The organism is candidate division Zixibacteria bacterium HGW-Zixibacteria-1, from assembly GCA_002838945.1.
GTDB lineage: Bacteria > Zixibacteria > MSB-5A5 > GN15 > PGXB01 > PGXB01.
Map to the genome: position 1 here is coordinate 1 of PGXB01000006.1, position 57,671 is coordinate 57,671.

Below are 57,671 nucleotides of genomic sequence, written 5' to 3' on the forward strand. Positions count from 1 at the left end.
GATCGATTCGCCGCAGTCAACCAGACCGTCGTTGTTGCCCAGACCGTCATTGATAACATGATCGTCATAGATCACGAACGGCCCATCCGGTGCGATGATTTGCACCGTGGAAATATATGGTTCTCTATTTTGTGCCGTGATGACGATATCGGCCAGCGCCGGGCTGTCAAACGGGGTAAGGGCCACATTGACCATGCCTGAGCCATCGACATACCCTGCGCCGTGCAGGGCACCATTGACACTGATGCCGACATAAGAGCCGGGATCGGCATGAACGGCGAATGAAGTTGCCGTCAATAATACCGTAGCATCATGGGTGATATTATTCTGGGTCGGAATACCGAGATAGGTCATAACCGAGGGGTCGCCCATCAGGGTGTATATTTCCCAGTAGTATTGAACACGGCTGCCGCCGGCCGTTACGGCCAGGTTGCCGGCGAAAATAATGGCGCCATTGGTCACGAAATGATATTGTTCGGTCTCGCCATGATCATGGAAGACGCCATCATAGGCACCCTGGGTAGTCTGTTCGTAGGTCGGGCCGGTAGCCACGACCGGGCCGTAACCGACTCCCCAATAATAATCTTCGTACCAGTAAGTGGAATTGGTGCCGCCGATATAGCCAATGCCGCCCTTGCCTGCCACCTGCAGGAAAGCCTCACCAAAACAGGGGGTGGATTCGCTGAAGGTGTTGGACAGACAGCAGTTACCGATACCGAGGAGATATTTGTGATAATTCTGGAGTCCAGGTATATCGCTGGTAACAAATGGAGGATCGGCATGGCCCACATGGCTGCAGTGCGCCGTATAATTATATAATCCGACACCATCACTCACTGTCTGAATAATGGCCGCTGCGGCGCCGGATGCATCCGAGGCGGGGTAAAGCCAGACATTGGGATTAATACCATGATCCAGATTAAAATAAAGATTAGTGCCGTAGTTAATCTGGCCATTACCGTGAGTTGCAGCATAGGTACCATCAACGCCGGATACAAGAGTGACTTCCTGAAGGTATGACGGGTCCGGCATTTCGTATTTTTCATATTCCAGAGTTTTATCGATTTGAGGCTGCAATTGAGTCGTATTTTGGGCCGAAAAGCGACCATAATAGATTTCCGGAAGATTATCGCCGGTCAATTCGCAATATTTCAGGTCGGTCACATGAGAGCCGGCCGAACCCGACCAGGTCGGAACTTGCGCGACATCACCGACAAACAACACAAATGAAGGGGCCGGATCTTCCGGCGTGCCGGCATTATATAAGCTGCTGATGTGGTTCTTTATAGCTGTGGTGGAAGTTCCGATTATGTCGGTGTATGAGGTTATAACGGTAAATCCCTTCTTTGTTTTCCACTCAATAAACGGCTGGAGCTGTGTCTCAAACATCCGATCGGCAATAATGAGATATTTTACCGGATATTTTACGAGGTTAAAAAAATCAGATTTCGTGGAGGATATAAATCCTTCATAATTGGTCAATTGATCATAGACCGGTTCAAAGAAGGGTGAATAACTCTTTTCCCAGATCGATTCGGTTTCGGCCCAATCAGGATTTTGATAAGTTACCCTGATCGTCAGGTTTTGATATACCCGGATTTTGTTTTCGGACGGGCTGTATTCCACCGGGGCGATGGAAATCCGGGCCACCCGAACACCTCTCATAACGCCTTCAATGGCCGTTTCCGCCATTGGCAAAGCGTAATATCCGCTGGTGGAATAGACACTGCGATCATATTCAAAGGGAACCGAGGCGGGGTCATCCGATTTGGAAATAGACGGCTGGGCAGGGATAATCGGGTCAATTATACCCAGGTCGGTAAGGGAGATTTCTTCGATGTTGTAGTCGATAATCTCCGCCGTCAATTCGCAGCCGAAAGGAATGGATAAGACCTTGTTAGCAATCGGCAGATTGGGTTCGCCGATATTAAATGAGCGGCCCAATCCGGGAATCTTAGCCAGGGTAAAATTCCCTTCCGGTGTCGTTACAGAATAAAAGTTAATTTCGCCGACTTCAAGTTGCAGGGTGAGTCCGGTCATATCTTGATTAATGAGGTTTACGCCGGACGGTGACTTGCTCAGTTCGACAGATTGGTCAGCCGTTGCCATGCCAGCAAATCCCATGCTGAGTATAACGGCCAGCCAGAATCCCATTACCAACCTTTTCAAAGCATCCTCCACCTTCTGAAGGTTTTTGGTTAGCTCTCCTTACATTCAGTCTATAAAAAGCCCGGACATCAAGGGTAAAAATTGCAGAAATGACGGGCGTAGTTATAAGTATATGTTAAGCAATGGGTACAAGAAAAGTCATAGAAGTAATAAATACTCTCTTTAATGTGGTTTGTGCTTAGCTGTACCTCTTCTAATATACAGTATAATATTTTGATTTTTAGTGTCAAGATATAAATTATCCCGGCGTCTATTATTAATCATTGTTTATCATCCGGTTCGGAATGAAATCAGGACCGAAAATGGGTTGTCGGATCTAATTGCTGCCTCCTCCGGCGCCGCAGTCAATATTCCACTGCTCGCAATTGCAGCAATTACACTCGGTTCCCACATTGTAGAGATAGGAAATCATGCATGTGACATCCAGCAAATTCATCAGACAATCACAATTGCAGTCGGCATTGCAGACAGGTGCCGGGCCGCTTTTATAGAGGTAGTTGATAATAAAAACGGCATCGAGAAGATTAAGGTATCCGCTGCAGTCGGCATCGCCGGCGGACGACAGGCAATTTTGAAGAACCGTAACGGAACCGTTTGAAATACCTACCTGAGTTGTGTCGAGATAAGGATGGAGACTGTCGATCACCATGGTATCGGCAGGAGGACCGCCCACCTCCTCCCAGGTCTTACAGATAGTGTCGCCGGGGTACCAGGCGATGCAATTGTACCATAATGTGTCATAGTAAAGTTCATAATTCAGCCCGATGGTCTGCCCCTTTTCATTGGAAAAACAAAAGTCATAAATATTTGCCATTATCTCTATTGAGGCGGTCTGAGTCTGGGCCGTATCGGGCAAATCGCCGATATCGACCAGGATCTTGATCAGCGGTATTTTGCCTGTCTGCGGATAACCGATGCCATGCACAATGGGCATCTGGATGGTGTTGGCCATGGCCTGTATTTCAAGGCCGGATTCATAAGCGGTATCGACGCTGATAAACTGCCAACCCGAAGTCAGCGTCCCGGTGGTATCGCAATTAACGGTATTAAATTGAATCAGATCGGGGCGGTCGGTTACGAATGTTAATTCGAAAGCGACTACAGAATCTATATAATTCCGCATATAAATCGGAATGGCGACATTCTGGCGGCCTTCGCGGGCACTTATTTCGGAAACATTCACATCCAGAATATAGAATTGGGCAAAAGCAGAAGAGGCGAAGCAAAGGACGATTATAATAAATGACAATGGCGTTAAGATAACTGTTCTAAGGGACTTACGACTTATCGGCATAGACTCCTCCATGCTGTTTTATTCGGAATCTTGATGTTAATCCCTTAGCAATCAGGCAAGTATAAATCTTTCCCCAATATTTTCAATTGCAGAAAATTATGTCTAACACTATAAAATACGGAATAATAGAATTCTGTCAAGTGTCAAATTACGTAACAGTCTCCGAAATTTATTAGCAAAATACCTTTGATTCTTAGAAGTTTGGCCTTCTATCAATCTGTTATTTGCAATTGTTATTTCCAGGGAGCATGTGGTTTCTTACACTCTTTTAATACAAATAATAGTTGGTTGACAGAATCCATATTTTGGATATATTCTACTAATAGGAATAAATATGATTCTTGCCTTTAACTAGTGACTTTAAGTACGAAAATATGGCCGATAATGGTTGTAATGGCTTGAAAGCGGCCGGCAAAGATATTCAGGAATTAGATGAGAAAGGGCTGAAAATGTCGCATTTTTCCTTCACGGGCAGGCCGATCAAGTCGGCAGAGCTTATTTTGATTGGGTGTCTATTGATCCTGTTAATTGTTCCGCAATCTGTGCTGGGACAGCTTTCAAAGCAGGAAATTGAAGCACTTCAGCAACAGGCACTTGATGAAGACTGGACATTTTCTGTTGGTGAGAATCAGGCCACTCAATATTCTCTTGATCAACTGTGCGGTCTCAAGGAACCGCTCAATTGGCGGGAAAATGCCGTTTTCGACCCGATGACCGAAAAAATGCTGCTACCTGCGGCCTTTGACTGGCGGGATTCCACCACTCTTCCTCCGGCCAGAAATCAGGGCGGCTGTGGCAGCTGTTGGGCGTTTGGAACGATGGGCCCGCTGGAATGCAATATTAAATTAAAGGATAATGTGCTCGTCGATCTTTCGGAGCAATGGCTGGTCAGTTGTAATCAGGACGGCTGGGATTGTGCCGGGGGATGGTGGGCCCATGATTATCATCAGTGGAAAACCGATCCCTGCGGTGGTACGGGAGCGGTCTATGAAGCCGATTTTCCATATACGGCCACAAATGGCACCTGCAATTGCCCTTATGATCATCATTATTTAATCGATGGCTGGGCATATGTCGGGAGTTCCTATGGAGTGCCATCTATAGATGCCATGAAACAGGCGATCATGCTGCATGGCCCGATAAGTGTCGCCGTAATTTCCAACAGTGCCATGCAGGCATATAATGGGGGTGTTTTTAATTCCTGTGCCACCGGTGATGTCAATCATGGCGTTACTCTGGTCGGTTGGGATGACAGCCAGGGGACATCAGGTGTCTGGATTATGCGAAATTCCTGGGGAACCGGCTGGGGTGAAGAGGGCGGCTATATGCGAATCCAATACGGCTGCTCCAGTATCGGATACGGTGCCTGTTATATTAATTACCCCGGATCAAAAAATATTTCGTTTGATTATCCTGACGGTGTTCCGACGAATGTGGCGTACGGCCAGGTGACTTCGTTTGAAGTGGTTGTCAGCGGGGTTGGAGGCGCCATCCCGATTCCGAATACCGGGCGACTCTATTATTCGATCAATAATGGAATCCCGCAAAACAAGACCATGACGCAGTTGACCACCAATCATTACCAGGCTAACCTTCCGATTTTATCCTGCGGCGATCGAATCAGTTTTTATGTCAGTGTTGAGGAGATGACCGACGGGACCTATTTTAATCCCGATCCCTCATCGCCTTTTGAGGCTTTTGGAGTCGGTGATTCAGCCGTTGTTTTTGAAGATAATTTCGAGACCGACCAGGGTTGGATTGTGACCAGTACGGCCACGGCGGGGGTATGGTCGCGAGGAATTCCGGCCGGACTCGGTGATCGCGGCGATCCCACGGTTGATTTCGATGGTTCCGGGCGGTGCTATTTGACCGGCAACAGCGCCGGGGATTCCGATGTCGATGGCGGCAATACGATACTAATTTCGCCGACCTTCGATCTGTCGGGAGGTGAGGGACAGATACATTATGCTTTCTGGTATTCCAATGATTTCGGAAACGCACCCAACAGTGACACATTTAAGGTCTTTATTTCCAATAACAACGGCGCGAGCTGGACATTGCTGGAGAATATCGGGCCTGTCGAAGAAGCTTCCGGTGGATGGTACGAACATACTATCTGGGCCTCCGATTACATTGCCCTTACAGATCAAATGAAGCTCAATTTCAATGCTTCCGATGCCGGGTCCGGGTCGGTGGTCGAAGCCGCGGTCGATGATATCCGGGTAAAAATGTTTTCGTGCGGAACTCCGGGGCCGCATATCACCACGATTTCTTTGCCGGAGTGGACAGTCGAGAGGCCATATTCTCAGCAGCTTGAGGCTTCGGGCGGAACCGGCCTTTTAACCTGGAGCGATAAATTTGATGATCTTGCCGGGACCGGTCTGTTACTATCATCGAGCGGGCTGCTCTCGGGGGCACCGTCTGCGACCGGGGCAATTTCATTTACGGCCATGGTTACGGATGAAGAGCTTGTGACGGGCGAGAAAATGTTATCGGTCAATATCAACCCGCATGTGAATGTTACCACTTCAACACTTCCCGCATGGACCCAGGGTCAGGTTTATTACCAGGATCTTGCAGCCGCCGGCGGCACCGGGGCATACAACTGGGGCGACAAGAACTCCGGTCTGGTTGGTACAGGACTGGCTGTTGCGGATGAAGGTAATATCTCCGGGGTTCCGACGACGGTCGGCGTCCTGAATTTCATTGCTGTAGTCAACGATGGCTGCGGGGATGAAGGTGAGGCGCCGCTTTCGGTCACCATCAATCCGGCGGTGTCGGTCGAAACGGAATCGATGCCTGATGCCACCGAGGGATTACCCTATTCGAGTCAACTCGAGACGACCGGAGGGACCGGCGAAGTTATCTGGGCCGATAAGAATAATGATCTTGACAGGAGCGGCTTGACATTATCGCCTGATGGCCTGATCAATGGGACGCCGCCGACAATTATGACGATAACATTTACGGCACAGGCGCAGGATATAACGGGCAGCAGTGACGAGCAGGTCCTGACACTCGAGATCGGTCCGGCCTGGATATGCGGTGATGCCGATGGTTCCGGCGCGATCAATCTGCTGGATGCCACGTTTATTGTCAGTTATATGTACAAAGGCGGGGCGGAACCGGCCGCTATGCAGTCGGCCGATGTCGATAACTCGGGCGCCGTTAACCTGCTTGATGTGACGCGGATGATTGCCTTCCTGTACAAGAGCGGCCCGGCGCTTGACTGCGGCTTATAAATTTTTTGGGGATAAGAGGAAAGGGCCGGTAATATTCCGGCCCTTTTTTATGGCTGGAATTTATTTTACTTGCAGCTTTTGCGGAGAATATGGTTAATCGAATCGGATGTAATATAATTATGTGACATTGATGGCGGGTTTAATTCCACATCAAATTCATCATCATTTACCATAATATCTTCCACAAAACCACTCCTTCTAGGTAACATAGAGTAAGGTTTGTAATAAAGGTATGCATACAGACATGAATATGTGTGCCCAAGAACAAAACTCGAACGACAGATTGTTTCTTCGATGTAACTAATCGAGTCTAGAATTCTTAAGAAATATCCCATAGTACTATCGATTCCCGAATTAGAAAACGCTATTTCTGCATCCCCCAATACCGGTCTCATTAAACGCCTTTCCATGTTTTCAATTCCGTTGGAATATGTTTTTATATAAGAATCTGCACGAATTTGATCGACAGGATATGAATTTTGTGAGAGCAATAAAATCACTGTCAGGATTATTAGAATAATTTCGTTGAGTCGTTTCATAATTTACTACATTTCCCAAATAATATATCCGGGACAGGCAGCTTGCCTGTCCCGGCACCCCGCACACTATTTCTCCGCCAGTTCATCCTGGTGCTTTTCTGCCTTGCTGATTAAGTCCATTAGCTGGACTATGTCTTCGGAGTCATGCTCGACGAAGACTTGTTTGGCCAGGTCGAACACGGCAGAGAGTTTTGACCCCTTCGCCCAATATGATTTTCTCAAAATCTCGGCGAACTCGGCTGCGGTTGCGGCCAGTCTGAAATCGACCGAAGCATTTTCAAAGCGCTCACCGAAATCGTTGCGCATGATCTGTCTATTAATTTCAGTCACGTTGTTGTCATCCGGGTCCTTGTAACGGATAAAAATGGTCCCGATATGACTCGACCTTGCGAATTTATGAAACTTGATTTCGTATAGTGCCGTCACCTGATGCCCCGAGCCGATTTCACCGCCGTCCTCTTTGTCGTCGCGGAACTTGTCGTCATCGAGGTCCCGGTTTTCATAGCCGAGCAGGCGGTAGCTGCTGACCGTGTTCGAGTCGAAATCGACCTGAATTTTGACATCGCGAGCGATGACCTGCAATGTTCCGGTCAGATTGTCGAGAAAGATCTTTTTGGCTTCTTCGAAATCATCGACATAGGCATAAAAGCCGTTGCCTTTATTGCCCAGTTTTTCCATCAGGATATCATTAAAGTTGCCCATGCCGAAACCGACCGTGGTCAGCGTGATGCCTTTATCGGCATAGCTTTTAATCTGCTTGAGAATCTGATCCGGCCCGGTAACGCCGACATTGGCGACCCCATCGGAGCAGAGAATTATCCGGTTGATTTTGCCTTTCTCGAACATCTTGTCGGCCATCTGATAACCGAGGCGGATGCCTTCTTCGGCATTGGTGGCGCCATCGGGAACCAGCCATTCGATGGCCGTCAGAATTTTTTCCTTTTCGTTGATTGAAGTCGGCTCGAGAATGACTCTGCCGGATGAACCATAGACGACGATACCGACCTGATCCTTCGAATTGAGATTATCGACCAGCATACGGAGCGATTTTCTGACCAGGCCGAGGCGGTCCTCACGACCCATTGAGCCGGAGACATCGATTACAAAAACCAGATTGGCCGGCTTGCGGTTTTCTGGTCGGATATCGAAGCCCTTGATGCCGATTCGCAGAAGCTGGCAGTTCTGACCGAAAATCGACGGGGCGCCCTCGATATGGACGGCAAACGGGCCATTTTCGGGCGAAGCATAGTTATACTTGAAATGATTGACAAATTCCTCGGTGCGGATGGCCTCATTGGGCGGCAGTTCACCACGCTCGAGGTAGGAGCGGGCCATTATGAAAGAGGCGTCATCGACATCGACCGCAAAGGTGGAAAGATGGTCATCTTCGGTATCGACAAAAGGATTGACGCCATAATTTTTGAAAAACATGGCATCGAAGGCTTCGCCGTTGACAATCTGTGTCCCGCCGTGCGCGGGGGGGTAATACGCGGCCTCGTTACAACGACCGGCCTTCTTTGAAGCCTCAATTGCCATCGGTACAGCCATTTGGCTGGTCACCGAGAATCTGTCAATCTGGTCTTTTTCCGCGGTAACTTTGATAATTTTACTCAGATCCGCGACGCTTTGCTCCATTTTGACGTCTTGCTCGGTAACAAGATCGACCAGGACCGAGACTTCAGTTATTTCAATGGTCTGGTAGCCAAGGGCCGTGAATTTGAGAGAATATTTCCCGGGTTGGACATTTTCAATAACAAATTTCCCATCCGGGCCGGTCATGGCGCCCTGAGTGCTGCCGACAATCATAACCGACGCTCCCGGAATGGGTTTGCCGGTTAATTTGTCGGTGACGGTGCCTTTGATTTTGCCGGTGGTTCCGGCAGTGATAATGAGGGGGAGCAGGGCCAGCAGGGCCATGACAATCATTATGCCTGTGAATGCTTTTGCCTTCATTTTCCTGACCTCCTGAAATTGATGTTGGTTTTGAACTTCTGATTGGATTACAGGCCGGGGCCGAAAATCTTCCCAAAAAACATGATTGTTGATTTGATTATTTATATTATATTTGGAAAAAGGCGATTTTTCCGGGGAGTGACATCGAAATCAAGACCGCATTTTCGGATTCCTGGGTGGACTCGGCTTCTATTAAACTGATGAATATTTGGCTATATATTTGAATCGCTATATAAGGTATGATGACCCCGAATAATAACATAATTACAGGGGGCGGCTGTTTCCGGCTGATTTTATTCAAGTTATGAATCAATTTGAATCTGCAGAATTATTCAGGCGAGCCATGTCGGCTGTTCCATATCGATTCAGTTTAATCGATATAAACAGCTACCTGGTTGAAATAACCAATATTGCCGGAAGTGAGAGCCTGTCCGGCTCAAGAACCTGCTATGACCTGAATCATAATGCGGATCAGCCTTGTGCGAATTCCGGGCTGGCCTGCCCGTTGGAAATCATCAGGAGTACCGGAAAGCCCGTTGTCGTGGAACATATTCATGTCGATGATAAGGGACAATCAATTATTGAAGAGGTTCACGGATATCCTGTCTTCGACGAAAACAGAGCAGTGACCCATATAATCGAAATTGTGCAGGATAGTGTTCTGCATAAATTGACCGACAGAGCGCTGAGCGACAGCGAGGAGCGTTTCCGGGTGGCTCTTAAAAACTCCAATATAGAAGTCTATAATCAGGATCGCGAGCTGAGATATATATGGATATATAATCCACAGCTCGGATTTCGCCCGGAAGAGATTATCGGCAGAACCGATGATGATTTCCTTGCCCTGCAGGAGGCCGCCAAATTGCGAGAGTTGAAGAAAGGGGTTCTTGACAGCGGCAACGGGCTTCGTGAAGAGATTTGTCTGACGATCAAAGGAAAGACTCGTTATTTTGATTTAACAGTGGAGCCGCTTCATGATGAGAATGGCGCTATAGTCGGCATAACCGGGGCCTCGATGGATATAACCCAGAGCAAGCAGGCCGAATCCAGGCTGAGGCTTACGGCGCAGATTCTTGATCGCCTGAACCAGCTTGAGGGGATCACCGATACCATCAAAGACATATTATTCATGATAAGGGATTTTACCGGCTTTGAAGCGGTGGCAATAAGATTGAAGGAAGGGGATGATTACCCTTATTATGTCGCCAATGGTTTTCCGGAGTTTTTTGTTGAGGCAGAAAGATATCTCTGTCAATATAATTCGAACGGACAGCCGGAACGCGATGCCGAAGGAAACGTTCTTCTTGAATGCATGTGCGGCAATATCATCGCCGGTCGGACCGATCCCAAATACTCATTTTTCACCAAAGGCGGCAGCTTCTGGACCAACAGCACCACTAAATTGCTGGCCACGACCACAGATGAAGATCGGCAGACCCGGACCCGCAACCGCTGCAACGGGGAGGGATATGAATCGGTGGCCTTGATTCCGCTGATTTCGGAGGCACATCCGATCGGGTTGCTGCAGCTCAATGATCGCCGCAAAGGGATGTTCACAATTGATCTGATTGAATTTTTCGAGCGGATCGGGAACAGTATCGGGATCGCTCTCTCTCAAAAGCAATCGGCCAATGCGCTTGTTGCCGAAAAGGAGAAGGCCGAAAGGTATCTCAATGCGGCCGGCATTATTATGGTTTCGATAGATTCCGGCCAAAAAATCACCCTGATAAATAAGAGGGGCTGCCTGATCCTGGGATATGATGAAGATGAGTTAATCGGCAAAAGATGGTTTGACATATGTATTCCGGAAAAGGATCGGAAGAGTGTCCAGGAATTCCTGGATGAGATAACTTCAGGCGACAGTGATGATATAAGAATCGATGAGTACCCGATTGTAACGAAGAACGGTGAAGAAAGGATATTCGCCTGGTACCACACCCTGGTTCGTAATGGCTCCAATGTAGTCTGCGGGATATTGATTTCGGGTGTTGACATCACCGAACAAAAGAAGGCAGAGGATGCGCTGCACTTAAGTGAGGAAAGATACGCGAGGGCGCAGCGGGCCGCCAATATCGGAAGCTGGGACTGGAATATTGTAACAGGTGATCTGCACTGGTCCGACCGGATTGAGCCGATTTTTGGATTTGGAGAGGGCGAATTTGGCGCGACTTATGAGGCCTTTCTTAAGTGCATTCATCCCGATGATCGACAGCTGGTAACTGATGCCGTAAATGCCTGTGTCAGAAATGGTCGTGACTATGATATCGAACATCGAATTGTCTGGCCGGATGGAACGATCAGATGGGTTTTTGAAACCGGCGATGTGGTAAGAAACGGCGACGGTGAAGCTGTCCGTATGCTTGGCATCGTGAAGGATATTACCATCCGCAAAAAGGCCGAGGAGGCGCTGCAAAGATATCAGGAGGAACTTGAAGAACGGGTCAATGAGAGAACCCTGGAGCTGGCCAATTCCACCGAGCAGTTAAAAATAGAGCGGGAAGCTCTGGAGCGGAAGAATATAGCGCTGCGGGAAATCCTCGATCAGATTGATAATGAGAAAAGGTCGATTAAGGAACAGATTACTGCCAATGTGGAGCAGCTGATTATGCCGACGTTGCGGAGACTGAAGGAATCCTCGCACCAGTCCAAGGCAAGGACGTTTGAAATTCTCGAGAAGGATATAGCCGACATTACATCACCGTTCATTGACACGCTAAAACACAACCTGGCCAAACTATCGCCGCGGGAAATGGAAATTTGCAGTCTGATTAAAAATGGTTTTTCAAGCAAAGATATCGCTTCGGCCCTCAACAGTTCGGTACAGACTGTTCAAAAACAGCGAAAGATAATCCGAAAAAAGCTTGGAATATCGAATAAAAGCATCAATCTGACCACTTTTCTTAAAAGCAGCGAGTTCTCGGAAAAAAATAAATATAATGATATAAAATAATCCTGGCTCAAAAATACAATTATATATCCTTCCATTTTGCACAATCAGGCATGTAATTTGAAGCCGGCAAACCGTAACTCTTTATTAAATATACATTTAAGTATGTATTGTGTGGGGTATTGCGGATACCCATTTGCTCACCAATAATACCCTCTTGACTATTTATAAAAAAGCGATTTTTTGTGCTTAATTCTTGACGGGCGTTTCCAGATTTGGATTTTCGAGCGCCAAAGCTCAAAAAAAGGCCAGAGTTGCTTACAGCGAGATTCCAATTTGGAAAATCGTACGGGCGCCCGGAAGAGAAAGAATAAATGGGGCCGGGGGTGAGGCGGACAGGGGCTCAAAAGAATCTGCCTCACCTCCAACAAGTCTGCTGCAACTAAAGGAAAAATCGAAACAGGAATTTATAGGGAGAGCAGCTATGATTGAAAAAGACTCAGTCGTTTTGGTTCAGGCGGATTCTGATCATAATGAGGCACAAACCAGGGAAATCGTAAGAAAAATCAAAAATGGGAATAAAGAGGCATTTTCGGAAATAGTAAAGTTGTATCGCAATCAGGTGGCGGCCCTGGCTTACAAGGTAGTCAATGACTATGATGATGCCGCGGATGTTGTTCAAGACGTCTTTGTAAAAACAAGCCAAAACATATGGCGCTATGACGAGAATAAAAAATTTTATACCTGGCTTTATCGCATCACGCTTAATGCATCAATAGATTATCTCCGGAAGCACCGGCGCCATCAGCATGAAGCTATAGACGAGGTCAGGGACAGGGCCGATTCGCGCGCGGCTACGCCCGATGCCGTTTATCGAAAAGAGCAGTTGAATCAGCATTTGTCAGAGGCTATCGCATCATTGACGGGAAAACAGCGCTCGGCTTTTATACTCCGCGATGTCGATGGTTGTCATATTAAACATGTTTCGGACATTATGAATATGCCCGAAGCAACCGTGAGGTGGTACCTGTATCGGGCCAGGCAGACGATCAAAAGGGATTTAATGGTTCGATGCCCTCAATTGCTGTTTGCGATAGGACTGAAGTGAATTGAATCGTGAAAATTAATCAGGGAAGAAAAATAGCATAAACCCAGGGGGGGAAAATGGGATCAATCGCAAAATCAGAAATTCTTGTCTGTGTTGCCTGCGGCGAAGAGTTTGTTTTCACGGGGGCAGCCCGCGAATATTTCTACAGTCTGGGATATACCGGCCAGCCGCTTCGATGCAAGGCCTGTTATAAGCAGCACAAGCATGACAAGAATGCGACCAAAATCAAATTAAGGGTATTGCCCGGAGGCAGCGGCAACCTGTATTCCAGAGCCTGAGAGGCCTGACCTGCTCCCAAGAAAGTCGCCCGAAAGCGTCTGACATCAGGACATTCGACCGGACACTCTTAATAAGGCGCTCGATCATTTTCGGGCATGCTCAAGCAAGGGAACCAACCTGAAACCGGCAGGATCAAATGATCCTGCCGTCTTTTTTGTCGCAAATTTGCGCTTACGACCAACTGCAATCGCCAAGTCGATTAATAAAATGTGGCTTGACCTATAAAATGGCATACATTATCTTCGAATTCGAAAAGGGATAGTCGTCATTCATAAAAAGAGTCTATTTTGAAGAAATATTTATTCATATTTTTATTTGCCGTCGCCATGGCCTATTTCGAGGCGGCCGTGGTTATATATCTCAGGCAGCTCTATTATCCTGGCGGCTTCGCGTTTCCGCTGATCGATATCACTCAAAAATTTATCAAATTAGAAATTCTCCGCGAACTATCCACTATAATCATGCTGCTCATGGTTGCCGCTTTGTGCGGAAAAAAATTCTGGGAGCGATTCGGATATTTCATTATTCTGTTCGGAATCTGGGATATTTTTTATTATGTCTGGCTTAAAGCGACAATTGATTGGCCGGCTTCGCTTCTTGACTGGGATGTGCTGTTCCTGGTGCCGCTGCCCTGGATAGGTCCGGTTATTGCACCGGTGGCGATCTCAATCGTGATGATTTTAATCGGATATTCCATAACAAGGCTTTTTAATAAGGGCCGGAAATTCCGGCCGACCCTGTTTTCATGGATTCTAGCCGTTGCCGCAACTATAATGATTATTTTTTCGTTTATATATGATTTCGGCGCAACATTGCATTATGATTTGCCCCGGCCATATTTCTACTGGCTGCTTATTTCAGGAATGACTTTATACATCTGGGCCTACCTGCACTCGTACGGTCGGACGAAAATGTTCGATCGCGCATAGACTGATTTTTTTGACTTGTCTGTTATCTTTCAATTCTTTTAATTAAATCAGAGCAGCCTATGACTGAAATCGAAAAAGTAGTTCATCAATTCGAATTTAAGCAAAAGATAGGTCTTTATCTGGGGCCGGCTCTGGCTCTTATCATCCTCATATTTTTCGACCTTGATCCGGCAAATCCGCTGGTTACGCGGACGGCCGCGATAGCCATTCTGATGGCGGTCTGGTGGATCACCGAGGCCATCCCGATCGCCGCCACGGCGCTGATACCGGTAGTGCTGTTTCCCTTGTTCGGCGTGATGAGCGGTAAAGATGTCGCCCCGATTTATTTTAACAATGTCATATTTCTGTTCATTGGAGGTTTTATTATTGCATTGGCCATGCAGAAATGGAACCTGCACCGCCGCATTGCTCTGAAAATCATGCTGCTGATCGGCGTCAGTCCCAAAAAAATGCTGTTGGGATTTATGGTGGCGACCGCTTTTCTGTCGATGTGGATATCCAATACCGCCACCACCATGATGATGATCCCGATAGTTCTGGCTGTAATCGACAAACTTGAGGATAATTTCGGCGCCGAATCGATCAGGAAATTTGCGGTCGGTCTTTTAATCGGAATCGCCTATGCCGCATCGATCGGCGGTATTGCCACGCTTATAGGCACGCCGCCCAATCTTGCCTTTATCCGCATTTTCAAAATATATTTCCCGGAATCGCCCGAAATCAGTTTTGCGAGCTGGATTATGTTCGGCCTGCCGTTTTCGATTGTGTTTCTGCTTATTGCCTGGCAATTGCTGGTTTGGTTTTTTGTCCCTCGAAAGAGAGAATTCAAAGGGGATGCGCAAATATTTAAGGAGGAATACCGGAGTCTGGGGAAGACCAAGTTTGAAGAAAAGGTGGTTCTGGTGGTCTTTGCGGCGGTGGCCCTGCTGTGGATTTTTCGGCAGAATATAAGTATCGGCAATGTGACCATTCCGGGCTGGTCGAACCTGTTTCCCGAGAATTCCTTTATCGATGACGGCACCGTCGCCATGACCATGGCCCTGCTTTTTTTCCTGATTCCATCCCGCTCGAAAGGAAAGGGCCCATTAATGGATTGGCACACCGCGGTCAAGCTTCCCTGGGGAATTGTCATACTTTTCGGCGGCGGGTTTGCCCTTGCGGCCGGTTTTGAACATTCCGGCCTTTCAACCTGGCTTGGGGGAAATTTAGCCGCATTCAGTCAGTTCTCACCCCTATTGATAATAATTACTGTTTGTCTGATGATGACTTTCTTGACTGAGTTGACTTCGAATACCGCCACGACCCAGATGATTCTGCCGATTCTGGCTTCCTTGTCGGTGGCGATAAAAATAAATCCTCTGATGCTGATGATTCCGGCAACCCTATCGGCCTCATGCGCTTTTATGCTTCCGGTGGCCACTCCTCCCAATGCCATAATCTTCGGTTCGGGGCGGGTGACGGTTCATCAATTGGCCCGGACCGGAATCTTGTTGAATTTAGCGGGAGTCGTCATAATTACACTTGCAATTTATTTGCTTGGGGGTTATGTTTTTGATATAGATCCGGGCCAATTTCCAAATTGGGCATTTTTACAATAAATTTGGATGTAGATAGCGTATTTTATTTAAGATTATTATTTTCGTAAAATCGCCGGTATTATCGACGGCTTCAGGACGGTTTCGGTTGGCAAAGTTTATATTTCGGTCTAAGAAGACATAATTCAAACAAATAAATTTGTTATACGTAAGTCAGATGAAATAATACTTTATATTTTAGGGGGTTTCATGATTTCATTAAAGGCTCAATATGGCCTGAAAGCCATAGTCTCGCTGGCAGCCCATTACGGTAAAGGAGCGCTGCAGGCGAAGGAAATTGCCAGCAGTCAGGATGTTCCTGTCCGCTATCTGGAGTTATTGCTTTCCCAATTAAGACGGGCGAGATTGGTTGATGCCACCCGTGGAAAAAAGGGCGGTTATTATCTGGCCAAAAAGCCAAATACAATAACGGTATATGATATCGTTTCGGCATTCGAGGGAAGTATTCTATTTACCGCCGAGGGGCGCGAGGACGGCGGCCCGCTTTCATTTGTCTGGAAAGATGCGGAAAAAATGGCGGTAAAGTACTTCAAATCACTTAAGATTTCTGACCTTGTGCCGAAGCTTGGTTCAGTCAAGGAAATGTACCATATTTAGATGGCTTTTATCGTATTATCTTAAACCGATTACTGAAATCTGTTTAAGGTAATGGAAATGGTGAAAATAGCTTCAGATATCACGCAACTAATTGGCCGAACGCCTCTAGTCAGGCTTAACAAACTGGCCAATGACCTTCCCGGTATTGTCATCGTCAAAATGGAGTCTTTTAATCCGTTATCATCGGTAAAGGACAGGATCGCCCATTCGATGATTGCCGATGCCGAGAAGAATGGCCTTTTAAAGAAAAATACGGTAATTGTCGAGCCGACTTCAGGAAATACCGGTATTGCGCTGGCATATATTGCGGCCGCCCGTGAATATAAGCTGATTTTGACAATGCCGGAGACAATGTCTATAGAGCGGCGAAGCCTGCTTAAAGCACTGGGAGCCAAACTGGTTCTGACACCCGGGTCTGAGGGGATGCCCGGGGCGATCAAAAGGGCCGAAGAGATTCTGGCGGAGACGCCCAATTCTTTTATGCCGCAGCAATTTAAGAATCCGGCCAACCCCCTGGTTCATCGGCTGACCACCGGGCCCGAGATCTGGGATGACACCGAGGGGGAGATTGATATTTTTGTTGCCGGCGTTGGTACCGGAGGCACCATTACCGGTGTCGGCGGCTACCTGAAGGAGCGTAAGCCGTCGGTCAGAATTATTGCCGTGGAACCGGCCGCCTCGCCATTTCTGTCGCAGGGCATCAAAGGTCCCCATCCGATTCAGGGTATCGGCGCCGGCTTTAAACCGGACGTGCTTGATCTTGAAGTGATCGATGAGATCATGACAGTTGAGAATGAAGATGCCTTTACCGCAACCAGGCGTTTGTCTCGGGAAGAGGGTATTTTATGCGGCATATCGGCAGGAGCCAATGTAGCGGCGGCCCTGAAAGTAGCCTCTAATCCGGAAAATAAAAATAAATTAATTGTAACCATTATCTGCGATACCGGCGAAAGATATCTCTCAACACCGGTTTTCTCGGAATTGGAATAATTCCCGGATATTTTCGATTCAGTTTGAAACAGTGTTTCGTTTTGGGTCCCTGATTGAAACGGAACACCGTCCTGCTTGATTTATATATATGTACATTTCTGTCCTGAATTGGCTGTAACATTTAAGCCGACATTCGGTTACAAATAAGATTTGAAAATGGCGAATTTTGGCATGATTCCTGTATTACTGACTGTGGTGTTTAGCTAAGTGAATGCAAGGGCGGGATAGGTGCAAAAAGGGGCATTGTTCGAAATCTCGTCTATGTCGCCCATTCTTGTGTGCCGCTTCGGAACTGATTGTCAGACCCGAAGCGGCTTTTTTTTGCCGGTTTTCATTCCGAAAAAATTTTGTTATATTAGGCAATGGCAAAAAAATACAGATTTGGCATTTCGACAACAGTCGATCACACCGTTGATATTTTCACCCAGCTTGACATTTGCGCCGGGTCGGGATTCGATTTTATTTCGGTCAGCGCCAGACCGGAGCACAGCCATTTCCTGGACAAGGAAGCATTTGAGAAGGTCCTGAAGCGGGTAAATGATTTGGGATTATTTATTGAGTCGGCTCACTTTCCCTTTTGGGAAGGATATGATCCTGCCGCCGCTCAAAAAAGCGATCGGGAGGCGGCGATTGACAGGCTGATCGAGTATATGGAATTTGCGCTCAGTTATGCCGTGCCGACTGTAATTGTTCATCCGCATTATTATTTCAGTGACAGCCGGGAAGCCTGCCTGGAAAGAGCGGCCGAATCAATTGCAGAAATTCTATCATTAAAGCCGCGCAATATCAGGATGGTAATCGAGAATCTTCCGACCGCCAAAGGTTCCTGGATCTGTGAAAAGCTGCTGGAAATGTTCGATGACCACCAAATCGGTTTTTGTTTTGACAGTTCTCATGAGAATATGAGCGGTGAACCGTTTCATTTACTTTCAAAATTTTATCATCGTCTGACCACGACGCACCTATCGGATAATCATGGTCAATCGGATGAGCATCTTGTGCCCGGTGATGGGACAATCGACTGGAAAGAATTGCGCCGGTATATTGATAAGTCGGCTCTCAGCAACATCTTATTTGAAGTGGGAACGGGCGAGAGGCTGACGGAGCCGTTGGAACAGTTTGTCGGAAGAGCCGGAAGGAAGGCGGCTGAGTTATTCGGGCCTATCTGAAAAAATATTATTTTCGAAAATCATGACTGCAAGTATAATTTTCACTGGAACAAATAGCTTGTACAAGCATAAGATTCTAAACGATGCCAAATTATATATTATTGGCAGGCAATATTTTGATAAAATTAATGACATGAAATCAGGGCATTATTAACAGGGAGAGATCAGATGGCTCCAAACGATAAAGTTCGTTCGAACAGCTTTTCGGCTACCATGGGGATATTTGGGATTCTGTTTCTTTTGGTTATTGCGAATACTGTTTTTGGTCAGCAAAAATCGGCGGCCGAGCATGTCCAGAAGGGGAATGAGCTTGTGAGCAGCGGTCAGCCGGATAAAGCTATCGGTGAATTCAGTAAAGCCATCATGTTTGAACCGGGGAACGCCTTCGCCTATCTTCAGCGCGGTATCGCCCGAGGCATGACCGGCCAGATGAGAAAGGCGGTCGAAGATTTCAATAAGGCGATCGAGCTTGATCCCAAAGTACCCGAGGCGTTTTTCAGCCGGGCCATGGCCAACGAACGGATGAACGAAACCGACCAGGCGATTGAAGACTACGGCAAAGCAATAGAATTGAATCCCAATTATGCCGAGGCCTATCATAATCGCGGCACGCAATATCATAAAAAAGGATTATTTAATCTGGCTATTGACGATTTTAAAAAGGCCATTTTTTTGCAGCAGAATTATGCCAAGGCCTATTTTAATCTGGGCGTGGCTTACCGCAGTATCAGCGATACGACCATGGCCCTTCGCAGCTACACGGAGGCAATCGATATAGATCCTAAATTTATTGATGCCTATTATAATCGAGGACTCGCATTATATGATAAAGAGGATTACAAAAGCGCCATAAAGGATTTCCAGAAGATTCTTGACCTCGATTCGACTCATGCGCATGCCTGGTTTAACCTTGGTGCCACTTTAGAAATCGATAAACAATATGGAAAGGCACTCGATTCTTACAAGAAATACACCCTTTATGCCCCCTTCCCGGAGCGTGACAAAGTCGAGGCATTGGAGAAACGCTTCCCGGATATTGAACGCAAAATGCAGGGGCGGCCGAATCCTAAACTACCCCCTGACTTCGATATGAAACCGGCGGACTCAATGGGTGCCGGAAAATAGGCCGGCCGCTCAAAGCGATTATTTTTGGATTAGTATTGCGGCGAGCCTGCCGACTTCGGTGAGAAATGCTTCGTCCTGTTCGGTAAAGGCCGACGGGATATGGGAGTCGATATCGAGTTCGGCAATTATTCTATCTCCGCGAAAAATTGGTACGACGATTTCCGATCTCACGTTTATGCTGCAGGAAAGGTAATTGTTTTCGGCGGTTACATCATCAACAACAAATGTTTTCCCGGTTTCCGCAGCCTGGCCGCAGATGCCCCGCCCGAAAGGGATGCGCACATGATCGGTCGGATCGCCGGCAAACGGGCCCAGCACCAGTTCACGGTCATTATTTTTATCCACAACATAAAAGCCGACCCAATCATATCCGGGCAAGCTGTTTTTGAGCAGATTGCATATTGACAACAGCCGTGAGGAATCATCATCCCCGGTGGAAGTGATTCTTTCGACTTTTTCGAGAAGCATCTTGAACTGGGTTTCTTTGTTCATGACATTATTCCGGTGATAAAATCTGCGATCAGGATTCCCTTTTCATTTCATCCCATATATCCCAGATACGCCTGATATGCGGGATAGTGATCGAGCCCCCGACCGCCAGCCCGACCGCGACCGTTTCTTCAAGTTCGGCATCAGTGACACCCTCTTCTTTGCACCTGATGAGATGATAAAGAATACAGTCATCACATCGCAGTACCAGGGATGCCACGAGGCCCATGAGTTCCTTGGTTTTGGCCCGCAAGGTGCCGTCCTTATAGATTTGCCAGTCAAGATTAAAAAATCTTTTGACATTTATTCCGGAATATTTAAATACGAGCTGATTCAGCCGCTCGCGTTCTTCCTGGAATTTTTCCGCTCTGTTTTTTTCCATATTCCGGCTCCATCATGATGGTTATTTTTACCAAAACCTACAAATGATATTCCCCGCAGCCAATAATCATATAAAATCAGAATTTTTGCAATCATTTTTTAATTTTCAGTTGTCAAGGTTCCAATATGTTTTTTACGGCGGGAATGGCTATGTTTCAACCGTTTTTCTGTTGACAACGTATGACAAGAAACCGTTTTATATTTTTGAATCGAATCGTTGCTTAAAAAAATGAACTGAGACTGTATTAAAGGGGATTATTGATGGAAGTGTGGCCGAAGATATCCGTAGTTATTCCGGTTCTTAATGAAGAAAAATGTATAGCCGCAACCATCGGTTATTTATTGAGGCAGGATTATCCCCGCGATAAGATGGAAATATTGGTCGCAAACGGTAGCTCGACGGATAAAACGGCTGAAATTGTCTCATCGATTGCCGCTGAAGACAGCCGTGTCAGGCTGCTTGATAATCCGGGAAATTTCTCGTCATCTGGAAGAAATATCGGAATTGAATATGCTTCCGGCGAAATTATTACTTTTGTCGATGGTCATACTTATATCGCTGATGATCAGTTAATCAAAAACACGGCCCTGCTGATGAATGAAAAAGGCGTTTCGGTACTCAGCCGGCCCCAGTTTCTCGACACGCCTGACAATGATTCCTTCCAACAGGCCGTTTCGCTTGCCCGTAAATCAATTATCGGGCACGGTCTCGATTCGACCATCTATATTACCGAGGATAAATATGTTGACCCCTCGAGCTCCGGTGCATCATACCGAAAAGAAGTTTTTGACAAAATAGGCCGTTATGATGAAAGAATGGATGCCGCCGAAGATGTGGAATTGAATTTTCGCGCGGCCAGGGGTGGGTACAAATCATTTACTTCAATGAAGCTGGCCGTCTTTTACTATCCGCGCGATTCGGTTCGGGGGTTGTTCCGGCAGATGAGGCGATATGGCACCGGCAGATTTCGCCTGGCCCGAAAGCATCCCGGATCGTTATCAATCGGTACGCTGGTACCGGTTTTTATAACTTTCGGAATACCATTATTGGGGATTCTATCCTTGTTTTTTGAAGCGTTACGGCTGCCGTTTTATCTGACCGCAGGGCTGTATATATTCGCGGTCCTTTTGTGGTCGCTGATTATTTCGGTGAAAAATGGAATCAGACATTTGTCGGTCTTGCCGGTGATTTATCTTACTATTTATGGCGGATTGGGATATGGGTTTGTACGGGAAATGGTCTTTCGGCTTTTCAGGAAAAAGCAGTAATTTCCTGCATTTTCGGTTCAGAGACAATTAAGTGGGGATAATAGCCTTAATTTTGTATATTATTAATTATTATTGTTAAAGGTAGACGGCCAAAAAGCCAGATCATTATTGGGTGAATTAATTCATGGTTCGGGACGATTATAAGAATATGAAGAAAATTCTTGTCATGGCCCTTTATTTAATTCTTGCTTTGTCCGGGTTTACCGGTGCGCAGGGAAACGATTACGTATATCCATCAGGTTATAGTATAAACTGCAATTATTTGCTAAGTTCTGATCTGGTAGCAATTTCCGATACCTTTACAATTTCCAGGACATTAACGAATAACGAGTTATTCGATCTGAATGGTTTATATTTTTCTGACAATTTGCCTTCGGAGTTTCTTGTTGTCGATCAGAAAGTAACTGTCAATGGAGTCCCATTGCCTTTCTTGTCGATCGGTCCGATCGAGGGACATATTGTTGACGGATATGGCAGCTACTCTTGGATTATCGATTCTCGCGGTGAGGCGGCCGGTGTCGATTATTCGGTCCAACCGGGAGAAATTATCAACCTGGAGTTGAAAATTGTCTGTAACTCATTGGGCAAATTCCAGCTTCCGACGCACTCCGCAGTATTCTCAGGGAATAATACCGGCTTTTTTGCTCTGTCCGATTCTCTTGAAATCGAAGTGGTTCTATCGCTTGATGTTGAAGATGATCTCCCGGGGACCTTGCCGGAAATTGCCTTGATTTCGAAGGCTTATCCGAATCCCTTTAATTCTACTGTTACGATCAAGTATTCCGGTCTCGGAATTGCGGGCAATCACATGACTCTTACCTTGTATGATTTGACCGGCAGGAAAATTTTCAGAGAAGATTTTGTCGCAAGAGAAAATACCGGCTACGTTGCCTGGGAGTCAAATGAATCGATTAGTTCGGGCGTTTATTTATATAGCCTTACCGATGGGAGCCGAAATACCGGCGGTAAATTAATTCTTTTGAAGTAAGGGAATCAAATGAAAGATAACGGAAATATTAACCGGCGGGAATTTATCAGGAAGGCCGGCAAATATTCGGCCGCCGCCTTTGTTGGAGGCTATCTTTTTGACTCCTTCTTTTATTCGGCGCCAGGCGCCAAAGCGGCTGTACTCTCGAATATATTTATTGCCAAAAACGGAACGCCGGCGGAAAATGTGGGCAAAGTGATTGATATGCGTTTCGGCGGCATCGAGAATTTCATCGGCCATGATGATGTCGTGGTAATTAATCCCAACGGCCAGTGGCAAAATCAGGGAGGTTCCAACTGCGCCTGCTGCATGGGCATGATCGATTTAATTCTGAACCGTCCGGGTGGGTTCGGCGGAGAGATTATTTTTTGCGAAAATACGCAATTTCAGACGGAAGGATTCTGGACTGTCCCATTCCTGCTGCGAAACGGCCCATATAATTTCAATGATATGATAGCGTACTATCACAGCAATGGTCACTCGAATGTCAATGGAGTCAGAATCTGGAGAAATCAGGACGACCCATCAAACTGGCCGGTTATCAGCGGACCGCAGAATGGTCAGGGCTGGGTGCGTCCGTCATGGCAGTCACCGACTTCAAGCTGTCAATTATATTTGCCATATCCGGTTATCAGGTCGCCGTATTCGCAGCGTTTGATTGATTTAAAGAACGGAGTTTACGATAACGGTTATGCGGGCCAGCCGCCCATACGTTTTATAAAAATGCCCAATCTGAATAATCATGGCAGTAACGCTCAACAGGATTATGCCGGTGTCACCAGTGCCATCAAATCATTCCTGGGCATTGCTGAACTGGAAAATGACGTCCGTGGGCCGTTTAACGACGGCCACAGGAATATGCATACCTATGCCGATGGCTGTCATGGAGGCTCGGCGGCCGAGCGGGCCTTTTCGGCCGGGGAAGCGGTCGGGGCATGGATGACCCACTGCCGTAAGCCTGATATAACGTTAACGACCGCGGAATGGGTCGGCTGGGGAAGCCGAACCGATGCCGATGCGACGCAGGCGAAGACGGTCGGCCTGTGTGATGATCCGGTCAGTCTGGATTATTATATGAGTAAATATGTCCTATGGCCTCTGCATCCGTCGCAGCAATTATTTAATCCTGATTACAGTGTGGCCACCAACAATACCCGACAGACCATTAATGGCTGCATCAGCCAGGGATACGGAACGGCCAATGAAACCGAAATGGCTGCTTATGTTTATGACTTCAATGCCCCGAGGGTTTTTCGCTTCGATATTGATCGGAAAATAAATGAATTCCGGACAGGCCAGGCCACTCAGCAGGACGTACTGAATTTGATAGAGCAGTATAACCAGTAATATTAGCAATAAGTGTATTTAAGATAAGTCATTTGAAATCTTGAAGATTGGCGAAATAAAATGACGGCAAATCATATTTTGGATTAGTCGTCATTTTTTTTTATATTATTTTTATAAAAGGAATTAATCCGGCAAATGCTTGGCAAAATAAAAAATAGACTCAATAATCTGAAGAGCGGATTCAAATCGGGCGGGATAGAATATCTATTATATTCGATCGGCTCTCATTTACCCGAATGGCTGTTTCGTTATTATCATTCTTATCTGATCGAAGGCGATGAACTGAAACTAATAACACGCGATTACAAAGATTATGAAATTCGTTTTGCGACTCTCGATGACGCCGATAACCTGAACAGCGTCGAAATAGACCGAGACAAGGCGCGTCACCGGCTGAAGCGAGGCGATACCTGTGTTATAGCCCTGAAAGACGGGCGGCCGGTCAGTATAAGCTGGGCGGCCACGGGCCGGCTGTATAATCGATATGCCGGTTCGATTATTGATACCGGCGATGATGGTTTGTTTCTCTACGGAGTCTATAGTACCCCGGAAGAAAGAATGAAAGGTTTCTTTGCTTCCTGCTTCAAAATACAGGTCGAACATTATGCAGCGCAAAGCAGGGTAAAAAAATATGGTGTGGTGGAGATTCTTAATACTGCCTCGCTAAAGACCCATCTCAGGATGGGGTTTAAGATTACCGGTGAGACATATTACATTGCTCTCGCCGGAATGAGCGTTTGTTATTATAAGACCTGGCCGAAGAAGACCGGGAAATTTCATATATTTTTCAGACGGCCGCCGGCTGGGCTGGAATGGGTTTGAAGACACATTGATATTGACTTGTCCGGTCCAACCTGTTATTGTTTCCATTGAGAATTGTTTCATTAAGTCGTCATGAATCAAACAGATAGACATAACATAAGACTGGTTGTAACCGGTGGGGCCGGATTTATCGGGTCCAACCTTCTGAAATATTTGCTGCCTTTATATCGAAATTATTTATTCGTAAATATTGACTGCCTGACCTATGCCGGTAACCTGACCAATCTGGAAAACAGAGAAAAGGAAGAAAACTATATTTTCGAAAAAATTGATATCAGGGATTTTAATAGCCTTAAAAGTTGTTTTGATAAATATGATATTAATGCAGTAATACATCTTGCCGCCGAGTCGCATGTGGATCGCTCTATTCTTGGTCCCGAGGTATTTATAGATACCAATATCAAAGGGACCTTTAATCTGCTGGAACTGGCCCGGATGAAAGGCCCTGGTTTTCGTTTTCATCATGTTTCGACGGATGAGGTTTACGGTTCCAGGGATGAGGGCTATTTTTCGGAAGCTGCGGCCTATAACCCAAGTTCTCCTTATGCCGCTTCAAAAGCTTCGGCCGATCACCTGGTTCGGGCCTATTATCATACTTATGGCCTGGACACCGTAATTTCAAACTGCACCAACAATTTCGGACCATACCAGTTCCCTGAGAAATTGATTCCGCTGGTCATTCGTAATGCCCTTAAGAATGAGCCGATTCCGATTTACGGTGATGGCCGGAATATTCGGAGCTGGCTCTTTGTCGAAGACCATTGCCGGGCGCTTGATATGATATTTCATCGAGGAAAACCGGGTGCGACCTATAATATTCCAGGCAGTGCCGAACTTTCGAATATTGAGGTCGTCAGGCGGGTTTGTCGAATAATGGATCATATTATGAGTGACGGCCACCGGGAAGATTTGATAGTCTTTGTCGGCGACCGTCCCGGGCATGACCGGAGGTATGCGCTGGATGGAGCCGGAATCAAGTCGGAACTCGGCTGGCGGGCCGGTCACACTTTTGATCAGGCCCTGGAACGGACTGTCCGCTGGTATCTTGAAAATCAGCAGTGGCTGGAAGAATGTATGACCGGCGAATACATGAGCTATTATGAAAGAAACTATACCGGGAGGCGGAAATAATGACCGGGTCGGGAAAAGTAAAAAAGGGAATCATTCTTGCGGGAGGAAACGGTACGCGTCTTTTTCCCATGACTCAGGTTGCCTGCAAGCAGCTGCTTCCGGTTTATGATAAACCGTTGATTTATTATCCCCTGGGCACGCTGATGCAGTTCGATATCCGGGAGATTCTGATTATATCGACACCGACCGATATCCACCATTTCCGGGACCTGTTCGGGGATGGCATGAATCTGGGGCTGTCGATTAAATACGCCGTGCAGGAGCGTCCTGAGGGTATTGCGCAGGCATTTATCATTGCCGGGGAATTTATCGGCGATGATCCGGTGGCCCTGATCCTGGGAGACAATATTTTTTATGGTGTGGCGGACTTTCGCGATGAGGTGCAGGGTTTCGATAAAGGGGCCCTGATTTTCGGTTATTATATGAAGGATCCGCGCCGCTACGGAGTGATAAGTTTTAATGATAACGGCGAGCCGGGTGCAATTGAAGAAAAGCCCGCCCATCCCGGCTCCAATTATGCGGTCACCGGGTTTTATATTTACGATGCCGACGTGGTCGGAATTGCCGCCGGTTTAAAACCTTCCGCAAGGGGAGAACTGGAAATCACCGATATCAACAATGAATATTTAAACCGGGGCAGGCTTGGAGTAATCAGGCTGGGGCGGGGCGTTTCCTGGCTTGATACCGGGACCACCGAAAGCATGCTGACGGCGGCCAATTTTATTTCCACCATGGAAAAAAGGCAGGGCATAAAACTCGGCTGTATTGAGGAAATCGCCTTTTCCCGGGGTTTTATAGACAATTTGCAATTCCGGCGACTAATTGAGGCGATGCCTTTCAATGAATACCGGGATTATCTGGCCGGTATTCTTGAGGAGTATGATAATGCCTGATCGTATGCTCATCGTGGGAGGCACCGGTCTTCTGGGCGTAGATCTGACCCGTTTTTTCTCGACATCATATAAGGTCTGCTCTGTCGGTCACCGCGAAATGGATATTACCAATGCTGATCAGGTCATGAGATTTTTCGATAATTTGGGGCCGCAATATGTTCTTCATGCCGCGGCTGTGGCGGATGTCGATAAGTGTGAAATTTACAAAGACATCGCCATGAGTGTCAATGCCGACGGGACCAATAATATCGTTCGAGCCTGCCGCGAATGCGGCGCTTTTCTTGTTTATTACTCAACCGATTATGTTTTTGACGGATTGAAGGGGGCGCCATATATAGAAAGTGACAGGGCGAACCCGATAAATTTTTACGGCCGGACAAAACTCGAAGGTGAATTGAGGGTCCTGAATAATGCGGACTCAGCCGCCGTTTTGAGGGTGGCATGGCTCTATGGCAGCAGTGAAAAAAGCTTTATTTATCGTCTGATTCAGGACAGTTTGCGGCAGGTGGCTGATAAGAAAGCTGGGTTGAGAGGTGAAGAAATAAAAATCGTGGCAGATCAGATCAGCACACCGACATGGACCTGGGACGTCGCCCGTCAGACCGAAGCGGTTCTGCGGGGGCGGCTGTCGGGGCTCTTTCACTGCACAGCAGAGGGCCAGGCGACACGAAAGGAAACGGCCGATTACGTTTTAAAGAAACTGGGATTGGATGTTGATTTGGCACTTTTTCGAAAAGATGAATTCGACTGGCTGGCGCCTCGCCCCGGTAATACGGCCCTTGAAAACGGCAGGTTAAAAAGATACGATATAAATGTTATGCCGGATTACAGGGCAGGAATCGATCGGTATCTTGAGGAATGGAGGAACAATCATTAAGGCGGAATGCAATATTGACGGGGTAATCATCAGGCATCTCGAGAAACATGTCGATTCCCGCGGGTGGCTCATGGAACTGTTGCGTTCGGACGAGTACCCGGAGGGCTATGTCCCCGCCATGAATTATATATCAATGACTTTACCCGGAACCGCCCGGGGGCCTCATGAGCACCGAAGGCAGACCGATTATTTTTGTTTTTTCGGATCGTCGAATTTTCGCGTCTATCTTTGGGACAATCGCCCCGAATCGCGCACTTTCGGCAACAGATGGGTGTTTGATACCGATGCGGAGAATATGATTTCATTTACCATTCCACCGGGAGTGGTTCATGCTTATAAAAATATCGGTGACAAGGAGGGGCTGGTTTTCAATGCCCCTGACGGACTTTATCGGGGAACAGGGAAGAAGGAAGAGCCGGATGAAATTCGTTATGAGGACCTGCCCGGAGCATCTTTTGTATTGGGAATATGACAGTTTTTTTTATTAGATTAGAGCAAAATTAAAAATAATACCCAAATAGTGGGAATTTTAGATATTTATCCGATAATTTTATTTGAGCCCAAAATATATTTTGATGTTTATCCGAGGTTATTGTCAAATAAGCGGGGATATTGAGGCGTAATTGTGGATATTAAGATGAATTATAAAATATATAAAGGGGATGTTTCCAAAGATAAGGACGACTTTATCGGATTTTGGAAAGAGAATTTCCCCAAATGGCCGGAGTCTAAATACAAGTGGCTCTACGAGAACAGCTTGTATGGGTTGGCTCATTTCTGGGTGGCGCGATGTGTTGAGAGAAACGATAAATTTGTCGGAACCACCGTGTTATTCCCAAAGCGGCTTTTTGTCGAAGGGAAACCGGTAAACGTGGGAGTTGCCGGGGATTTTGGTGTTGCCAGGGCGCATCGCGGATTTGGGCCGGCTGGCCGGGTTACGGCGATGACGATTAAATATATGTATGAATCAAGAATGGCCTTTATATATGCCACCCCCAATATTGTCTCGGAAAAGGTGGCCACGCGGCATGGAGCCCAGGTAATAGGCCGGATAGTCCGGATGGTGAAAGTCTTAAAGACCGCTCAATATCTAAGGAGATTTCTCAAAGTAGATTTTCCTGCAAAAGTCCTTGCTTTTCCCGTTGACAAAATACTGGAATTAATATCCCGGGACTACTTTTATAAATCAGGTAAAAAATACAATTTTGAAGTCCTGTCCGATTTTGATGAACGGTTTGATCGACTCTGGGAGCGGGCTCTGAAGAATTACCCGCTTGTGGGGGAACGCACCAGGGATTTTCTCCACTGGCGGTTTGCTTCTTGCCCTTTTAAGAAATTTACAACGTTTGCTCTGACAAATAAGGATTCCGGGGAAATCGCCGGGTTCATTACATATCGATTCGAAAATGGGAATTTGATAATTGCCGATCTTTTCTCCGAAAATACCGGAGATATTCTCGAATCCCTATTGGCTTCATTTCTCAAGTATCAGAGAAAGCATGGTACGGAAGTCGTAACATTTGTCTATTTCGGCAATAAAAAAGTCATTGATGTTTTCTCGAAATTCGGTTTTTCACTACGCTCCGACAACCGGAGTATAGTGGTTAATTTCGATGAGAGTTATTCTCTCAATCCACTCGTATCGGATGAGAATAGCTGGCATTTTCTGGAAGGGGACAACGACGCCTGAGCGTCACCCGAATAAAAAACCAGTCTTCAAAATGGGCTTCATCGATCAATAGAAGGATTTTCCAAAGAAATATGTTAAGGAATCGGCTTTTAAGGGTTGCAGAATATCTGGCATTAAACCTGGGAATCTGGAAATTGTTCTATTCTATTTCGGGCATTTTCATGCGCCGCAAAATGCTGGTCGTTTTTACTTTTCACCGGGTTACCAGTAAGGAAAAATCACAAAAATATTTAATGGGATATGATCGGGGAATGGATCATAAATCCTTTGAGAAACAGATTAGGGCATTTAAAAAATATTATGATATCATCGGACTTGATGATTTTATTGCAATTATCCAGGGCAAAAAGAAACCGGCGAATCATTCCGCTCTGCTTACTTTTGATGATGCCGATTCCGATTTTGCCTTATTTGCTCAACCTATAATGGAAAAATATGGTTGTGAGAGTGTCAATTTTGCTCCCACCGATTTTATCGAATCGGATAAAAGATTTTGGCATCTGCGGATATCGAACATATTCCATAATCTGGATCAGGAGGGCTGGGACCATTTATGGAATAACAGTGAGGGACTGCCTTCGGATTTCAGATCGCTCATAGAGAGATCAACAATATCTTCGGAAAAAGACAAAGTATCGACCTGCCGGAGTTTCATGTTATATCTCAGGGACAAATCGGTGGCTGAAAGAACCGCCATTGTCGACAGGCTGGTGGAAATAACGGGATATGATTATACTCTCGGTATACAATGCATGACTTGGACGGAAATGGCTCGAATGGAAAAAAAAGGAGTTCGGATCGAGTCTCATACGGCATCTCATCGTGAATTAAGCCGGCTCGATCGTGAAAGTATTAAGACCGAATTGGCTGAATCACAAAAAACAATTCAGGGAAAACTGGGAAAAACCGCAAGGACCATCTGTTATCCTGCCGGATCCTATAATGATGACGTCCTGGATGTTTTGATGGAATCAAATTATATCGCCGGTTTTTCATCCCGCCATGGCACCTGCCGTTATCCGCTTAACGGCAAGGAACTCTTTATGATTCCGAGATTCGGCGCTCACGGCGAAGACATATGTGAAATTCATGGATATCTTGGCAAAATACTCATAAAAAGACTCTTAAAGGGGCAGTAAGCGAATTTGTCAGGCCTTCTTGCTTTAAGGAATATTCATCGGGTGACCGATAGATTCCCCGAATATACCGATATAATCTCCGGCGAACTTTTGAAATCTTTTTATTGATTTTGAAGGTTTGCTTTGGGTAAGTTATACTATATGAGCAGGGAATAAAAAAACTATATTGGATTGCATAATGGCATTATTCCGTGGTAAGGAGAAATAAATGACAGAGAATAATATATCCGTTGTTGATATTAAAAGGATACCCGATGCGCCGTTATTCACGGTCGAAGTGAATGAAGAAGAAGCCGGAGTGCATGGCTGGATCGTAATTCATTCGCTTGGCGCCGGCGGCGCCTGCGGCGGGGTTCGGCTATATCCCGATGTTAATCGGGAAGAGGTTTACCAACTCGCCCGGGCCATGACCTATAAATATTCTTTTTTTGAAAAGGACACCGGGGGCGCCAAAGCGGGATTGCAAATGCCCTTCGATCTGCCGCCTGAAGAAAGAAAGCGGCGGCTGAGGATATTCGGCGCTCATATTTCGCCGCTTTTGCGCGCCAATATCTATCTGCCATGGACCGACATGAACAGCCGGATGGAAGATCTTAACTGTATTCTGGAGGGAGCCGGAATCCCCGCCGGCGGCGGGGGTGATTCGGCTTATTATACGGCCCTTTCCACTTTTGCCGGGGTGATTGGGGCCGCCGAATTTTATTCGATTCCACCCGACCGTTGCAAAATCACAATTGAGGGCCTTGGCAATGTCGGGCTATACCTTGCCCGCGAAATCGCGCGATGGGGAGGAAAGGTGATCGGGGCCACGACCCGTATCGGCGGCGTGGTCAATCCGAACGGGCTTGATATCGAACAGATTACGCAATTCCGCAAAGAAAAGGATGATGAGTGGGTATTGCAGAAAGGGGACTGGGAGTCGATTACCCACGCGGAGCTGTTCGAATTGGGGATGGATATACATGTGCCCTGCGCCCGGGTCCATTCGTTGACGGAAAAAATTGCAGAAGCGTTAAAGGCCAGGGCCGTCGTGCCGGCCGCAAATGTTCCCTGTACACCGGGGGGCTCAGCCAAACTTATCGACAAGGGAATTCCCCTGCTGCCGGATTTCATTATTAATGGAGGCGGTATTGTCGGTACCGGTCTCGGCGAACTGGGCGGTTCCGATGAAGATGTCAGCAGGATTTTTTATGCCGACTTCAAGGATATGATCGTCAGGCTGCTGCGAATGTCCGAGAAGAAGAAAATTTCCGCCGTCAGCCTTGCAGCCGATGAAAGTCACAGATATTTCAATCATCTCTGGCATTCCGGGCGAACCGAACCGGCCCTTAGTGATAAGATATACCGGGGATTGGAATGGCGCGGTCTGATGCCCAAAAGCTATCGCAAAGGAAAAGCTTCGGCAAAGCTGCATCGTATTATAAAAGAAAGATTTTCGGGTTAAGCGGATGTATGGCAAATCCAAAAATCACGGATTAGGAAAACGATAATTTCCCCGGGGAGTATTAATGATCTCGGTCATCGGCCAGTTTTTTAAGAATATTTTTACCTCGACGGCGGGGATGGCCATCGGCATAATTATTTCTTTTTTTTTCACCCCGTATTTGATTTCGCGCCTTGGAAAGGACCAGTATGGTCTTTGGACCCTGGTCTTCTCCCTGGTGGCATATATGAGACTGGCCGATATGGGGATTCAGCAGTCGCTGGTCAGGTATGTTTCGAAATATTATGCCGCCCGGGATTGGACGCAACTGAATCAGGTCATAAGTTCTTCGGCCCGGATGTATTTATTTATCTCGACTTTGACCATCGTCGCGGCCCTGATAATCGACCTGTTTATTCTGCAGCTCTTTAAGATTCCGGCGGAATATTTTACCACGACTCAAATTATTGTTCTTGTTCTCGGGGCCAATCTGGCCCTGTATTTTGCGACGATACCATTTTGCTCGCTTGGGCCGTTCCATCGTTTTGACATTGTCAATTATTTCCTCATAAGCACCAAGATTCTTGAGACACTGGGGATCATCGTCCTGCTTGAGTTCGGTCTCGGACTGATCGAGATGGCGGTTTTGATTCTGGCCTTGAATTTTGTCTCGGCCGCCTGGCGCTTTAATATCCGAAAGCAGATGTTTCCTGAGGTTCAATTTTCCAAGCAATATGTCAGTAAGGACAAGACACGGGAAATGATGAGCTATGGAATATATTCATTCCTTATGGTGATTGCCTGGACGCTGATTTTTCAGACCGATAACCTCGTTATCGGCGGTTTCCTGTCGACTGCCGATGTCGCGGTCTTCTCGGTCCCGGCTATGATAATCACCCAGTTGCGCAATTCAATAATGACTATTGCCACGCCACTGATACCAGCCATCAGCCATTTTGAGGCCTTGAATGATTTCAAGAAGATTATGGACGTTTATTCGAAATCGACGCGTTATCTTTATTACCTGTCCGGATTTCTCTGTATCGTCATGCTTTTCTTCGGCGGGCCGTTCATCTTACTATGGGTGAAAAAGGAATTTGTCGACGCCATTGAAATTTTATATATTCTTATAATCGGGGCATCATTCACCTTTCCTCAAATCATCGCCAACTCGGTTTTGATGGGCATCTCAAAACATCGCCTCACGTTTTATATTCTCGGAGCCGAAGCCCTGGCGAATATAATATTGTCGGTTATACTGGTTCAATCTCACGGAATTGTGGGTGTCGCCTATGGAACGGCCATCCCGCAGTTGATAATCTATATTTTTATTTATCCGGTCATTTTTTACCGGGCGATGAAGACGCCTGTCAGGAATTTTTATTCAATAGCTACCGTGTCCTCTTTAAAAGCAATAGTCCTGATTCTGCCATCATCGTATATTATGAGTAAACTGATCCCGCCCGATACCTGGCTGAAACTGATTTTCGACTGCACTGCGGTATCGATTTTGATGCTGATCGGGTTGTTCACCATCATTCTGGAGAAGGATGATCGTGAAAGGGTGGCCGGTAAATTTTCGTCGATAATCAGATACATCCGTATAATGAAATAACGGCGGAGAATATTTGTCATATGGAACGAATTGATAAACAGTTTATCAGCACCGGGCAAATTCTCTGGCTGTTCCTGTTGACAGTATGTATTGCGGCCGGAATCGCGAGTCTTTTTGTAAATGCCCTGATCATTGTTGCCGCCGTGATATTGATATTGAATGTTGTCATTATGTTGAAATATCCCATCTGGGGTTTGCTGGCATATTTGATTGTTTTTTTGTTGAGACCTGGGGAAATGTTTCCCATCCTGGCCGCCCTGCGAGTGGAACTGGTTTCCGGCATATTTGTTCTCGTGACAGTAATCATCCGTCAGAAACTTGTGGAAGGAACCGTTTCCTTCCCGCGCGACCGGATCACTCTGTCAATAGTGGCCTTTCTGGTAGTCATGTGTATCACTATTTTCAGCTCGTATGAAAAAAGTATAACCATAGAGACGTGCATCAATTTCGTAAAACTGCTGATATTTTATTACCTGGTTGTTTCCATAATCGACAGCAAGCAAAAATTTGTGGCGTTCATGTCGGTCTTTCTCCTGTTAATTGCCTATATTGCTTTCGATTCCTTCAAGTCCTACATGTCAGGCGGGTTTATCACCCGCATGGGTGTGGATCGTATGTACGGCAGCACCTCAGCCGGAGGCGACCCCAATACACTGGCAGCGACACTCGGGGCAACAATTCCGCTGGTGGTGGCTTCCGCCTATTATTTTAGGCACCTCCTCATCAAAATGGCGCTCTGGTTTCTGGCCCTTGGCATGGCCTATTTGATAACCATTACCGCTTCCAGGAGCGGCATGCTTGCCTTTATGGGTGTCCTTGGCGGCGGATTCATGTATTCCCGGCATAAAGTAGTGTTGGCGGTAGCCGCGGTATTGCTGGTTTTGGGAATCTGGTCGGTTCTGCCCGATCAATATCGGGAGAGGTATATGACTCTGAGCAATGTGGAAGACATTAATGAAACTTCCTCGGGTCGAATTGAGATATGGGAAGCCGGCGTTAAAATGATTGCGGATCGTCCCATTCTCGGGGTCGGCGCCGGGGCCTTTGTTGCGGCCGCGGGGTCGGGCAATTACGGGTACAACAGCTTTATGCAGGCGCATAGTCTCTATATACAGCTTATGGCGGAAACCGGAATAATCGGCTTCATTGTCTGGTTCTTATTCATATATTTCCTGGTAAGAAATCTTCGCATATTAAGCCGCGCCGTTCACGACAGAGTCGAGGAGTTGTGGGTGTCGATTTTTTGCAAGGGTTTCATCGTTTCCTTGATTGCCCTTTTCGTGTCAGGTGTATTCGGGCATAATCTCTATCGATATACATGGTATATGATGGCCGGGCTGGTGGTTGCCCTGGTCAATATTTTCAAGGACCGTCTCTCTTTGAAGGGTTTGTCATAATGGACTTGCTGGGCATATTATCCAGAAAACTGTTTATACCTTTCTATAACCGTCGCCATGGTCTTGATACCTCGCCCTATGTCCCGAATCTGATGAAATCACAATACCTATCCGAAGAGCAAATCCGCGAAAAGCAATGGAAAGATATTTCAAAATTGCTCCATTTTGTCTATGAAAACAACGAATTCTATCGAAGACGCTTCGATCAGATTAACCTAACGCCCGGCGATATAAGGAATTTCGATGATTTTATGAAATTTCCGATTCTATCCAAGGATGATATTCGGGAAAACGGGGACAGGCTTATATCGCGGGGGTACGCGGCCGAGAACATGAACTACAAGCGAACCGGGGGATCAACCGGCGTTCCTTTGAAGCTTTACTGGGACAAAGAAACAACTATTTTTAAACATGCCCTGGTCCACCGCCATAATAGCTGGGCGAATTACTATCCGGGAACCAGGCAGGCCGCTCTGTGGGGTGATACCGACAAGAAATACAGTCTGAAGCAGAAGCTATACTTGTCGCTTTATGTCCGGGTTATTTTTCTTGATACGTTGAACATGAATGATGACATGATGCTTGATTTTATCGAGCGGGTCCGGCATTTCAAACCGGAAGTGCTCTTCGGTCACGGCCATTCTCTCTTTGTCCTGGCCCGGTTTATGAAGGACCGGAGCATCGATGATATAAGATTTAAGGGCATAATATCAACGGCCGAGACATTGTTTCCTCACGAGCGGGCGGTAGTCGAGGATGTTTTTGGAAAAATCGTATTTGACCGGTATGGCTGTGAGGAGGTGTCGCTGATTGCCTCGGAATGTGAGGCGCATGACGGGCTCCATGTCGCCGCCGAGGGATTATACGTGGAAATCGCCGATGGCGACGAACACAGCCCGGGGCGATTGATAATTACCGATCTGAGCAATCTTGGAATGCCGTTTATTCGTTATGAAATCGGTGATCTGGCCACTACGAAGACAGGGAAGTGTCGTTGTGGCAGGGGCCTGCCCCGGATCGGGCGGGTTGTCGGCCGGACGACGGATCTGCTGTACACACCTGAAGGAAAGAAAATCTCCGGAGTTTCTATTCTGGATACATTTACTATCCATATCCCCGGTTTTAAACAAACCCAGATTGTGCAGGATAAAATCGATCATCTTTTCTTCAACATTGTGAAATCAAATGATTTCAACGAGAACAGCCTGAAAATGCTGGCCGAATCGGTACCCAGATTTTTCGGCCCCAGAATGAAATATGAAGTAAAATTTGTCGATCAGATACCATTAACCAGTCGAGGGAAGTTCCAATTTTCCGTCTGCAAAATAGATCCTCCCTTGTGATTTGCCTCGGCAATTGTTCGGAAATTGAGCATATTGCCCCGGGATTGACCAGAGAAAAAGGCAAATTGCCTCTTAAGTCTCCGCAAATCAAGACATTAACAGATGAAGCGTCAAATAGATAGACGATTTATTGCGGCCCGGCGTATAATGTGAAAGACTTATTAAGAATGGTCAGGCAAAATGCCGAAAACTTAAATGTTGACACCTTTGATTTAAGGAGTAATTATTGTGTTAAGTCCATGTAATAACTGGCGCTTGAAAAGAATAGGAATGGAAATTACATATATAAATGAAAATGATTTTGGAGGTATAAAATGAAGATGGTGAACAGGGGCAGCCGCGTTATAATTTATTCTCTGCCAATAATTTTAGTATTCTTATTTATATCGGCGCCGCCTTCTTTCGGCGGCCAGGTAACTTTGACATCGGCCAGTTTACCCTATCTTGTCAATACCGGCGATACCATCACTTTTTCCGGAACAAAGGCCACCAGCATGACGGACGGCCTTTATGTGAGGGACGGGGCCACAAATGTCCTGATTAATCTTGGTACCGACACCCTGGTCTTTGGCGCCGACGGCGGTTCCAACCATATGGGTATCCGTGTCGCCCGTTCCACCGGCGCGTATCAAAATGTGGTCATCAGAGGCGGATGGGTCATTCACGGCGGTAATAATAATTCCGAAAGGAATTACTGTATCGAGCTGGCCGGCTGTAACGGTGTTCTGGTTGATGGAGTCAGCACCATCATATATGGTAACAATGCCAAATGTCTGACATCGGTTCCGCCCGAGGGCCGGGTTATTAATGCCACCAACGGTACCGCCACCAGTTGGCGGGGCACCAACAAAAATATTGAAATCAAAGGCGGCAGGTATATCAGCAATGTTCGCGGTTATACCAGCCGTTGTACTTATGATGGCGCGGTCATTCACCTGGCCGGAAAAAGCGCCGTAACCGGCAGCGAGTACAATTTTAAGGTTCATGATCTGAAGGTCGAAAATGCGCCCTGCCAGGGTATTGTGACCTATGGTGTGGTTGAGGTTTACCGATGTACCGTTACCGTGGACTCCCGGAACTTTATGTATAGCTTCCCGGCCAGCAGTTTCTGTTACAGCCAGGCCAATGCCTACTGCATTCTGGCAAGATTGGTCAATGCGGGAAGCAAATTCTATGATAATGTTTTATTGGCCGGGGAGACCTATTACGGCGCCGACGGCGGCTTCGAAGTCGAGGGCTGTATGGGGACAACCGCAAAGCCGATTGAATTTTTTAATAATTATATCAATGCTCACCGCGGATGGGATGTTTATTACGGCAACACGATCAGGGCAAAAGGATTTAAAATGCGTCGTGCGGACGAGCATGATCCATTCACGGGCGATTTTTATAACGCCAACCGTCATATTAGAATTTATAATAATGATATTCATGTTTATTCTCATACCGATACCACCAATTTCAAAGCATATGGCCCCGGCGCCTCAGGCTTTTACCTGCTGCCGCATGTCAACCGCCCCGACAGTGATATAATTATAGAAAATAATCATATTCGTTCCATTGTTCTGGATGACAACTCTTATGTTCAGCAGGCCGACATTCTCGCCACCGGGTTTGAGTTCATGGCGAATGACGACATACATCAGTATACCATCAGGAACAACCGCATGGAATCCAACGATGCCTTCTATCGCTTCGGGGGTTATGATCCGGGCGGGCGAGGCTATATTTGTTACAGGGATACGCTGATAGCGATTGACACCGCGGCCGGACCGACAACGCAATACAGCGTCAAATTCTGGCCCGGAGATATAAGCAATCCGCTGACGGGGAATTACCTGCGAGATGCTTATTACGTTCCCGACACTTTGTACAAAATGATCCTGTTCAGGGGCGGGCTTTCGAATGCCGATATTACGCTACAGCGGACCCTCGAGATTTATGTCCGCGGCAATAACGGCCTGCCGATCGTAAATGCCGCGTGTTCGGTATGGAATGATTACAGCCGGCTGATGATAACCGGGTTGTCCGATTCCGGCGGCCGGGTTTCCGGTGTTGTAAGCTATTTGTATGACAGAGCGGGAAGCGGCGATTCAAGCGCTTACAATGATTTCAGAATTAAGGCAATAAAGGGAGCCGATACCGATCTTCATACTACTTTCACTGTCGGACCCAACGCATCGGGCAAGACGGATACTCTCGACTTGAATAGCACGGTCGGAACCGGCGTCTGGGGAGCCGGCGGGGATACTCCCGAGGACAATGTTCCCCCGGAGCGAATTGATGATCTTGGCGCCGCTCCCGGAGATCGCTCCGATGAAGTCGTTTTGAGCTGGAGCGCTCCCGGTGATGACGGGTATGTCGGGACGGCATCCCAATATGATATCAGATATGCAACGGAATATTTTTCCGAATCAGGCTGGTACTCCGCCACACAAGTGGCGGGGGAACCGGCCCCGGGGTCGCCGGGCTATAATGAAAGTATGGTCATCACAGGCCTTAATCCCGAGACAACATATTATTTCGGGATTAGGGCCGGTGATGACGCCGGCAATTGGTCGTCGCTATCCAATATCGCTATTTCCGGGGAAACCTCCGACCTCGAGCCGCCTTCCGCCATTACCGATCTTGATGCGGTGCCCGGCTTTAATATGGGTCAGATTCTAATTACCTGGAGCGCCGTTGGCGATGATGGTTCGATCGGCGCGGCCTCTTCGTATGAAATCAGATATTCACTGAATGCAATCACCGAGGCCAACTGGAACGAAGCTTCTTTATACAATATTTCCCCGACACCGCGGCCGGCCGGATATACTATATCGGTCCTGATGAACAGCCTTCAGCCCGGGGAAAGTTATTATATCGGGATCGTGGCTTATGATGACGCCAACAATCCCTCGCCATTGTCGAATATTGTTTCCGAAGTGGCACAGGTCGATATTTCTCTCGGTGCCGAGGATACCATCCAGATTGTGGCTCCAGGCGATAAATCGGTTGTCAACAGCCAGAGGCCGAGCCTGGTGATTCAAAATATCGATGAATCTCCGAATAATGTCTATTATTTTGAACTTGCATCCGACCCTGATATAAATAATATTATTATTGCTTCCATTGAGATCCAGAATCCCGGTGATTATACGACGTACCTGGTGGATGATGATCTGCCGTCAGGATCGACATATTACTGGCGGGCCAGGTCGGGTTCGGACTATATCAGTGTGGTTTCCAGTTTTACGGTTTTGCCGATGACCCATGTATTTCCCAACCCGTTCGAAATATCGCAAGCCGATTTTGCCACTTTTAAGGAAATTCCCTTAAACTCAAATCTGATAATCATGACAGTTTCGGGTGCGACGGTAAAGACATGGTCGGATATTTCCGGCGATATTACATGGGACGGCAGCAATGAATCGGGCGCCAAAGTGGCTTCCGGCGTATATCTCTGGTACATTGAGGGGACGGATATTAAAGGCAAGCTGGTTGTGAAACCATAGCGCTCTTCCTCAGCCTAAACATTAATCCGATATTTTGACAGAAACGGCAGGCTAATTTGCCCATTTGTTTAATGTTGCACATTAAATCCGCAATTCTTATTTTCTTAATCTGGCAAGGCTGTTTCAATGGTGCGCGAAAGACTATTTCTCTATGAAAATTCTGGTATTGGATGAAGAGTTCCCGTTTCCTCCGAACAGCGGTAAACGGATACGAAGTTTTGACCTTCTGAAGCGATTGGCCGGCTTGAAACCTGTCCCAGTTCGTATAAGTTGATAGGGAAAAATTACTGAAAGACAAGGTTTCCATGAGAGCAGACAGTGAGGTTCTACCCGAAAACGGCTTCTGGAAGGTTGGTAACTCTGAGGCGCTGTGATTCTTGTGTCCGTAGAACTGAACACTCAGATAAAGGAGCGAATTCTTAACGATTCGAAGAGACTTCGGTATTATTCTGATGTTCATAAGGATAAATTATGTTTTTGGGGACCTTTTTGCAGGTAATCTCGGGTAAATAGGGAAATGGGCTGATGATTGTTTTAAGTGTGATAATTGTAATCGTGTTGATAGTGCTGACGGTGGGGGTTTTATACTTATACTTTCTTGCCTTTGCCGGGTTGGTTACCCATAAGAAATATCCTGAATTTTCAGGTAATTATCGTTTTCTTATACTTATTCCGGCATATAACGAACAGCCCGTTATCGGGCGTACGCTGCAAAGCCTGCGAGACCTTAATTACAAGGGTAAAGTGGAAATAGCTGTTATTGCGGACAATTGCAGTGATAATACTGCAGCGATAGCGAGAGATTTCGGAGTAAAGGTGCTGGAAAGGTATGATGATGTTAACAGGGGAAAGGGATATGCGCTGGAGTGGGCCATCAAATTGTATAACCTGGACAATTATGATGCTGTTGCAATTGTCGATGCCGATACGAGAGTAGAAAGTAATATGCTCCAGGCGATGGCCGAATCTCTTACCGCCGGCACCGGCGCCGTTCAGCTTTACTATGGTTTTCTGGAGGAACTGAAAACCGGCGTGTCATACCTTCAAAAGATGGCTAATATTGTGGAAAATAAATTCTTCTATAAAGGCCGCGCCCAATTGGGATTGCCAATACTTCTGCGCGGCACCGGCATGGCCATTAAATCATCGGTACTGAAAGCTCACCCCTGGGACTCCCATTCTATAACCGAGGATGTCGATTATGCGGTTAACCTTCTTGTTGACGGCGTTAAGATCGATTTCAATGTCAACAGTATGGTGATGGCGGCAGCAACGTCATCTTATCAGCAATCGCACAGTCAGAGACTTCGCTGGGCATCGGGCACTTTCGAATTAATAAAGAACAAGATGCTGCCGCTTATAAAAATGGGGCTGACAAAATCACGTCCGGATTTAATCGAATTGAGCTTCTCCTTTTTACTTCTAAGCAGGCCATTGCTGATTTATATAGCGTTCATTATGTTGGTGCTGAGCCTGTTTACCGGCAGCGCACGGGGCACTTTAATGTTATGGGCTGGCACTCTGGTAGGGTTATTGGTGGCGTATCTGCTGGCGGGTATTTTCTTTATGAAAGAAAAAGGGCGGGTTTTAAAATCGCTTCTGCAGGTTCCGGTATATGCCTGCTGGTTTGTTATGGTACAGGTTAAGGCAATCATTAAGTCGGGCAAGATGGATTGGAAACGGACGGAAAGAAAAATAGATGAATGATAATACCGTAACCGGCTCTGTCGAGGATGTTCGTCCATATATGGAAGAAGGCGACGTGTATATCGTTCCGCTTCGCATCGGCGGCGGCACCCGCCTTAAAATTCTTGACGCTCTGGCCATGAGGAAGGCGGTGGTCAGCACCACGATAGGCGCCGAGGGATTGGATTTGAAGGACGGCACGCATCTGCTTATTGCCGACACTCCGGAGCGCTTTGCGGCCCGGGTCCTAAGACTTCTGGATGATTCACGACTGGCGGTTTCACTGGGCGAAGCGGGAAGAAGCCTGGTTGAAGAAAAGTATGGCTGGGATTGTCTGGCCGGTAAACTGGAGAAGTTTGTTGTCAGAGTGGCGGGGGGTAAGTGAGGATACTGCATTTGAGGAGCTCGGAATTCTTCGGTGGTCCGGAGCGGGCCATTGTCGGGCAATGCCGGCACCTGAAGAAATTCGAGATGATTTGCGGCTCATTTATCAGAAAGGGGCGAACCAATCGGTTTCTTGACGAATGCGAAGCGGCCGGCATCAGGACCTTGGCGATCCCCGACAGTTTTGCCGGTGATTTTCGTATAATTAAAAAGATCAGGAAGATCATTGAGACAAACAGGATTGACCTGATAGTCTCGCATGACTATAAGTCAAATTTTTTTACATATTATTCCGTAAAAAAGACATCCGCGAGGCAGGCGGCACATTTTCGGGGATGGACGGCAGAAGATTTTAAGGATAAAATATATAATCGGATTAACTGGTTCTATCTGAAAAAAATTCCGGTTGTTCTGACGGTGTCGGAACCGACAAATTGTCTTCTTGTGAGCCGCGGGATCGATCCCGGGCGGATCAGGGTGGTATTCAATGCGATTGAGTGTGAGGATAATATAACCAGGGATAGAAATTACGCGCGGAAGCCTGGTGAAAAATTGAACATCGTTGCAGCCGGACGGTTGAGTCGGGAAAAAGGTTATGATGTATTGCTGGAGGCAGTATCGCTGATCAAGAAAACTGCTCCGCCGTTTGTCATCTCCATCTATGGCCATGGTCCGGACGAAGAAATGCTCAAAAGCAGGGCCGAGCAGCTTGACATTATGGACAGAATCGAATTTTGCGGATTTGTCGATGACATTAAGCCTGTTTTAAGAAAGGCTGATTTTATGATTTTGCCCTCGCGCTCGGAAGGCATGCCCAATGTCATTCTGGAAGCGTGGTCGCAGAAATTGGGTGTAATATCGACGGCTGTGGGAGGTGTGCCCGAGATGATCAAATCCGGCCGAGACGGCCTTCTGGTCCCACCCGAAGATGCCGCCGCTCTCGGTGACGGACTTCTGCGGGCATTGAATAATCCCGCCGAAATGGACACTTACGGCGAACGGGGTTATGATATCGTCAGGAAGAAATACAGTTATCAAAAACAAGCCGAATTGCTTGAGAAAATTTATATAGATTTAACGAATCTATGATTTGGACCATGGCAATGTCGTAATAAAATTATTTGCCGATAATATAAATATAAAAAATTGAGACTGTATCAAAAATGGAGTATTCCCATGGGCGGACCAATTGTAAATGATAATGAGAAGATTCCGGTTGCTTATGTCATAGATAATTTCTATCGTGGCGGCGGCACCGAGAACCAGCTGGCCATACTGATTGATCATCTCGACAGAGCCCGTTTTACGCCGTATGTATTCAATCTCAAGCCCAAATGGGGGGACAACGGCATCGATATTGACTGCGAAGTTATTTATCTGAATGTATCCAGCCTGTTGTCGCTCAGTATGATTAAAGCGGTTCTGAATATTGCACGTTTTCTGCGAAAGAAGAAGGTAAAAATTCTGCAATTGTATTTTCTCGAAAGCAGACTCGTAGGAACGCTGGCCGGCCGGCTTGCGCGAATGAAAAAGATAATTTTCTGCCGCAGGGAGATGGGCTGGTGGTACACGTCCGGCAAGCTCAAACTGACGCAGATAATGGCCAAATTGTCGCATTATTGTCTGGTCAATGCCCATGCCATCAAGAAGCTTGTAGTTGAAACCGAGAAATTCCCGGCTGAGAAAATCGAGGTCATCCATAACGGGGTCGAACTGAAACGGCGCGGCGAGGGCAAGCCCAAGGTTAAGGCGGATTTTGGAATCCCGGAAAATGCTCCGGTGGTTGTTATAGTGGCCAATTTAAGGCCGGTAAAGAGAATCGACCGTTTGATCAATTGTGCGGCCAAAATGGAGAATAAAGCGGCCCATTTCCTGATTGTCGGCGAAGGGCCTCTCCTGAACGATTTAAAATCACAGGCCGAATCGCTTGGAATTGGAGAACGCGTGCATTTTTATTATGCCAGAGAAGGTGTCCATGACATCCTGAAATTGAGCACGATCGGGGTGCTGACCTCCGATTCGGAGGGTTTGTCGAATGTCCTGATTGAATACGCTTTTGCCGGTATTCCCACGGTGGCGTTCGACACCGGCGGTAATCATGAGGTCATAGAAGACGGGCTAACCGGTTTTATAATTCCCCGAGGGGATGAAAAAATGATGTCGGAAAAAATAGACCGGCTCTTAAAAAACCATGAGGAATCGAACCGAATGGGGGAAACTGCCCGCCAAAACGCCCAGGCAAAGTTCAGTGTGCCTGCCATGGTCAAAAAGACTGAAGATTTTTATATCAAAATTCTCAGCGAATAAGTTTTATTATGATAAAATGACATTTATGTCACTGCCAATATTTAACAAAGGGAGTAGATGTTATGCGAAAATTGGTTAAATGGACAATCTATGGTATAATATATATCCTTGTTCTGCCGTTTGGCCTTCTGTCTCTGCTTTGGTACAAGATATTCGGATCTCAGGCAATATATTATTGCTGCGCCGAAACATTCAGTCTGCTCCCGGTTCATCTGGGAATATTGGTGCGTTGTGCCTTCTATAATCAAACGCTCAAAGAGGCCCACCATGATCTGGTTGTTCTTTTTGGGGGCTATCTGTCCAAGATGGAATCTCGAATCGGCAGAAAAGTGATCATCGCCGGGCATGCGACGATCGGTCTGGTGGATATCCGGGATTATGCAGCAATCGGTAATAACACCAATATTCTCTCCGGCCGACATCATCATAATTTTGAAGAAACAAGTCAGGAAGTTTTTTCCGGCGAAGACCGCTTTGCTGTTATTAAAGTCGGACAACATGCTTTTATTGGCGATAACAGCGTGATAATGGCACATATAGGAGATTATTCTATAATCGGCGCCGGCAGCGTTGTGGTCAAGGAAATTCCCGATTATGTTATTGCCGTCGGCAATCCGGCCAAAGCGGTGAAGGAACGACCGAGAAATGGGAAACAATAGTCGGCCTGTACCAATTATGAAGCGGCTGATTATTAATTTTGTCCTGATTCTTGCGGACTGTCTTGGTCTAAACCGGCTTTTCAGGCGGTGGAATTCGGATAAAATCAGAATTTTAATGTACCACGGCGTTTCGGATGACAAACTGCCTTCATTTTACTGGACCCTCCTGGGCCGGGACAAATTTCTGCAACAGATGGATTATGTGAAAAGAAAATACAATGTTGTTTCGCCTGAGTTTCTTTATAAAGAAGGTAATAGTGCCCCGAATAAAGTTGTCATTACTTTTGATGACGGCCTGCTGAATAATCACACTGTTGTTCTCCCAATCTTAAAAAGTTATGAAATGCGCGCGATATGTTTTGTCCTGCCTTTGTTGTCCGAGAAAAACGATCTTATGTGGACCGATAAATTATATGCCGTGCTTATGAGCTGCCGACCGGGTGATCTGGATTTTACCAATTTTGGCCTGGGAAAAATTGAAATCGGCTCCGACTTGGATAGGCGCGCCGATACCGTCAAGAATCTGCAAAATCAACTTAAGGCAGTTCCTCATTCCAGGCGTACGGATGTACTGAATAATATTTTTAATAAATTCGACCTTCTCGAAGGTGAGGATTATGCCGCTTTTAGATTAATGAACCGGGACCTGATCAAAGAACTCGCTCAAACCGATCAATATTTTATTGGCGCTCATACTAATTCCCACCCAATCCTTTCGACCATGACTCCCGATGAGCAGGAAAAAGAAATCAGATCAGGAATGGATAAGCTGGCCGAATGGGGAATAGAGTCTGTTCCGGTTTTTGCGTATCCCAACGGGCGGGCCGATGATTTTAATAATGAAACAGTGGCGCTGCTCAAAAAATATGATTTCAAAGCGGCCCTGACAACCATTGACGGGCTTTATGATCCTTCGGACGACAAATTCCGGATAAAACGTATTAATATCGGGGCCGATACCGGAAAATGGGAATTTCGGGCGAGGCTTTCCGGCTTTTTTTACTTTTTGCAGGGAAGGTAGGTTGGTGATCCATGGCAGATGTTATAAAAATTGATTCTCTCGAGGGATTCGAGAAACTAATGCCGGTCTGGAGTGAGCTTCTGGAGCGGAGTGACTTTGATTCGATATTTATTACATATGAATGGCTCCATACATGGTGGCAGGTCTATGGTGGTTCGCACGACCTTTTTATTCTCGCTGTCAAAGACAGCGATTCCTTCATCGGCCTGGCGCCATTAATGCGGACCAATTATGGCGGTAAGAAAATAATTCAATTCATCGGCACGCCCAATGCCGATTACTGCGATTTCATAGGCACAAATAAGAATATTATCATCTCAAGTGTTTTATCTTTCCTGAAACAACATATTCTTGATTGGGACAGCATCGAATTTTCCCAGATACCGGAAGAATCAATATCACGCACAGCGCTTGAATCTTATGCCCGGCAGGAGAACATGCTCTTCAGAATGAAGGTCATTGAAACCTGCTATGCGTTTAAATATGATGGAGGCGAGGAGAAGCGGAAGGATTTTTCATTGAAACGGGGAACATCCTTAAAGAGATTCATAAATTTTTTCGAGAAAATGGATGGTCTCGGTCTGGAACATTATCGGGATGCCAATCAAATCGCTGAGATGCTGCCGCAATTCTATCACAGTCATTCCGTAAGATGGAAGGACCGCCTCGTCGGGGGGAAGTTCGAAAGCCGGGAAAACCGTCAGTTTCATGATGCCCTGGTTAAGGCTCTTGCCCCAAAGGTCATACTCCGACTGATAGTTCTCAATCATGGGAATACCCCATTGGCTTATCTGTATGCCTTTGACTATAAGAAGCGCTTGAATCTTTATAATATCGCGACTGAGTCTTACTATGAAAAAAAATCGGCCGGTGTTATACTACTGCATTTATTGACTGAACAGACCGTGCGAGAGGGGCATGATGTAATCGACTTTTCAAGAGGCGAAGGCGGCCACAAGGAAAGATTTGTCAACAGCAGTTCAAATAATTATCAGATAAAAATTTATTCCAGCCGGCGGCCTTATTCAGCTGCCGGGTTTTATGATGGTATCAAAAAAAATCGGATAATAAGAAAATTGATTGAAAATCATCGGACAAAGACTCTTAAGGCGGCATTCTCGGCTCATTATCACCGCGGCGGATTGGGTGGTATTATTGAACTCGGCCTGAAGAAATTATTTAAATCGATAATAGACTATAGATCGGTTCGAATATTCGGATTGGAGAAAGCTGTCCGGACATTCGAGGCCAGGGACGATACTCGAATTGAGCATCTGGGGCCGGAAAATATAGAAACAATTGGCTCCTTTTTGGGATTTGCCATGGATTCCGACAAATATAGGGCGATAATGGACAGGTTCTCCAACGGCGGTGAGTGTTATATTGTAAGGCATAGTGATACAATCGCTTGCATGGGGTGGGCGGTATTCGGAAGGGAAGTCATCCCGGAATGTGAATGTAAAATAGATTTGGCCGCTGACGAGGTGATATTGTCCGACTTTTTTACATCGCCAATATTCCGCGGAAGGGGGTTCTTTGCATATTTGAGCGCTTTTGTTATTGAACAAATGGCTTCACGGAATAAAAAGGTTCTTGCGCCCTGTTTTTCACATGACCTGAAATCGCAAAAGACCCTGGAGAAGATCGGATTTTCCCCGATTTCCAAGCTTCAAAGGCTTGATATTCTTGGGATCAGGCTGATTTAAAAAATTCTACATGGTTAAATGACAAAGAGATAGAAAATATTGCGTTTTTGCCGATAATTTTAGTATTGATATTTTAATGAACATAAAAGTCGGTTTTTTTTGGCTTTTATTGATTAAATGTACAATATTATAAATGTATTTTCGTATGTAATTTTATTGAAAATGAAAAAATAGTCAAAATCTCATAAGAGGGACCCTAAATTGGACTTTAATAAAAACAGCCTTCGTATTGACGCCGAAAAAGTTACGGCTGAGTTGTGTGAGTTGATTCTCAAACAGGTGCGCGGCACCATGAAAAAGGGCGGGGCGGTCGTCGGTATTTCCGGCGGGATTGATTCTTCCGTCGTGTCGGCCCTTTGTGCCAGAGCCCTGGGGCCTGAAAAGGTTCTGGGAATTATGATGCCTGAAAAGGAATCGGCCGGTGAAAGTAAGGATTTGGCGCAGATACTGGCCGGCAAATTCGGGTTTGAAACGACCGTCGAGACCATCTCAGGCGGTTTGGAGGGAATGGGCTGCTATGCCAGAAGGAACGAGGCTATTTTATCGGTCTTTCCGGATTTTAATGAGGAAAAGGACAAATGCAAGATCACCATCCCGACCAATATTCTCGAAAAAGATACCTATAATTTCTTCACCCTGGTTGTTGAAAAGCCGGACGGGACCATTTTATCAAAGCGCATGCCTCCGGCGGCCTATCTTCAGGTTGTGGCCGCCTCCAATTTCAAGCAGCGGCTTCGCATGACCACTCTTTATTACCATGCCGAGAGACGCAACTGGGCGGTGGCCGGCACCGGTAACAAGGATGAACATATGCAGGGATTTTTTGTTAAGTATGGCGACGGCGGCGCCGATCTCAAGCCGATTGCTCACCTTTTCAAGATCCAGGTTTATCAATTGGCCGAGTACCTTGGCGTTCCGAAAGAAATAATCGGGCGGACACCAACCACCGACACATACAGCGCTGAAGTCACCCAGGAAGAATTCTTTTTCGGGCTGGATTTTTACCGGATGGATATGCTCTGGCATGCACTGGAGAATAATGTTTCTCCGGAAAAGGCCGCCGGTGTGCTCGGTTTGTCGGTCGAACAGGTAAAACGCGGTTACGCGAATATTGATAGAAAAATTAAAGCGACGGAATATTTAAGAATGCCACCGCTCGAGGTGGAATAGACAATTATTTGTAATCGTTAAATTCATAAGTACGTATTCTTGGTAAGTAAGGAATAGAAAGGGAAGACATGGCCATTGCAGATCAGGTTCAGGTCCAGAAAAAGCTGAAAGATTTCATCACCGAAACATTCCTTGTGGGAAGTGATATAAGCAATATTGCTGAAAATGATTCTTTCATGGAAAAGGAAATTATCGACTCCACCGGTGTCCTGGAATTGACCGCATTTGTGGAAACAGAATTTGGAATCAATATCGAGGACAATGAAATGATCCCGGACAATCTTGATTCCATCGCAAAACTGGTAAAATTTATTGCCAGGAAATCAGGCTGATATTTCGAGCAGTTGGCTGCCCGGGTATCGGTACTCCCCGCATATCACAACCAGTAATGTGAATAATCCATGAATATCTTTGGCATATTAGAAAATGGGGCCGCCGGATTTCCGGATAATTGCGCTATGGTTCATCAGGACCGCCGCATTACTTATCGGGAACTTTATGGCCTTGCCGACAGAATCGGATCTTATCTCAGCGGAATTGATCTGAAGAAAGGTTCGCGGGTTGCGCTGCTTTTCGATAATTCGATAGAGTATGTCGCTGTTTTCTTCGGTATTTTCAGGGCCGGATATGTGGCTGTGCCTGTCGACACTTCATTAAAGCCTGAGAAAATGGGCTTTATTATTAAGGACTGCGGGGCGGAAATACTGTTTCTCCAGTCGAAGTTCGTCAGGCATCTGGATAAAATTATCGGGGAATCTTCCTCTCTGACAATGGTTATTTCCAATAAGAAAATCAAGCCGGAACGGAGCGGAATTAAAATGGCGGGCCTTGATGAAATACTGGAAAGCGGACCGGACCATAAAATTCATTCCGAATCATCGGAGTTACCAACAGGCAAAATGCCGACTGTGGAGGAAATGTACTCAAAGGTATCCGAATCACCCACCGATCTTGGGGCGATTTTTTATACCTCGGGCAGTACCGGGGCGCCCAAGGGGGTCATGTTGTCGCATCGGAACCTTGTTTCCAACACGGTTGCCACTGTCGATTATCTCAAGCTTTCCGAAAAAGATAAAATCATGGTGATCCTGCCGTTTTATTACATTTATGGCAACTCTCTGTTGCTGACGCATATTCTGATCGGCGGTACTCTGGTTATTGACAATAGATTCCTGTATCCCGAGGTGATTCTGGATACCATGGAAAAGGAAAAGGCAACCGGGTTCTCGGGGGTTCCATCGAATTTTATTATTCTGCTGAATAACTCGACTTTCCCGACTCGAAAGCTGGAGCACCTTCGCTATTTCACGCAGGCAGGCGGGGCCATGGCGCCGGAAATTGTCAGGAAGCTTATCAATGCCTTTTCGCATAAAGAGATTTATATCATGTACGGCCAGACCGAAGCCGCTCCTCGGGTTTCCTGGCTGCCGCCGGAGCGGTTAATGGATAAAATCGGTTCGATTGGAATACCGGTGCCGCGAGTCGAGATAAAAATAGTTGATGATAACGGTCAAGAATCTCCGCCCGGAGAATCAGGGGAACTGATCACCCGCGGCGACAATGTCATGCTGGGCTACTGGAATCAGCCCGAGGAGACGAAACAGGTTGTCCGGGACGGCTGGTTATATACCGGTGATCTGGCGCGTAAGGATGAAGAAGGGTATATATATATAACGGGGCGTAAAAAGGAAATTATCAAGACGGGCGGCAACAGGGTCAGCACCAAAGAAATCGAGGAATGTCTTCTCGAGCATGAGAGCGTCCTGGAAACGGCTGTGTTCGGCATACCCGATGAATTATTGGGCGAAGCCATTAAGGCTGTCGTCGTTTTGAAGGATGGCTGCCGAGCCTCCGTCAAAGAAATTCAGACTTATTGCAAGACCCGGCTGGCCGATCATAAGTCACCCAAAGTAGTGGAATTCATGGAAGCTTTGCCCAAGTATCAATCCGGCAAAGTAAATAAGATGCTTCTCAAGAATATTGTATGATTTTTTATAGCAAGGAGTGAATAATGAAATTTTCAAAGAATATCATCAAGACCGATCCGGAGTATGAAGCCGGCCTGGTTCAGGATTTTCTGGCCGCTCAGGTCAAAGGAATTCCCAAAAGGGACGGCATCATTGTTGGTGTCAGCGGCGGCGTCGATTCGGCGGTCGTGGCGGCATTGGCCGTTAGAGCGGTTGGCAAGGAAAATGTCATGGGTATGATATTGCCGGAGAAGGAATCCAATCCGATCTCGGCCGAATATGCCCTCAAAGCCATCAACAAGCTCGGGATCAGACATCTCAAAGTTGACCTGACCGCTAATGTTGCAAGTTTTAAGGCCTATGAAAACCGCGATAAGGTTATCAAGGAAATATTTCCCGATTACGGCCCGAACCATAAATTCAATATCCATTTGCCACAGAATCTCCTCGATGTCGACCGCTATAATTATTACACGCTTCGTGTCGATGATGGCAAAGGCAATGTTCAGGAAAAACGGCTTACCAAGAAGCAGTTACTTGCCATAACGGCCGCGGCTAATGTCAAAATCAGGTCAAGAATGATCGCACTGTATTATTGGGGAGAGCAATACAATTACATGGTGGCGGGAACGACCAATAAGACCGAATTCATTCTGGGAGATTACTGCAAATACGGCGATGGCGGGACCGATGTGGAATGTGTTTCGCATCTTTACAAGATGAATATTTACGAATTGGCCGAGTATCTCGATGTTCCGGTCGAAATCCGTGAAAGGACACCCAGCCCGGATACTTTCAGTCTGCCGGTTTCTGATATCGATTTTTATTTCTGCCTGCCGTTCCATCTTCTTGATCCTTTGCTATACGCCTGGGAATATGGTATCAGCGCCTTCGAAGCGGCCAAGGTCCTTGATTTAAGCGAGGAGCAGGTAAAGAGAGCCTTCCGTGACTTCCAGTCAAAGCACACTTCGACGGAACATATCCGGGTTCTTCCCGGGTCAATCGAGCGCGACTGGATCAAATATACAGATCGGAAGGCACTCAAGCCGACGGTTTGATTGATTTTATACGGAGTAGGCAATCTTGTCTATTTCTGGTAATTTTGGATGGTTTTTATCTTTACAAAACTGATTGGACTGATTTTATTAAAAGCAAAAGGGAACCTTTTCCTTTGTTCAGTTTAAAATGATTTCGGAGCGATTGCCGAATTAAAGTAATGAAATTTGATTTTCGGTGCGGAAAGGCCTGACATCGTTGAATAACAACCAGAAGAAAAATAATAAAAATAATAAGATTCCTGACCAGAGTCGGAATATGTTCGATGTCACTGAAATATTAGCCATAGTCTGGCGCAGAAAGTGGCTCATCTTTCTCCCGGTAATATTGGTAACAGCGGTTACATTTGCGGGCTCATACCTGATTACTCCCGAATATGAATCCTCGGCGATTCTCTGGCTGGGAAACCCAGTTAAGCTGTCGGGCGAGTTGCAGCAGATGCTTGGAAGCGGCCAGCAGGGCTATCGCTCCATGCATGACGAACAACTTGAACTAAACAGTATGCAGAACGAGATCACCTCGTCGCCTTTTATCAGTCAACTGGCGACAAGGCTGAAACTGGACCAGGATCCGACTCTTGAAAAGGATGCGCGAAAGGTCCTGGCGGCACAGCCCGAATTAGCGCTTGACCAGGTCAAACTTGATATTCTTACTAATAAGCTCAGGGATAAAATTGTTGTTACATATGCCGGCAAAGACCAGATCATGATAACGGTACAGTCAACCGACCCTTTCATAGCCCGGGACATGACCCAGACGTTGAGCGAAGTTTTCATGGCCGAAAAGATGAAACAGGAACTCGGGGTGGTCCGAATGTCCCAGGATTTCTCGTATGAACAATTGGCCAAATACGAAAAGGATCTTAATGATAAAATAGACGCTAGGACCGAGTTGGAAAAGGGGTTCATGAAAATTCAACTCGACGAGGTGGTTGCTTCCGATGAAAACATCAAGGCGATAAGCTCTGAAATCGAAAGCTCCAACCTTGACATTGAAGATGCCAAGGCCGAGGAACGCCGCCTGATTACGGAACTTTCCGAACAAGCCGGTCTGGCTGCCAGAAATCTGGTCCTGGCCGAATCGGACAATCTGAAAAGGCTCAATAAGGAGATTTCCGATCATCTCGAGACCGTAGCCAATTTAATGATCAAATATACCTGGAGCGCTCCCGAAATCCTGAATTACAAGACGCGGCTATATCGGATGTTGCGGGACATCGAGGATGAACACAAGCGCCTGGTTGGGCAGCAGTTCAATAATTATGACAGCTCCGTCCGCGACCTTTTGCTGCGTTTATTTAACATCCGCACCGAATTGGATGTCACCTATTCCAAGGTCAATCATCTTAAACTGGCCCTGGCCGACCTGAACAGCAAAATAGGCATGAATCCGGAATATGCGGCCAGGCTTGATCAGCTTGACAGGGAGATCGTGGCAGCGCGGGATCTTCGCGATAAATTCAAATCACAGCAGGAAAGCTCTCAAATATCTCAGGCCTTATTGCGAGAGGCAAAATACAGGGTTATCGAACCGGCCAAGGTGCCGCTGGAGCCATTTAAACCTCAGCGCTCAAAGATTATTGTTCTCGGTTTTCTGCTGGGTATAGCCATCGGCGGCGGCGCCGTGCTTTTGACCGAGATGTTCGACAAATCATTCCGAAAGGTAGAAGAGGTCGAGCAACTGGTAGGATTCCCTGTTATTGGCGTCATTCCGCAGATTCAATCGATAAAGAAGTTAAAGCTTGGCAGTTAATCTTTATTTTCCTGCACCCCCCCAGAAAAGACTTGAAATAATATCTTATTTCATTATGCCACAATAAATTGTGCCGGCAGCACAGCTGGATTGATTTATCGTAATGATTAAGATGCAAAATTCTGCATAAGTCGTTGGTCTGCAAATTCCTGCAACTAATAAAAAAAAACAGTTTTTTATTCATTTTTTTGTTGCCAAAGCCCAAAAATTTCATATTATTAAATAAGTGTAAGGGTATTTCTTACAATAAGATACCAGCGGTTTACATACGTAACGCAGAGTTTAATATCTGCAATCTTAAAAGAAGCGTTTATTATTTATAGTAGATAAAGTTATACTTATATTTCGGCACAATAAATAAGTCGTTTGGTTCTGAACAGAAATTACTAAACAAATACCGACCTCGAGAAAGGGTAACTGATGCATTGTCGCTATTGTCCGCCGCCAGGCACCCTTAGAACCGAAAAGAGAAGACGATTGTGGCTTTCAATCATGCTGCTTCTTTTCGGATTTTTTATTGGTGCACAGCTTAATGCAGCAACTGTCTTCACCGATAAGACAGACTATCCCCCGGATGACACGGTACTGATAACAGGAACCGACTTCTGGGCCAATGAGACTGTCACCGTGCAGGTGACGCATTATGATGGAAATACCCCTGCAACGCCCGATTATGATCCCTGGAATACAGTGGCCAACAGCTACGGTATTTTCGATACATACTGGGTGGTCCCCGAGGATGCATTGTCGGAGACTCTGCTGGTAACAGCCCAGGGTCAAACATCGGGGCTTATTGCAACCACAATATTTGCCGATGCCAATACCATTCTGGTTCCCTTGACAAATATGGAAGATCCGTTCTGTCCGGGTGATTCGTTCGAATATTGTGTGGCACTTTATCAGCGCTGTCCACGCAATGTCTATGAGCCGCTTCCTAACCGGCCGATTTTGTTTTTCATAAACGACGGCACCTGCGGCGTTGATGTTTCCCAGGAAGCCGATGATACTGTCTGGACCGACGAAAACGGCGTTGCATGTTTTAACACCGTTTTGCCGGATAATGAAGACCCCTATACAATTCGAGTTAAATTCCGCGGCGAAGACAAGCCGTACAGCTATGAGCCTCCCAACAGCGCCTGCGATCCCACAGAGAGGGTAGCGTTATCAACTGCAAATGTTTGCGAGGACGTAGTGCTGGATTATTCTTCTCCGGCCTGCGGCGGAATTCCTCCGGTGGCGACCTGCCCCGGCGATACATCGGTTTTTCTCTGCAGTTTGGGTTCTGTGTGTATTCCCGGTTTTGGCGCGGCCGATCCGGATGGCGACCTGGAATCGATCGTGGTTTCGCTCGGGACTCTCAGCAGCGGGACAGTATGTTTCACTCCGACCGGAGCGGGTTCTTATACGATAACATTGATTGCGACCGATTCAACAGGGTTGGCGGACACCTGTGAAACAGTCGTAACAGTGGCGCTTAACAATGCTCCGGTATGCAGTTTACCCTCAGGCGGTAGTTATTTCATTTGCGGCGACACAACTTTCAGTTTCCCGGTTTCGGCGACCGATGTCGATGGTAATCTGGTCGGTTGTACCAAGACTTCCGGTCCGGGAACCCTGTCAGGCGGTAATTGGACCTTCACAACCACCGGTCCGGGCGTTTACAGCGCCGGTCTTACGTGCACCGATGCCTGCGGCGCGGCGTGCTCCGGGACGGTCAATATTACGGTTACTTATAATAATGCGCCGGTGTGCAATCTGCCCGCGGACGGCAGTTATTTTGTATGCGGCGATACAACTTTCAGTTTCCCGGTTTCGGCGACCGATGTTAATGGTAATCTGGTCGGTTGCACCAAGACCACCGGCCCGGGAACCCTTTCGGGCGGTAACTGGACCTTCACGACCACCGGTCCGGGCGTTTACAGCGCCGGTTTTATCTGCACCGATGCCTGCGGCGCGGCATGTTCCGGGACGGTCAATATTACGGTTAATTACAACAGCGCACCGGTTATCACCTGCCCGGCGAATATCTCTGTCGAGTGTAATGCCTCGACCGATCCTTCGAATACCGGCTCTCCCACTGTCACCGATGACAACGACCCGACTCCGGTCGTTGCTTATTCCGACAGCGAGACGGCGGGAAGCTGCCCCCAGGAAAAGACCATAACACGAACCTGGACCGCAACAGATAATTGTGGGGCGGTCTCTCAGTGCCAGCAGATCATTACGGTGGAAGATAACACGGCTCCGGTTATTACCTGTCCGGCCAATATAACAATTGAATGTAATGAATCCACAGATCCGACCAGTACCGGTTCAGCCACAGCGGTTGATAATTGTGATCCGGCTCCGGTCGTGGCATTTTCGGATGTGGCCAATAACGGCACGATTACACGCACCTGGACGGCAACCGATGCCTGCGGCAACAGTTCGCAGTGTACACAAACAATTACAATTGATGATACTACACAGCCTGTTATCACTTGTCCGGCTAATGTTACCATTGCCTGCGATGCTTCAACTGATCCGTCCAATACCGGTTCGGCAACCGCCACCGATAATTGCGATGCCAATTCAGTAATCACCTATACCGACAGCGAGACGGCGGGAAGCTGCCCGCAGGAGAAGACGATTACAAGGACCTGGAAGGCGACCGATGATGCCGGTAATTTTGCGACTTGCCAACAGGTCATTACGGTGGAAGATAATATTGCTCCGGTCATTACCTGTCCGGCGACTGCGACTGTCGAATGCGATGGGTCCATTGATCCTTCAGTGACCGGTTTAGCTACTGCGGTCGATAATTGTGATGCCTCACCGCAAATAACATATTCGGATAATAATTTTGGGGATACAATAACGCGGACATGGATCGCGACCGATGCCTGTGGCAACAGCTCTTCATGCCAGCAGTTGATAATTTTTGAAGATACGACATCTCCTGTGCTGGTTTCGTGTCCTCCGGATCTGACCATCCAGTGCGACCAATCTCTGGCGCCGTCCATAACCGGTATGGCCACGGCTAGCGATAATTGTGATCCCAGCCCGGTAGTCACTTTTACCGACAGTGAAACTCCGGGTGGCTGCCCGCAGGAAAAAACCATTACAAGAACATGGATTGCGACCGATGCCGACGGCAATTCGGCGACAATATGTCAGCAGACAATAACCGTTATCGATACCACGCCTCCGGCGATTACATGTCCGGCCAATGTCGAGGTCGAATGCGGCCAGCCGACTGATCCGTCGAGTACCGGATATGCCACGGCGATCGATAATTGCGATCCTTCGCCGATAATAACCTATTCCGATACCAGAAATAATGGTGTCACTACCAGACTCTGGACGGCGACCGATGCCTGCGGCAACAGCGCCCAGTGCACTCAGACGATCACTGTTGACGATACGACCCCGCCGGTCATAACCTGTCCGGCCAATGTTACCATTGCCTGTGATGCTTCGACCGTTCCACCCAATACCGGTTCAGCGACAGCCACCGATAATTGCGATACCAGTCCGTCGATTACCTATACCGATAGCGAGACTGCCGGAAGCTGCCCGCAGGAGAAGACAATAACGCGGACGTGGACCGCCACCGATGCCGGCGGCAGTGGATCGAGTTGTCAACAGGTCATCACGGTCGTGGATGATACCGCACCGGTGATCACCTGTCCCGCCGATGTTACTATTGAATGCGATGAATCGATTGAACCGTCCAACACAGGTATGGCTACGGCGGTCGATAATTGTGATTCGGCGCCGGCGTTGACATATTCCGATGTCGACAACGGC

The 57,671-nt window shown here is 46.8% G+C and carries 44 protein-coding genes (1 of these 44 running past the window's edge); 39 read left to right on the plus strand and 5 right to left on the minus strand.

Features of this window, described 5'->3' with window-relative positions:
• The coding region (locus CVT49_03865; protein ID PKK84275.1) for a Gingipain R at positions 1–2,154 on the minus strand (2,154 nt) is incomplete at its 3' end.
• A 331-nt stretch (positions 2,155–2,485) separates the two neighbouring features.
• Complete coding sequence (locus CVT49_03870; protein ID PKK84276.1) at positions 2,486–3,463, minus strand: hypothetical protein; 978 nt, start codon at positions 3,461–3,463, stop codon at positions 2,486–2,488.
• Positions 3,464–3,837: 374 nt separating this feature from the next.
• Between CVT49_03870 and CVT49_03875 the strand changes: the two genes are divergently transcribed.
• Positions 3,838–6,705: a hypothetical protein gene (locus CVT49_03875; protein PKK84277.1), complete on the plus strand. Its 2,868-nt coding sequence runs from the start codon at positions 3,838–3,840 to the stop codon at positions 6,703–6,705.
• 605 nt (positions 6,706–7,310) lie between these two features.
• Here the strand turns inward: CVT49_03875 and CVT49_03880 are convergent.
• Complete coding sequence (locus CVT49_03880; protein ID PKK84278.1) at positions 7,311–9,197, minus strand: hypothetical protein; 1,887 nt, start codon at positions 9,195–9,197, stop codon at positions 7,311–7,313.
• A gap of 304 nt (positions 9,198–9,501) precedes the next feature.
• On the opposite strand from CVT49_03880, the gene CVT49_03885 reads away from it, so the two are divergent.
• From CVT49_03885 to CVT49_03925, 9 genes are all read left to right on the plus strand, one after another.
• Positions 9,502–12,147: a hypothetical protein gene (locus tag CVT49_03885; GenBank protein ID PKK84279.1), complete on the plus strand. Its 2,646-nt coding sequence runs from the start codon at positions 9,502–9,504 to the stop codon at positions 12,145–12,147.
• A gap of 421 nt (positions 12,148–12,568) precedes the next feature.
• Positions 12,569–13,192 (plus strand): hypothetical protein, encoded by a 624-nt coding sequence (locus CVT49_03890; GenBank protein ID PKK84280.1) that lies wholly within the window; start codon positions 12,569–12,571, stop codon positions 13,190–13,192.
• Between the two features lie 56 nt (positions 13,193–13,248).
• Positions 13,249–13,470 carry a hypothetical protein gene (locus CVT49_03895; protein ID PKK84281.1) on the plus strand — a complete coding sequence of 74 codons (222 nt, stop codon included), beginning with the start codon at positions 13,249–13,251 and terminating at the stop codon, positions 13,468–13,470.
• A gap of 288 nt (positions 13,471–13,758) precedes the next feature.
• Entirely contained in the window at positions 13,759–14,400 is a 642-nt protein-coding gene (locus CVT49_03900) for a hypothetical protein (GenBank protein ID PKK84282.1), read from the plus strand.
• A 59-nt stretch (positions 14,401–14,459) separates the two neighbouring features.
• Positions 14,460–15,998 carry a sodium:dicarboxylate symporter gene (locus CVT49_03905; protein PKK84283.1) on the plus strand — a complete coding sequence of 513 codons (1,539 nt, stop codon included), beginning with the start codon at positions 14,460–14,462 and terminating at the stop codon, positions 15,996–15,998.
• A 186-nt stretch (positions 15,999–16,184) separates the two neighbouring features.
• A complete protein-coding gene (locus CVT49_03910) occupies positions 16,185–16,592 on the plus strand; it encodes a transcriptional regulator (protein ID PKK84284.1) in 408 nt (135 codons plus the stop codon).
• Positions 16,593–16,649: 57 nt separating this feature from the next.
• On the plus strand, positions 16,650–17,582 hold the full coding sequence (cysK, locus tag CVT49_03915; protein PKK84354.1) for a cysteine synthase A: 933 nt from the start codon (positions 16,650–16,652) through the stop codon (positions 17,580–17,582).
• Between the two features lie 362 nt (positions 17,583–17,944).
• Positions 17,945–18,751: a hypothetical protein gene (locus tag CVT49_03920; protein ID PKK84285.1), complete on the plus strand. Its 807-nt coding sequence runs from the start codon at positions 17,945–17,947 to the stop codon at positions 18,749–18,751.
• A 168-nt stretch (positions 18,752–18,919) separates the two neighbouring features.
• Positions 18,920–19,876, plus strand: a complete 957-nt coding sequence (locus CVT49_03925) for a hypothetical protein (GenBank protein ID PKK84286.1) — start codon at positions 18,920–18,922, stop codon at positions 19,874–19,876.
• 18 nt (positions 19,877–19,894) lie between these two features.
• Here CVT49_03925 and CVT49_03930 read toward each other — a convergent pair whose 3' ends face one another.
• On the minus strand, positions 19,895–20,344 hold the full coding sequence (locus tag CVT49_03930; GenBank protein ID PKK84355.1) for a hypothetical protein: 450 nt from the start codon (positions 20,342–20,344) through the stop codon (positions 19,895–19,897).
• A 52-nt stretch (positions 20,345–20,396) separates the two neighbouring features.
• Positions 20,397–20,747 carry an alkylhydroperoxidase gene (locus CVT49_03935; GenBank protein PKK84287.1) on the minus strand — a complete coding sequence of 117 codons (351 nt, stop codon included), beginning with the start codon at positions 20,745–20,747 and terminating at the stop codon, positions 20,397–20,399.
• A 43-nt stretch (positions 20,748–20,790) separates the two neighbouring features.
• Between CVT49_03935 and CVT49_03940 the strand changes: the two genes are divergently transcribed.
• The 29 genes from CVT49_03940 to CVT49_04080 all read left to right on the plus strand — a co-directional run.
• A complete protein-coding gene (locus tag CVT49_03940; GenBank protein ID PKK84288.1) occupies positions 20,791–20,979 on the plus strand; it encodes a hypothetical protein in 189 nt (62 codons plus the stop codon).
• Positions 20,980–21,007: 28 nt separating this feature from the next.
• Entirely contained in the window at positions 21,008–22,015 is a 1,008-nt protein-coding gene (locus CVT49_03945; protein ID PKK84289.1) for a glycosyltransferase family 2 protein, read from the plus strand.
• Positions 22,016–22,139: 124 nt separating this feature from the next.
• Positions 22,140–23,003, plus strand: a complete 864-nt coding sequence (locus CVT49_03950) for a hypothetical protein (GenBank protein PKK84290.1) — start codon at positions 22,140–22,142, stop codon at positions 23,001–23,003.
• Between the two features lie 9 nt (positions 23,004–23,012).
• The gene (locus CVT49_03955; protein ID PKK84291.1) at positions 23,013–24,350 is read left to right on the plus strand and encodes a hypothetical protein; all 1,338 of its coding nucleotides are present in this window, start codon (positions 23,013–23,015) and stop codon (positions 24,348–24,350) included.
• Between the two features lie 135 nt (positions 24,351–24,485).
• On the plus strand, positions 24,486–25,172 hold the full coding sequence (locus CVT49_03960; GenBank protein PKK84292.1) for a hypothetical protein: 687 nt from the start codon (positions 24,486–24,488) through the stop codon (positions 25,170–25,172).
• A 96-nt stretch (positions 25,173–25,268) separates the two neighbouring features.
• Complete coding sequence (gene rfbB / locus CVT49_03965; protein PKK84356.1) at positions 25,269–26,303, plus strand: dTDP-glucose 4,6-dehydratase; 1,035 nt, start codon at positions 25,269–25,271, stop codon at positions 26,301–26,303.
• Entirely contained in the window at positions 26,303–27,196 is an 894-nt protein-coding gene (gene rfbA / locus CVT49_03970; GenBank protein PKK84293.1) for a glucose-1-phosphate thymidylyltransferase, read from the plus strand. Before rfbB ends, rfbA begins: the two co-directional genes overlap by 1 nt.
• Positions 27,144–28,073, plus strand: coding sequence for a dTDP-4-dehydrorhamnose reductase (gene rfbD, locus CVT49_03975; GenBank protein PKK84294.1), 930 nt, complete (start codon positions 27,144–27,146; stop codon positions 28,071–28,073). Before rfbA ends, rfbD begins: the two co-directional genes overlap by 53 nt.
• Entirely contained in the window at positions 28,009–28,545 is a 537-nt protein-coding gene (locus CVT49_03980; GenBank protein ID PKK84295.1) for a dTDP-4-dehydrorhamnose 3,5-epimerase, read from the plus strand. Before rfbD ends, CVT49_03980 begins: the two co-directional genes overlap by 65 nt.
• A gap of 153 nt (positions 28,546–28,698) precedes the next feature.
• Positions 28,699–29,763 carry a hypothetical protein gene (locus CVT49_03985; protein ID PKK84296.1) on the plus strand — a complete coding sequence of 355 codons (1,065 nt, stop codon included), beginning with the start codon at positions 28,699–28,701 and terminating at the stop codon, positions 29,761–29,763.
• A gap of 71 nt (positions 29,764–29,834) precedes the next feature.
• Positions 29,835–30,902, plus strand: a complete 1,068-nt coding sequence (locus CVT49_03990) for a hypothetical protein (GenBank protein PKK84297.1) — start codon at positions 29,835–29,837, stop codon at positions 30,900–30,902.
• Positions 30,903–31,110: 208 nt separating this feature from the next.
• Positions 31,111–32,346 carry a hypothetical protein gene (locus CVT49_03995; GenBank protein PKK84298.1) on the plus strand — a complete coding sequence of 412 codons (1,236 nt, stop codon included), beginning with the start codon at positions 31,111–31,113 and terminating at the stop codon, positions 32,344–32,346.
• A gap of 64 nt (positions 32,347–32,410) precedes the next feature.
• On the plus strand, positions 32,411–33,940 hold the full coding sequence (locus CVT49_04000) for a hypothetical protein (GenBank protein ID PKK84299.1): 1,530 nt from the start codon (positions 32,411–32,413) through the stop codon (positions 33,938–33,940).
• A 20-nt stretch (positions 33,941–33,960) separates the two neighbouring features.
• The gene (locus CVT49_04005) at positions 33,961–35,337 is read left to right on the plus strand and encodes a hypothetical protein (GenBank protein ID PKK84300.1); all 1,377 of its coding nucleotides are present in this window, start codon (positions 33,961–33,963) and stop codon (positions 35,335–35,337) included.
• A complete protein-coding gene (locus tag CVT49_04010) occupies positions 35,337–36,680 on the plus strand; it encodes a hypothetical protein (GenBank protein PKK84301.1) in 1,344 nt (447 codons plus the stop codon). The genes CVT49_04005 and CVT49_04010 overlap by 1 nt, the downstream gene beginning before the upstream one ends.
• 314 nt (positions 36,681–36,994) lie before the next feature.
• Positions 36,995–40,174: a hypothetical protein gene (locus CVT49_04015; protein PKK84302.1), complete on the plus strand. Its 3,180-nt coding sequence runs from the start codon at positions 36,995–36,997 to the stop codon at positions 40,172–40,174.
• Between the two features lie 525 nt (positions 40,175–40,699).
• Entirely contained in the window at positions 40,700–41,881 is a 1,182-nt protein-coding gene (locus tag CVT49_04020; protein ID PKK84303.1) for a hypothetical protein, read from the plus strand.
• A complete protein-coding gene (locus tag CVT49_04025) occupies positions 41,874–42,245 on the plus strand; it encodes a hypothetical protein (protein ID PKK84304.1) in 372 nt (123 codons plus the stop codon). The genes CVT49_04020 and CVT49_04025 overlap by 8 nt, the downstream gene beginning before the upstream one ends.
• An 11-nt stretch (positions 42,246–42,256) precedes the next feature.
• Complete coding sequence (locus tag CVT49_04030; protein PKK84305.1) at positions 42,257–43,333, plus strand: hypothetical protein; 1,077 nt, start codon at positions 42,257–42,259, stop codon at positions 43,331–43,333.
• A gap of 87 nt (positions 43,334–43,420) precedes the next feature.
• Positions 43,421–44,551 (plus strand): hypothetical protein, encoded by a 1,131-nt coding sequence (locus tag CVT49_04035; protein PKK84306.1) that lies wholly within the window; start codon positions 43,421–43,423, stop codon positions 44,549–44,551.
• 62 nt (positions 44,552–44,613) lie between these two features.
• A complete protein-coding gene (locus CVT49_04040; GenBank protein ID PKK84307.1) occupies positions 44,614–45,210 on the plus strand; it encodes a hypothetical protein in 597 nt (198 codons plus the stop codon).
• Positions 45,197–46,231 (plus strand): hypothetical protein, encoded by a 1,035-nt coding sequence (locus CVT49_04045; protein ID PKK84308.1) that lies wholly within the window; start codon positions 45,197–45,199, stop codon positions 46,229–46,231. The genes CVT49_04040 and CVT49_04045 overlap by 14 nt, the downstream gene beginning before the upstream one ends.
• Before the next feature lie 11 nt (positions 46,232–46,242).
• Positions 46,243–47,937, plus strand: a complete 1,695-nt coding sequence (locus CVT49_04050; GenBank protein PKK84309.1) for a hypothetical protein — start codon at positions 46,243–46,245, stop codon at positions 47,935–47,937.
• Positions 47,938–48,138: 201 nt separating this feature from the next.
• Positions 48,139–49,107, plus strand: a complete 969-nt coding sequence (gene nadE / locus CVT49_04055) for an NAD(+) synthase (GenBank protein PKK84310.1) — start codon at positions 48,139–48,141, stop codon at positions 49,105–49,107.
• Between the two features lie 68 nt (positions 49,108–49,175).
• Positions 49,176–49,439: an acyl carrier protein gene (locus CVT49_04060; GenBank protein PKK84311.1), complete on the plus strand. Its 264-nt coding sequence runs from the start codon at positions 49,176–49,178 to the stop codon at positions 49,437–49,439.
• Between the two features lie 69 nt (positions 49,440–49,508).
• Positions 49,509–51,095 carry an AMP-dependent synthetase gene (locus CVT49_04065; GenBank protein ID PKK84312.1) on the plus strand — a complete coding sequence of 529 codons (1,587 nt, stop codon included), beginning with the start codon at positions 49,509–49,511 and terminating at the stop codon, positions 51,093–51,095.
• 23 nt (positions 51,096–51,118) lie between these two features.
• A complete protein-coding gene (gene nadE, locus CVT49_04070; protein PKK84313.1) occupies positions 51,119–52,132 on the plus strand; it encodes an NAD(+) synthase in 1,014 nt (337 codons plus the stop codon).
• A gap of 196 nt (positions 52,133–52,328) precedes the next feature.
• Positions 52,329–53,882 (plus strand): hypothetical protein, encoded by a 1,554-nt coding sequence (locus CVT49_04075; protein ID PKK84314.1) that lies wholly within the window; start codon positions 52,329–52,331, stop codon positions 53,880–53,882.
• 420 nt (positions 53,883–54,302) lie between these two features.
• Positions 54,303–57,671 carry the 5' portion of a hypothetical protein gene (locus CVT49_04080; protein ID PKK84315.1) on the plus strand. 3,243 nt of this gene lie beyond the right edge of the window, so only the first 3,369 of its 6,612 coding nucleotides appear in the window; the start codon lies at positions 54,303–54,305; its stop codon lies off the right edge, out of view.

Bases quoted from the DNA above. Each gene is read 5' to 3' on its own strand.
- CVT49_03870 (PKK84276.1), bottom strand. From the start codon at position 3,463: ATGCCGATAAGTCGTAAGTCCCTTAGAACAGTTATCTTAACGCCATTG.
- CVT49_03875 (PKK84277.1), top strand. From the start codon at position 3,838: ATGGCCGATAATGGTTGTAATGGCTTGAAAGCGGCCGGCAAAGATATT.
- CVT49_03880 (PKK84278.1), bottom strand. From the start codon at position 9,197: ATGAAGGCAAAAGCATTCACAGGCATAATGATTGTCATGGCCCTGCTG.
- CVT49_03885 (PKK84279.1), top strand. From the start codon at position 9,502: ATGAATCAATTTGAATCTGCAGAATTATTCAGGCGAGCCATGTCGGCT.
- CVT49_03890 (PKK84280.1), top strand. From the start codon at position 12,569: ATGATTGAAAAAGACTCAGTCGTTTTGGTTCAGGCGGATTCTGATCAT.
- CVT49_03895 (PKK84281.1), top strand. From the start codon at position 13,249: ATGGGATCAATCGCAAAATCAGAAATTCTTGTCTGTGTTGCCTGCGGC.
- CVT49_03905 (PKK84283.1), top strand. From the start codon at position 14,460: ATGACTGAAATCGAAAAAGTAGTTCATCAATTCGAATTTAAGCAAAAG.
- CVT49_03910 (PKK84284.1), top strand. From the start codon at position 16,185: ATGATTTCATTAAAGGCTCAATATGGCCTGAAAGCCATAGTCTCGCTG.
- cysK (PKK84354.1), top strand. From the start codon at position 16,650: ATGGTGAAAATAGCTTCAGATATCACGCAACTAATTGGCCGAACGCCT.
- CVT49_03920 (PKK84285.1), top strand. From the start codon at position 17,945: ATGGCAAAAAAATACAGATTTGGCATTTCGACAACAGTCGATCACACC.
- CVT49_03925 (PKK84286.1), top strand. From the start codon at position 18,920: ATGGCTCCAAACGATAAAGTTCGTTCGAACAGCTTTTCGGCTACCATG.
- CVT49_03930 (PKK84355.1), bottom strand. From the start codon at position 20,344: ATGCTTCTCGAAAAAGTCGAAAGAATCACTTCCACCGGGGATGATGAT.
- CVT49_03935 (PKK84287.1), bottom strand. From the start codon at position 20,747: ATGGAAAAAAACAGAGCGGAAAAATTCCAGGAAGAACGCGAGCGGCTG.
- CVT49_03940 (PKK84288.1), top strand. From the start codon at position 20,791: ATGATATTCCCCGCAGCCAATAATCATATAAAATCAGAATTTTTGCAA.
- CVT49_03945 (PKK84289.1), top strand. From the start codon at position 21,008: ATGGAAGTGTGGCCGAAGATATCCGTAGTTATTCCGGTTCTTAATGAA.
- CVT49_03950 (PKK84290.1), top strand. From the start codon at position 22,140: ATGGTTCGGGACGATTATAAGAATATGAAGAAAATTCTTGTCATGGCC.
- CVT49_03955 (PKK84291.1), top strand. From the start codon at position 23,013: ATGAAAGATAACGGAAATATTAACCGGCGGGAATTTATCAGGAAGGCC.
- CVT49_03960 (PKK84292.1), top strand. From the start codon at position 24,486: ATGCTTGGCAAAATAAAAAATAGACTCAATAATCTGAAGAGCGGATTC.
- rfbA (PKK84293.1), top strand. From the start codon at position 26,303: ATGACCGGGTCGGGAAAAGTAAAAAAGGGAATCATTCTTGCGGGAGGA.
- rfbD (PKK84294.1), top strand. From the start codon at position 27,144: ATGAATACCGGGATTATCTGGCCGGTATTCTTGAGGAGTATGATAATG.
- CVT49_03980 (PKK84295.1), top strand. From the start codon at position 28,009: ATGTTATGCCGGATTACAGGGCAGGAATCGATCGGTATCTTGAGGAAT.
- CVT49_03990 (PKK84297.1), top strand. From the start codon at position 29,835: ATGTTAAGGAATCGGCTTTTAAGGGTTGCAGAATATCTGGCATTAAAC.
- CVT49_03995 (PKK84298.1), top strand. From the start codon at position 31,111: ATGACAGAGAATAATATATCCGTTGTTGATATTAAAAGGATACCCGAT.
- CVT49_04000 (PKK84299.1), top strand. From the start codon at position 32,411: ATGATCTCGGTCATCGGCCAGTTTTTTAAGAATATTTTTACCTCGACG.
- CVT49_04005 (PKK84300.1), top strand. From the start codon at position 33,961: ATGGAACGAATTGATAAACAGTTTATCAGCACCGGGCAAATTCTCTGG.
- CVT49_04010 (PKK84301.1), top strand. From the start codon at position 35,337: ATGGACTTGCTGGGCATATTATCCAGAAAACTGTTTATACCTTTCTAT.
- CVT49_04015 (PKK84302.1), top strand. From the start codon at position 36,995: ATGAAGATGGTGAACAGGGGCAGCCGCGTTATAATTTATTCTCTGCCA.
- CVT49_04020 (PKK84303.1), top strand. From the start codon at position 40,700: ATGATTGTTTTAAGTGTGATAATTGTAATCGTGTTGATAGTGCTGACG.
- CVT49_04025 (PKK84304.1), top strand. From the start codon at position 41,874: ATGAATGATAATACCGTAACCGGCTCTGTCGAGGATGTTCGTCCATAT.
- CVT49_04035 (PKK84306.1), top strand. From the start codon at position 43,421: ATGGGCGGACCAATTGTAAATGATAATGAGAAGATTCCGGTTGCTTAT.
- CVT49_04040 (PKK84307.1), top strand. From the start codon at position 44,614: ATGCGAAAATTGGTTAAATGGACAATCTATGGTATAATATATATCCTT.
- CVT49_04045 (PKK84308.1), top strand. From the start codon at position 45,197: ATGGGAAACAATAGTCGGCCTGTACCAATTATGAAGCGGCTGATTATT.
- CVT49_04050 (PKK84309.1), top strand. From the start codon at position 46,243: ATGGCAGATGTTATAAAAATTGATTCTCTCGAGGGATTCGAGAAACTA.
- CVT49_04060 (PKK84311.1), top strand. From the start codon at position 49,176: ATGGCCATTGCAGATCAGGTTCAGGTCCAGAAAAAGCTGAAAGATTTC.
- CVT49_04065 (PKK84312.1), top strand. From the start codon at position 49,509: ATGAATATCTTTGGCATATTAGAAAATGGGGCCGCCGGATTTCCGGAT.
- nadE (PKK84313.1), top strand. From the start codon at position 51,119: ATGAAATTTTCAAAGAATATCATCAAGACCGATCCGGAGTATGAAGCC.